Raw genomic sequence first — 54536 nt, 5'->3', positions numbered from 1 at the left:
GTAGATGCCCACGTTCGACACCGCGTAGTCGTCCAGCACCGACCGCAGCCGGCCGTGGCGCAGGTCGTCGTCGACCTCCCACAGCGCGCGCCAGGCCAGGCCCATGCCGGCCAGTGCCCATTGGTGCAGCGTCGATCCGTCCGAGCAGCGCAGCGTGCCGGAGACCGGCTGCTGCAGCAGCCGGCCATCCACCCGGAACTGCCAATGGCGGGCCTGCATCTGGCTTTCGCCGTGGAAGCACAGGCAGTTGTGGCGGGCGAGGTCGGCGGGGCGGGCCGGTACGCCCGCGCGGTCCAGGTAGGCGGGGCTGCCGACCACCACGCGCCGCGTCCCGCCCAGCGGGATCGCGACCTGGCTGCTGTCGGGAGGGTCGCCGATGAAGAAGGCGCAATCGAAGTCGCCGGTGGGCAGGCTGGCGTAGTGGTCGTGCAGGTCCAGGGTGATGTCGAGCGAAGGATGGCGGGCCACCAGCGCCGGGATCAGCGGGGCGATGTGCCGCCGCCCGAAGCCCGCGGGGGCGGTGACGCGCAGGTGGCCGTGCGCGCCCGAGGCGCGCGCCGAGACGGCCGCCTCGGCCTGTTCCAGGTTGGCGAGCAAGGCGCGCGCGGCATCCAGGAAGCCGGCGCCCGCCTCGGTCAGCGACAGCCCGCGCGGGCTGCGGTGCACCAGCCGGCCGCCCAGGCGCCCCTCCAGCGCGTCGATGCGTTCGCGCATCACGTTGGGAGCCACGCCTTCGCTGCGGGCCGCGGCCGAGAAGCTGCCGTGCAGCGCCACGGCAACGAAGGATTCGAGCTGTTTGCAATGGTCCATGGCGTGATCCCGGGCCGGACGGAACAGGCCGAGTGTGCCATGGCTCTATCGCGATACCTAGTGCTGCACGTTCGATTACATCCTGTTTACCTACAACTGAATTGACCGTGGCCGGCTTCCCCTGCCGTGGGCCGGTCGGGACAATGCGATCAATTCCACTTCGATGAGGCTCGCGATGGCGCAGGATGTCCGCAACGCAACCCGACCGTATGGCGGCTACGACCGCCGGCAATCCACGACGCCCGACCGGGAACTGGCCGAGGTCGGCCGCGGCACGCCCGCCGGCGAGTACCTGCGCCGTTTCTGGCAGCCGGTGGCGCTGGCCGCCGATATCAAGGACCTGCCCGTGCCCATCACCATCCTGGGCGAGGAATTGGTGGTGTTCCGCGACCGCTCCGGCGCACTCGGTCTGCTGGAGCGCCATTGCAGCCATCGCCGCACTTCGCTGGAGTTCGCGCTGATCGTGGACCACGGGCTGCGCTGCGCCTACCATGGCTGGCACTACGGCGTGGACGGCGCGCTGCTGGACGTGCCGGGCGAGAAGGTGCCGGGCGAGAAGGTGCCGGGTGCGCTGGCGTCCCGCATGTACCACGGCGCCTATCCGGTGCGGGAATTCCGCGGCCTGGTGTTCGCGTACATGGGGCCGCCCGACCAGCGGCCGCCATTTCCCGACTACGACTTCATGCACCACGACGAGGAAGAATATCTGCCGTTCTGCTGGCATAACCCATGCAATTGGGTGCAATTGCGCGAGAACACGCAGGATCCCATCCACCTGACCTTTCTGCATTCGATGTTCGACGTGCAGCAGTTCGGCGACTACGCCTACGATCTTCCCGTCATCCAGGCCTGCGAGACGCCCATCGGGCAGATCACCACCAGCGTGCGGCGCGTGCATGACCTGTACTACTGCCGCGTCAACGAGCTGATCCTGCCCAACATCGCCCGCGTGCCCGACGGCATCCGCCTGGGCGACGCGATTCCCGAGAACATGGCTGGCGAGCCGGGCAGACGGCAGGCGATCGAGCTGCGCTACCGGCGCCAACTGCCTTCCAGCCATGGCCTGGGCCTGTCGACCTGGATCGTGCCCAACGACGATTTCAACGCGATGCACATGGGATGGCTGCATTTGTCGCCCAAATGGAGCGAAAAAGCGCGTGCCGACTACCTTGCCACGATCACCTTCGGCCAGACGGGCGAGCGCAGCTACGAGGAACGGCACCGCAACCCGGGCGACTGGGATGCCTGGGTCGCGCAGGGCAGGATGGCGATCCAGGCCAACGAGAACCTCACCGCCGCCGATGCCGGCATCGCCTTGTTCCGCCGCCAGTTGCGGGCGGGCATCCGCGCCGTGCAGGCGGGCGAGCGGCCCAAGGGCATGCGCGCCGAAGGCGAGGGCGTATGCCAGACCTATGGCTATGCCTTGACGCGGCCCGCCCCCTGCCTGCCGGACGAAGGCGCGGAGTGGGCGGCCAAGCAGGACTACGCCCAGGAGATGCAGCAGGACATCCTGGCCGCCCATCTGTTGCCCAAGGCAAGTACGCCAGCCGTCGTGCGCGCCTTCGCGCCGGTCATCCAGTTGTCGCAAGGCATGCTGCTGCTGGCCGCGCGGCCCGGCCTGGGCGTGTCCGACGCGGCCGGACTGGTCGCGCTGGCCAGGAAGTGCCCGGGCCTGAGCTATGGCAGCCCGGGCAGCGGCTCGCCCATGCACATCGCCGGAGAACTGTTCAACCGCGCGGCGGGCGTGTCGATCACGCACGTGCCCTACAAGGGCACGGCGCCCGCCATCACCGACCTCCTGGGCGGCCACATCGACCTGATCTATGGCGTGCCCGGCTCGCTCTGGCCGCATGTCCAGGCCGGCAAGATGGTGGCCCTGGGCGTCGTGCAGCCTACCCGTTCCCCGCTGTTGCCCCAGGTCCCGACGCTGGAGGAACAGGGCGTGAAGGGGCTGGACGTGACGACCTGGTACGGCATGCTGGCGCCCGCGGGCACGCCCGCCCCGGTGGTCGCGCGGCTCAATCGCGAGGTCGCGGCCATCCTGGCCGAGCCCGACGTGCAGAAGGAATTCCGCGCGCAGTGGGAAGTGCCGGTGGGAGGATCCGCGGAAGACTTCACGCGCCGTACGCGCGACGACTACGCGCGCGCGGGCGCCATCGTCGCCGAATTCGGCATCCGCCTGGATTGATTGCTCCGTCGCGGCTTTCGCTTCAGAAAGGCTCGCGATGACCGAAGTTATGCATGCTCAGGGTTGTCCCCGATCCATTCACGCAGGGCGCGCGCCGAGATCCTGTTGTTATTCACAGGAGGTCGGCATGTCGGGAACCGCAAGTCGCTTGGCGCGCGTATTGGAATTCCGTCCGGATCGTTCGACCCAGGTACTGGAGCAGGCCATCGATGCGGTGGTCAGCATCGACCAGCACAACAACGTGACCTTCTACAACGCCGCGGCCGAGCGGCTATGGGGCTACGAGCGGTCCGAGGTGATCGGGCGCAACGTGAAGATGCTGGTGCCCCAGGCCATCCAGGCCGCGCACGATGGCTATGTCGACACCCACCGCGAGACCGGGCAGAACAAGATCGTGGGCACCAGCCGCAAGGTGCAGATCGAGCGCAAGGACGGCCGCAAGGTCTGGGTCAGCCTGTCCCTGTCGCGGGTGAACATCGGCCGGCACATCACCTACACCGCCTTCGTGCGCGACATCACCGCGCAGCACGAGGAGCGCGAGACCATCAACCAGACGCTGGAGCAGGCGCTGGACGCCGTTGTCTCCATCGACGAGAAGAACAACGTTACCTTCTTCAATGCCGCCGCCGAGCGCTTCTGGGGCTATGACCGCGCGGAGGTGATCGGGCGCAACGTCAAGATGCTGGTGCCGCGCGGCATCCAGGCCGACCACGACCGGCTGGTCCAGGCCAACCGAGAGACCGGCAAGGACAAGATCGTGGGCACCAGTCGCGAGGTGCAGGTCGAGCGCAAGGACGGCACCCAGGCCTGGGGCGCGCTGTCGCTGTCCAAGATCCGGGTCGGCGACCGTATCCTGTACACCGCTTTCGTCAAGGACATCTCGCGCGAGCGAGAAGTGCGCGAGGTCATCAACCAGACGCTGGAGCAGGCCATCGACGCCGTGGTCTCGATCGACGCCGAGAACAACGTCACGTTCTTCAATTCGGCCGCCGAACGGCTGTGGGGCTATGACCGCGCGGAGGTGATCGGGCGCAACGTCAAGATGCTGGTGCCCCAGGCCATCCAGGCCGCCCACGATGGCTACGTGAACGCCAACCGCAGCACCGGCGTGGACAAGATCGTGGGCACCAGCCGCGAGGTGAGGCTCGAGCGCAAGGACGGCGCCAAGGTGTGGGCGAGCCTGTCGCTGTCGCGCGTGAAGGTGGGCGACCGCATCACCTACACGGCCTTCGTCAAGGACATCACGGGCGAGCACAACGCGCGCGAGATGATGAACCAGACGCTGGAGCAGGCGCTGGACGCGGTGGTCACCATCGACGAACAGAACAACGTCACTTTCTTCAACGCCGCGGCCGAACGCCTGTGGGGCTACGGCCGCGACGAGGTCCTGGGCAGGAACGTCAAGATGCTGGTGCCCCATGCCATCCAGGCCGACCACGACCGGCTGGTCGAGGCCAACCGCGAGACCGGCAAGGACAAGATCGTGGGCACCAGCCGCGAGGTGCCCATCGAGCGCAAGGACGGCACGCGCGTATGGGGCCTCCTGTCGCTGTCGAAGATACGGCTCGAGGGCAAGATCGCCTACACCGCCTTCCTGAAGAACGTGCAGGCCGAGCATACCGAGCGCGAGACCACGCACAGCGCCATGAATTCCGTGCTGGCCTCCAGCGAGCAGATCGGCCAGATCGTGGCGGTCATCAACGAGATCGCCGCGCAGACCAACCTGCTGTCGCTGAACGCGGCCATCGAGGCCGCCCGCGCCGGCGACGCCGGGCGTGGTTTCGCGGTGGTGGCCGACGAAGTGCGCAAGCTCGCCATGCGTTCGTCCACGTCAGCCAGCGAGATCGGCTCGCTGGTCGAAGAGACCAAGGACCGGATCAACGAACTGGCCCGCTCGCTGCGCCTGGACGAGAACGGGGCGGCGTAGGCGGTGTCAGGCCGGCGCCGCGTTGGCGCGGCCGACCTCGGCGGCCAGCCTGGCCGCCGCTTCCACCAGCATCCCGCCTATCTGCCGCACCTGCGGTTTCGCGCGCTCCAGCGGCGCCCCGACGGTCAGTGCATAGGGCGTGCCATACAGCACCACCGGGGCGGCCACCGACAGCGTGTCGGCCTGGTGCTCGCCCAGGTTCACGTGATAGCCCCGCCGGTCCCCTTCCTCCAGCATCTTTTGTAGCGCGTCCCGCGTCGTTGGCGTCTGGTCGGTGAAGCGCGGCAGCGGCATGCGCGCGAGCAGCGCCTCGCGTTCGGCCGGCGCCATCGCGGCCAGCAGCGCGCGCCCCGAGGCGGCGGCGTGCAGGGGCTTGAGTTCGCCGGTGCGGGCGGTGAAGCGGACGATGCGCTCGGGTTCGGCCACGTCCAGGTAGAGCACCTGGCTGTCCGAGCGCTGGGCCAGGATCAGCGTCTCGCGCAGCTTGTCGCGCAGTTCTTCCAGCACCGGCCGGACGCGGGCGGCCAACTGGTCGTGTTCGGCGATGGCGCGCGCCTCGTTGAACCAGCGGCGCGTCAGGTAGTAGCGGCCGCCCGTCTGGTGGGCGTAGCCTTCCCCTTCCAGGGTATCCAGCAGCGCCAGGCAACTGGACTTGGGAAACCCCAGCGCCGCCGAGATCTGCGTCAGCGAGGCCGGCGCCCGGGTCTGGGCGAAAAATTGCAGGATGGTCAGCACCCGCTTGGCGCTTTTCACGTCGTTCGTATTCATGGGCAAAAGTCTATAGGCATGAATGCGAGGGGGCCACTTCCCGGCGCCTGCGCCTGGGCAGGCTTGAATATTGATGTTCAAGTATATAAACTTTTTTTCATAAACAAGAACAATGATCAGGAGACGACGATGGCCGGACTGTATTTCGAACAGTTCTCCCCGGGGCAGGAGTTCGCCCACGATTGGACCCGCACGGTCACGGAAATGGACAACGTGCTGTTCAGCTCGCTGACCATGAACGTGCAGCCGCTGCACATCGATGCGCACTTCGCGGCCGGGACGGAATTCAAGCGCCCGCTGGTGAACAGCCTGTTCACGCTGGGGCTGATGATAGGGATGACGGTGAACGACACCACGCTGGGCACCACGGTGGCCAACCTGGGCATGAGCGAGGTCGCCTTTCCGAAGCCGGTATTCGCCGGCGATACGCTGCACGTGCGCACCCGCGTGCTGTCGGTGCGCGAAAGCCGTTCGCGCCCGAACGCCGGCATCGTGGAATTCGAGCACCTCGCGCTGAACCAGGACGACGACATCGTCGCCCGCTGCAAGCGCTCCGCCCTGATGCACAAGGCTCCGGCCTAGAGGAGACCACCATGGTCCGCTCGATGCTGTTCGTTCCGGGCGATGCGCCGCGCAAGTTCGACAAGGCCGCCGCCAGTCCCGCCGATGCCCTGATCCTCGACCTGGAGGACTCGGTCGCGCCCGATCGCAAGGTCGCGGCGCGGGACGCCGTGCGCGCCATGCTGGGCCAGGCGCCCGCGGCCAAGCAGGCGTGGGTGCGCATCAATGCGCTGGACAGCGGCCAGGCGCTGGCCGACCTGGCGGCCGTCGTGCCCGGTCGGCCGTTCGGCATCGTGCTGCCCAAATGTGCCCGGCGCGCCGACCTGGAGCGGGCGGCCCACTACCTGGACGCCTGCGAGGCCATGGCCGGATTGCCCGAGGGCGGCATACGCGTCCTGGCCATCGTCACCGAAACCGCGCGTTCGCTGTTCGGCCTGCATGACTATGCCGGCGCCACGCCCCGGCTGTGGGGGCTGTCCTGGGGCGCGGAAGACCTGGCCGCGGACCTGGGCGCGCGCGGCAACCGCGAGGCCGGCCGCTACACCGAGCCGTTCCGGCTGGCGCGTTCCCTGTGCCTGGCGGCCGCGGCGGCAGCGGGCGTGCGGGCGGTGGATACCGTGTGCGTGGACCTGGACGCGCCCGACATCCTGGCGGATGAAACGCGCGAGGCGGTACGCGACGGTTTCGTCGCCAAGCTGGCCATCCACCCTCGCCACGTGGAGCCGATCAACCGGCTGCTGACACCCGACGAAGCCCAGTTGCAGTGGGCCCGGGCGGTGGTCCGGGCGTTCGACGCCCATCCCGGCGCGGGCACGCTGAACCTGGACGGCAAGATGATCGACCGGCCGCACCTGCGGCTGGCGCGCCGGCTGCTGGGAGGAGAATGAACATGGCCGGTCCGCTGGACGGGGTGCGCATCCTGGACATGAGCACCGTCGGCATGGGGCCCATGGCGACCCAGATGCTGGGGGACATGGGCGCCGACGTGATCAAGGTCGAGCCGCCGGCGGGCGATGTGTTCCGGCACGTCACGCCGCAACGCCATGCGGGCATGAGCCATGCCCACCTGAACCTGAACCGCAACAAGCGCAGCGTGGTGCTCGACGCCAAGACCCCGCGCGGCCTCGAGGCGCTGCTGGAACTGATCGCCGGGGCCGACGTGTTCGTCTCCAACATGCGGGCGCCGGCGCTGCGGCGCCTGGGGCTGGACCACGAAACGCTGGCGCCGCGCTTTCCCAGGCTCATCCATTGCGTCTGCTATGGCTATTCCGAGCGCGGCCCCTACGCGGGCCGGCCGGCCATCGACGATACGATCCAGGCGGCATCGGGCCTGGCGTGGCTGCAGGGGGCGGGCGGCGCCGAGCCGCCGCGCTACGTCAACTCGGTCGTGGCCGACAAGACCGTCGCGCTGTACGTGTCCAACGCCATCGCCTGCGCCCTGTACGCGCGTGAACGCACCGGCACCGGGCAGTCCATAGAAGTGCCCATGTTCGAATGCATGGTGGCCTTCCTGGCGCCGGAACACCTGGCCGGCCGCAGCTTCGTGCCGGCCGAGGGCGAGGCCGGCTATGCCCGGCTGCTGAACGACTATCGCCGGCCCTTCGCGACGCGTGACGGCTACCTGAGCGTGGTCCCCTATACCGATGCCCAATGGCGGCGCTTTTTCGCGCTGGCCGGCGACCCGGGCATGGCGGACGATCCGCGCTATTGCACCGCCCGCGACCGCAGCCGGCATTTTCCCGAGCTGTACCGCTACGTCGAGGACACCCTGCGCACGCGCACCACCGCGCAGTGGCTGGCGGCGCTGGAGACCGCCGATATTCCCTTCGCGCCCGTGCACAGCTTCGACGACCTGCTGGCCGACCCGCACCTGGCCGCGCTGGGTTTCTGGCGCGAATGCGAACACCCTACCGAAGGCCGCCTGCGCCAGGCCGGCATCCCCGTGCATTTCGGCGCGACCCCGGGCGACGTGCGCCGGCATGCGCCGGGCCTGGGCGAACACACCGAAGAAGTGCTGGGCGGCCGGACCTGGTCCACGCCGCGCTGACGACAACCACGACAAGGAAAGAGGAGACTTCTATGCGGAAGGTGATCGCGCTGGGCCTGGCATGCGCCGCCCTGCATGCCGGAATGCCGGCGCATGCCCAGGGCTATCCCGAGGCGGGCAGGACCGTGCGCTTCGTGATCGGCTTCCCGGCCGGCAGCTCCATCGACAACGTGTCGCGCATCGTGACCGACGACATACGCGCCCGCACGGGCGCCGTGATCGTCGTCGAGAACCGGGCCGGGGCGCTGGGCGCGCTGGGCGTGGACGCGGTGGCGCGCGCCGCGCCCGACGGCTACACCATGATGCCCAGTTCCAGCGCCACCAGTTCCTCGGGCCCCTTCCTGTCCAAGGCCATCCAGAAGCACGACGCGTTGGCGGACTTCACCCAGGTGGCCCGCATGGTGCGCTTCGACGTGGTGGTGGTGACCCGCGCCGCGGGCGGGCACGCGGACGCCAGGAGCCTGATCGCGGCCGGCCGCGCCAAGCCGAAATCACTGGCAACCGGGTACGGGTCGGGCACCGGCCAGGTCGCCTCGGCCGCCTTCAGCCGCGCCGCCGGCATGGAGGTGCTGAGTGTGCCCTACAAGGGCCAGCCCGCGGCCGTGACCGACCTGCTGGGCGGCCGGGTGGATTTCGTTTCCTCCGACCTGGGCGCCGTGCTGCCGCAGATCGGCGCGCACAACCTGCACGCCATCGCGCTGGTATCCAACAAGCGTTCCACCATCCTGCCCGACGTTCCGACCGCCGCCGAGCTGGGCCTGTCCGGGCTGGACCTGACAGGCTGGATAGGCGTGGCCGGGCCGGCGCGGCTTCCCGCCCAGGTGGTGCAATGGTGGCAGGATCAGTTGAAGCTGTCGCTGAACAAGCCGGAGGTCAAGGAACGCCTGCGCGGCATGGGCATGGAGACCGACTTCCTGGCCGGAGACGATTTCCAGCGCTTCGTGCGCGCCCAGTACGAGGAATGGGGCGCGCAGATCCGGCACGCGGGGATCCAGGCGGAGTAGGCGCGGCGCCCGTTGCGCCGCCGTACATATCAGCTTTGCCTTCCCCGGACCTGGGACGGGGAAGTGCGCGCTTCTATAGTGGGTCGCAGCGCCATGGCCGGATGCGGCCGGATGGCGGACAACCATAAGCCATGGAGACGACCTTGAAACGCGCACTCGCCATCCTGCTCGGAGGCCTGGCGGCCACGGCCCTGCTGCTGCCTGCCGCCCACGCCCAGTCCGACTACCCCACCCGGCCGGTCACCCTGATCAACCCCTACGCGCCGGGCGGCCCCGCCGATACGCTGGCCAGGGAGCTGGCATCCCGGCTCAAGGACCGCCTGGGCCAGCCCGTCGTCGTCGAGAACAAGGCCGGCAGCGGGGCCATGGTGGGCACCGGCTACGTGGCGCGCGCCAAGCCCGACGGCTATACCCTGCTGATGGGCACCTCGCCCGGCATGGTGGTCGGTCCGCTGATCGAGCGCGCGACCTACGACGGCCTGAAGGACTTCGACCTGGTCGGCCTGGTCGCCAACCAGCCCGTGGTCCTGGTGGCCAACGCCAAGCTCGGCATCAACACCATGCAGGACCTGCTCGACCGCGCGCGCAAGCAGCCCGGCAAGCTCAACTTCGCGTCGGCCGGCACCGGCGGCCCGACCCACCTGGCCGGCGAACTGCTGCGCCGGCGCGCCAACATAGACATCACCCACGTTCCCTACAAGGGCGCCGCCCCGGCCCTGCAGGACCTGATCGGCGGCCAGGTCGAGCTGGGCATGCTGAGCGCCTCGCCCGTGCTGCCCTTCGTCAAGGACGGCCGCCTGAAGGCCATCGCCTATACCGGTGCCAAGCGGTCTTCGCTGCTGCCCGACGTGCCCACGATGGCCGAGGCCGGCATCAAGAACTGGAACGAAGTCTCCACCTGGTATGCGCTGGCGGCGCCGCGCGGCACGCCCCCGGCTATCATCGAGAAACTGAGCTCGGCGCTGACGGCGATCAACGCCGAGCCGGAACACCAGCGCTTCCTGGCGCAGCAGGATGGCAGCATCGACAACATGACGCCGGCCGAAGTCACCGCCTTCGCCCAGAAGGACAAGACGGCGATGACCGAACTGCTGGGCGCCCTGGACATGCTGGCGAAATGAACCCCCGCGGGTGCGGCCTCTTCGCCGCGTCGCGACTGGAACCGGAGAACATGAAGGAATTCATACGCGTCGACGGCCAGGGTCTGGACCCGGCCGACGCCTACCGCCTCGTCGTCGGCTGCGTGGTGCCGCGCCCCGTGGCCTGGATCACCACGCAGGACGGGAACGGCCGCGTCAATGCCGCCCCGTTCAGCTCCTACAATTACGTCGCCACCCGCCCGCCCATGCTGGCGGTCAACATCTCCACGCTGGACGGCGACCTGAAGGACACTGCGCGCAACATCGTCCAGACGGGCGAATTCGTCGTCAACGTCTCGACCGAGGCCGACCTGGAGATCATGCACGCCAGCGCTGCCGAGTACCCGCCCGAGATCAGCGAACCCGAGGCCCTGGGCATTCCCTTGCTGCCCAGCCACCACGTCAAGCCGCCCCGCATCGCCTCGACCCCCGTGCAGATGGAATGCCGCCTGGACCAGGCCATCGCCCTGGGCGAGGGCTACAACACTCTGTACATCGGCCAGGTCGTCGCCTTCCACTTGTCTCCCGACATCTACGACGGCCGCCGCGTCGCCAGCGCCGCCATGCGCCCCATCGCCCGCCTGGGCGGGCCCTTCTACGCCGCGCTGGGCGAGATCTTCCACCGGCCCATGCTTCAGCGCCAGCCTGGCGCGGAACCCGAGCCCAATCCCAAACCCTAGCGCTCAACCCCGGGCGGAACGCCGCCGCTCATCCAGCCGGGCCAGTATTTCAGGCAACCGTTCCCTGGCCGTCTCCGCCAGGTCGCCGTAAAGGCTGTTGCCCTGGGCGTCGATTCCCACGGTGGCGGGGCCCAGCCCCTCCACCCGCAGCTTCACCAGCCGGTAGTGGTGAACCAGGTCGTTCCAGTGCACCGCTACCACCTCGCGTATCGCCTCGGATAGAAGCGTGCATCCACCTCCCAGGAACGACAGGTAGATGCAACCCTCCGCGCGCATCGCCTCGACGCTGCCAGCGTCCAGTCCGCCCTTGCCGCCCACCACCCGCAAACCCAATCCGCGTATCAACCGCGGCATGAAGCCATTGAAGCGCGTGCTCGTCGTGGGATTCAGGTAGAGCACCTCGAAATGGCCATCGGCTTCCCGGCTGTAGCTGCCCAGGTGCAGCAGCGCGGCGCCGCGCAGATCGATGGGCGGCGCTTCGCCACGGTCGAGCAGCCCGGTCAGCCGTTCATGCGTGGTCATGCCCGCGCACAGCACGACCTCGCCGTGCAGGCGGACCTGGTCGCCCACGCGCAGCGCGCGGACCGCTTCCTCGCCCAGTGGCAATTCAAGCTCGTGTACGGTGCTCACGATGTCGCGTCCTCGTCATGGCGGCCGGTCATTCGATGATCTCCACGCGGCCCGAATCATGGATGCGGGCGCGGGTGCGGCGGTTGATCCAGCAGTTGAAGCACACCGCCACCGGCGTGAAGCCGTGGCCCGAGGCATAGTCCACGTGCACGGCCATCGCCGTGCTGTCGCCGCCCGTGCCCATGGGACCGAAGCCGGTCGCGTTGGCGGCTTCCTTCAGGCGGTCCTCCATCGCGGCCAGCACGGGCTCGGGATTGACCGTGCCGATGGGCCGCAGCGTCGCCTGCTTGGCCAGCTTGGCGGCATAGTCGAAGGTGCCGCCTATGCCCACGCCGATCACCACCGGCGGGCAATGTTGCGACCCCGCCTTCAGGATGACCTCCATCACGTAGCGCTCTATGGTCTCCAGGCTGGGGAAGGTGAAGATCTCCAGCGCGGCCCAGCGGCCGGAGCCCAGCGCCTTCGGCGAACAGGTGATGTCCACGTAGTCGGCGCCGTCGATCAGGTCGAAGGTCACGATGGGCATGTCCTTGCCCTTGTAGCCACGCTCGTTGGTAAGCGGATTGGTCACGTGGGCCAGCAGCGGCGGCTGGATGGTGGCGACCAGGTCGTCGAAGCCGTCGGCGAAGGCCCGCTTGATATCGCCTTCCAGCCGGGCGCCGGTGCCGATGCCGACGAAGTACACCGGCACGCCGGAGTCGGAACAGACGAAATGCTGGCGGGCCTCGGCGGCATCGGCGCTTTGCAGCATGATGCGCAGCGTGCCGCGCGCCACCTCGTTGTGCTCGCCGCGCTCGGCCGCGCGCAGCGCTTCCTTGGTGTCCTCGGGTATTTTCTTCAGCGCGCGTTCGTAGAGCTGGGCGCTGACCGATCGCACGAGGTCGTAGCTGATGGCCATCTGTCTCCCCTGTGGCGCGCCCGGGCGCGCGCGTTCCTAGGCATCCACGGACTATAGCGACGCCGCCCGTCCGCTGCTATCACCCGGCCGTCACACCTGCTTTGCGCGGGGTGGCCGGATGCCCGGGTGGATATACTGGCCGCCATACGAACTGTTTCGACGGAAAGCGCGCATGAAGCTGCATTGGTCCACCCGTTCCCCCTACGTGCGCAAGGTCATGGCGGCGGCCATCGAGACCGGACTGGACGCGTCCATCGAAACCCGCCTGTCCATCGTTTCGCTGTCCACCGTGAACGCCGACGTGGAGCGGGACAACCCGTTGGGCAAGATCCCCACCCTGGTGACCGACGAGGGCGTGGCCCTGTACGACTCGCTGGTCATCTGCGAATACCTGGACCATCACAGCCGCAAGGGACGGTTGTTTCCCCAGGGGTTCGACCAGCGGCTGGAGGCGTTGCGCTGGCACGCGCTGGGCAACGGACTGACCGACATCCTGATCCTGTGGAACAACGAACGCGGCCGCGACCCGGCGCTCCAGTCGCCGGCGCATCTGTCCTCGTACCACGCCAAGACCCTGGCCACGCTGGATGCGCTCGAAGCCACGGTGGACGAGCTGGATCGCCGCGAATTCGACATCGGCCACCTGGGCGTGGCGGTGGGGGTCGGCCATGCGGATTTCCGCTTCGCCGACCTGCGGTGGCGCGCCACGCGGCCGCGCCTGTCGGCCTGGGCCGACCGCATGGCCGAGCGGGAGTCGCTGCGCCGGACCGTGCAGTTCGACCCGCGCCTGAAGAATCCAGCCTAGGGCCCATTCCCGGCCTGTGCGGGCCTGCTTTTAGCGGGAACAGGCCCTAGATGCGCGCCGCCGCGAACTCGCTCGCCAGTGCGTTGACCAGTCCGCCGCTTTCCCAGATCCGCACCATCTGCGGCGAGAACGGTGGTGACGGGATGATGCGGCCGTCGGCCAGTTCGATCGCCCCGGTGGCCGGCGTGACGCCGATCACGTCGCCATCGGCCACGGCCCGCGTGATGCCTGGAACGAGCAGTATCGGCAGCCCCTGGCTGAGCGCGCGCCGGATGAAGCCCGATTCGCAGGACTCCACCAGGACCGCCGCGATCCCCGAGGCCTTGATGGCAACGCTGACTTCCACGTGGTTGTGATGCGCGAAGTTCTTGCCGCCGACGACGATGTCGCCCGGCCGGACTTGCGACGGGAACTCCGGCCGTAACTGGCGAAAGCACATCTGCCGGAGCGCGTCCAGGTCGAACGGCTTGCCGAAGCCGTCCCGCACCGCGGCGAATTCGATGATGCCGTCGTCGCCGCAGACCTGGTCGCCGAATTTCCAGACCCGGCCCCGCAGGGTGCGCACGGAGGATGTCTCGTTCATGTCGCGCCGCTCCTCAAAGCCTGCCCGCCAGCAGCGGGCGCGGATCCGTGATCTCTCCCGCCACGGCCGAGGCCGCCACCGTGTAGGGCGAGGCGAGGTGGACCGCGGCCTGGGTGCTGCCGTTGCGGCCCTGGTAGTTGAACTGGTGGGTGGTGATGGAGACGTCTTCGCCGCTGAGCACGCCCAGGTAGCCCCAACAGGTATTGCAGCCGGGCGACAGCACGGTGGCGCCGGCCTCGGCGAACACCTCCAGCAAACCTTCGCGCGCGGCCGCGGCATAGACGTTCTGGCTGCCGGGCGAGATGTACATCGTGACGTGCCGCGCGACCCGGCGGCCGCGCAGCACGGCGGCCGCCGCCCGCATGTCTTCCAGCCGGTTGTTGGCGCAGGACCCGACCGCGGCCTGGTCGATGCGCCGGCCCGCCACCTGCGCGACGTCGACCGCGCCGCTCTGCGTGGGCGGCACGGTCACCATGGGCGTCAGCCGCGACAGGTCGTAGGTCAGCACCGCCGCGTAGTCCGCGTCCGGGTCGCTGCGCATCACCAGGTAGGGCCGGCCGTCCGCGCGTTCGTCCACGTAGTCGAGCGCGCGCGCATCGACGTCCATGATGGCGGTGTCCGATCCCGTGTGAAAGGTCGAGGCGAGGATGGCCTGCCTGTCGTCCAGGCTGAGGCCCGCCAGCGCCGGTCCGCCATACTCGACGCAGCATTGCAGGAAGGTGCCCTGTTCCTCGTGGTCGCGGATGATGGCCTGGACCAGGTCGCGCCCGGTCACGCCGAACGGCAGGCTGCCCACCAGCTCGATACGCACCGTGCGCGGTACGCAGACCCAGTGCCGGTCGTTCAGCAGCGGCGCCAGCACGTCGGTGGACATGGGGATGTTCAGCGCGCCCACCGCGCCGATCGAGGCGATGTTGCCTTCGTCCGAGAACACCAGCGACCCGGGCCGGGCAAAGCCGCGTTCGACCAGCACCAGGTGGCGCAGCCCGGTATTGGGGCCGTAGAAATTGTCGACGCCGAAGTCGCGCGTCAGCTGCCTGAGCATGTGGTGCGTGGCGGCGTGCGGCGAGCCGGTGGCGGCCGCCGGCGTATGGTCGATGACGATGATGGCCTTCTCGGGCCGGGCGAACGCGGTCGCGCCTATCTTCTCCAGGTTGCGCTTGTGCATGGGCCAGACCATCTCCTGGGTGACCACGTGGTCCGGCACGCAGTTGACGTACTCGCCCGGCGCCACGGTCTCGCGGCCCGCGGCGCGGGCCAGGATCTTCTGGGCGATGGTCTGACCGCTTGAGGTCGGCATGACAAGGTTTCCTGTGGTTTGGATCAATTCAGCGAAATGCCGGTTTCCTTGATGAACTGGCCCCAGAACTCATAGCTGCCCAGGACATTCTTGCGATATTGCTCGGGCGAGCTGGACACGGCAAGCGAGCCCATCTGCTCGTAGGCCTTGCGCACCTCGGGGGTGGCCATGATGGTGGCCAGTTCGCGCTGGACGCGGTTGACGATGGCGGGCGGCGTGCCGGCCGGCATGATGACGCCGTACTCGGTCGCCTGCACCACCTTGGGATAGCCCAGCTCGACCAGGGTCGGCGCGTCGGGCAGCAGCGGGGTCCGCTTCTCGGTGGTCACCGCCAGCACGCGCACCGTGCCCGCCTGTACGTGGGGCAGGATGGGCGTCAGGTCCGAGACCATGGACTCGACCTGCCCGCCCAGCAGATCGGTGATGGCGGGGGCAGCGCCCGCGTAGGGGACGTGGACGATGTCGATGCCCGCCGCGCGCTTGAAGCGTTCGCCGGCCAGGTGGACCATGGTGCCGGTGCCCGCGCTGCCGTAGTTCATCTTGCCGGGATGGCTGCGGGCACGCTCCAGGAACTGCGCCATGTTGGTGATGCCGGACTTGGCGTTGACCGCGATGACGGCAGGCACCTGCGCCAGGCTCGAGACGTAGGCCAGGTCCTGCGTGACCGAGTAGGGCACCTTCATCAGATGGGGCATCACCATCAGCGCGCCGCCGGCGCCCAGGCCCATGGTGTAGCCGTCCGGCGCCGCCTTGGCCACGGCCGCGGTGCCGATCGAGCCGCCGGCGCCCGCGCGGTTCTCGACCACGATGGTCTGCTTGAGCGCTTCGCCCAGGGGGCCGGCGATGGTGCGTACATAGTTGTCGGTGGGGCCGCCGGGCGGGAAGGGCACGATGAAGCGGATCGGCCGCGTGGGCCACGAGGCGCCTTGCGCCATGGCCGGTGCCGTGAAGATCCCCAGGGTGCAGCTCGCGATCAGGCATGCCGCAAGGCGTCTGGCGTGCATGGCAGTCTCCTCCGTGGCGGACGTGGCCGCCTGTCTTGTCGATGTCCGGGCATGGTATCGGGCCGGCTTCGCCGCCGGATAGGCGCCGCCGCGCAAAGCTGCTATGGCGTGGGCGTTAACGGCGGGGCGTACAGGCCCAGCCGTTCGGCGCGCACCCGCGCCAGCGCGTAGACGGTGTCGAGCAGCGGCGCGGGCACGCCCAGTTCCTGGGCAATCTCGACGGCCGCGCCCAGGATGCTGTCCAGTTCCACCGCGCGGCCCGCTTCCACGTCCTGCAGCATCGAGGTCTTGATGTGGCCCAGCTTGCGCGTGACCGCCAGCCGCGCCGGGGGCTCGATGGCCAGCGGCAGGCCCAGCGCGTCGCCCATGGCCAGGAGTTCGCGCATCATGGCCTGGAACAGGCGGTTGACCCGTTCGTCGTCGATCAGGAGATCGGTGTGCGAGCCCGTCAGCAGGCTGACCGGATTGAAGCAGGCGTTGCCCAGCAGTTTTTCCCAGACGACGCGGCGGATGTCGGGGCTGGCCGAGGCGTCGAAACCGGCACCAGCCAGGCAGTCGGCCGCGCGTTGCGCGCGCAGGCTGGGGCCGCCGCCCGGTTCGCCCACCACCAGCCGCGATCCCGAGGCGTGCACGACCACGCCGGGTTCGGGGCAGGAGCTGGAGGGAAACACCACGAAACCCAGGATGCGGTCGGCGGGGATCGCGCGTTCGAGCCGGCCGTCCGGGTCCACGGCGCGCAGTCGGTGGCCGGCCAGGGGACCGCCACCCGACTGGAAGAACCACCACGGGACGCCGTTCAACGCGGGCAGTACCAGGGTGTCCGGTCCGATCATGGGGCCCAGGCGGTCGGCCAGCCCGGGCAGCGACGGCGACTTGACCGCCAGGATCAGCAGGTCCTGCGGACCCAGCCGCTGCGGGTCGTCGCTGGCACGCACGCGCGCGACCGACCGCGTGCCGCCGCTCTCCAGCCGTATGCCGTGTTCGTCCAGCGCACGCAGCGTGGCGCCGCGCGCCAGCACGCCGACATCGTTGCCCGCCAGGGCCAGGCGCGCGGCCAGGAAGCCGCCTATCGCGCCCGCGCCCGCGACGCCTATCCTCATGCGGCCAGGGGTGGCCGGGGGCCGGCCGTGCGCGTCGTCCATCGGTGGTGTCTCCGGGGAATGTCCGTGGAATGCAGTCCATTATTCCGGTTGGCGCCGCCGGCGCGGTGTACCCGCGCGGCATTTCTGCCTGCGCGCCCGGGATATAGCGCACGTTATGCGCATGGACGCATTGCAGTCTTGCCGGCGCAGGCAGTAGGCAAGCCTCCGCCGTGCCCCTAGAGTCCGGACAGCGGCGACAGGCGCGGACGGGACGAGACGCGTCCGGCCATCGGCGCGCACGCGGAGGAATGTATGCATCGATCGACGGGCCCGTTGTCGCACGTCAAAGTCCTGGACCTGAGCCGCATCCTGGCCGCCCCCTGGGCCAGCCAGACCCTGGCCGACCTGGGCGCCGACGTCATCAAGGTGGAGCGCCCGGGCAGCGGCGACGACACCCGCGCCTGGGGGCCGCCTTTCCTGAAGGACGGCCGGGGCGAGGATACCGAGGAGGCCGGCTACTATCTCGCCGTCAATCGCGGCAAGCGGTCGATCACGGTGGGGCTGGACACGCCCGAGGGCCAGCGCATCGTGCGTGAACTGGCCATGCGGGCCGACATCCTGCTGGAGAACTACAAGGTCGGCACGCTGGCGCGCTATGGGCTGGACGAGGCATCGCTGCGGGCGCTGAATCCCCGGCTGATCTATTGCTCGGTCACCGGTTTCGGACAGACCGGGCCGCGCCGCGACCAGCCCGCCTACGATTTCCTGATACAGGCGATGGGCGGCCTGATGAGCGTGACCGGCGAACGCGACGGCCGCCCGGGCGGCGGTCCGCAGAAGGTGGGCGTGCCCATCGTCGACCTGATGACCGGCATGTACACGGCGGTGGCCGTGCTGGCCGCGCTGGCCCGGCGCAACGAGACGGGCAGGGGCGAGTACATCGACATCGGCATGTTCGACGTGCAGGTGGCCACCCTGGCCAACCAGGCCATGAACTATCTCGTGTCCGGCAAGCCGCCCCGGCGCAACGGCAATGCCCATCCCAACATCCAGCCGCAGGACGTCTACCGCTGCGCGGACGGAGACATCATCCTGGTGGTCGGCAACGACGGCCAGTTCCGCAAGCTGTGCGAGGCCCTGGGCCACGCGGAATGGGCGGCGGACGAACGCTATGCCACCAACGCCCAGCGCGTGCGCAACATCGAACGACTGTCGGCCATGCTGCGCGAGGATCTTGCCCGCCGCGACCGCGCGAGCCTGCTCGCGCTGCTCGATGGCGCAGGCGTGCCCTGCGGCCCGATCAACACCGTGGCCGAGGTGTTCGAGGAACCGCAGACGATCGCGCGCGGCCTGTTGCGCCACGTGGAGCATCCCAGCGGTGGCCGGGTCCCCCAGGTCGCCAGCCCCATGCGGTTCGCCGACGCCGCGCTGCCGGGGCTCGCGGCGCCGCCCACGCTGGGCCAGCACAGCGCCGAGATCCTGGCCGAACTGGGCTACGATGCCGCCGGCATCGAGGCGCTGCGCGCCGCGGGCGCCATCTGATGGGGACGGACATGAAGCTGCACTGGTCGCCCAAGTCGCCCTATGTGCGCAAGGTCATGGTCTGCCTGCATGAGCTTGGCCTGGAGGACCGGGTAGAGCTGGTGCGGTCGGTCGCGGCCATGTTGCGGCCCAATCCGCAGATCATGCGGGACAACCCGCTCAGCAAGATTCCGACACTGGTGCTGGACGATGGCACCGCCCTGTTCGATTCGGCGGTCATTTGCGAATACCTGGACGATCTCGCCGGCGGCAGGCTGTTTCCGCCCAAGGGCAGTGAGAAATGGCGGACCCTGCGCTGGCACGCTTTCGCCGACGGCCTGCTGGACGTGCTGATCCTCTGGCGCAACGAGGCCGACCGCGACGGCGCGCAGCGCTCGGACGCGCTCATCGAGGCCTTCCGGATCAAGACCGAGGCGTCGCTGCAAAGGCTGGAAGGCGAGGCGCGCGAGCTGGCGGCGGCGCCGTTCGGCATCGGCCATGTCGGCCTGGGCTGCGCGCTGGGCTACCTGGACTTCCGCTTCGGCGCGTTGCAGTGGCGCGAACGGGCGCCCCATCTGGCCGCCTGGTACGGAGAGATCGCGGCGCGGCCGTCCTTTCGCCGCACCGAGCCCGTGCTGGAAGGATAGGCGCGCCCTAGGCGTAGAGCCGGGTCGGGTTGTCGACCAGGATCCGGCGCGCCAGCGGCTCGCTGCCGGTCCAGGCCAGGAAGGTGTCGAACAGCCGGCGCGTGCCGGGCCACGGGTCGATGCGGATGTGGGGCCAGTCGCTGCCCCAGACGAGCTGGTCGGGATTGGCCTCGACCAGCGCGCGATGGAAGGGGCGCCCAGGTTCCAGGTCCGGTGTCTTCAGCAAGCTGCGGTAGGCCGACAGCTTGACCCAGGCCCTGCCTTCGCCCAGCAGCCGGACCAGTTGCTGGAAACCGGCATCGTTCGTTCCCGCGTCGACGTCGAAGCTGCCCATGTGATCGATCACGACCGGGCAGGGCAGGCTCGCCAGCAGCGGCGCGATGCCGGGCAGCGCCTGGCAGTCGGTCCAGAGTTCGACGTGCAGGCCGGCATCGGCGACCGCGCGCGCCATCTGCCGCAAGTCGTCGATCGAGGCGCTGCCGGCGAAATTCCCGGCCGCGCCGCTGCGATGGCTGTAGCGCAGCGCGCGCACGCCGCGTTCGCGCAGCGAGCCGAGTTCCAGCGGCGTACCGGGGCGGGCCACGATGACGCCGCGCAGATGGTCGTGCTCCGACAGCGCGTGGAACAGCAGCGAATAGTCTTCCCCGTACGCGCTGGGATGCACCAGTACCGCATGCGACAGCCCCTGGCTGGCCAGCATGGCCGAGTGGTCCGCGACCAGCGCCTCGGGCGGCGTATAGCTGCGCTCGGCCGCCAGCGGGAAGCGGTCGTAGGGGCCGAGCAGGTGGTTGTGGCAATCCCAGCCCGTGATGGGCGTGGCCTGTCTGGCGCCGCTCATTGCCTCTGGCCCCATACCGCCGGGTCGTCCTGGGGCAGCGGAAAGGCGGCGACGACGCCGGGCTCCAGCGGGATCTCGTGCGCGTTCAGCGTCATCGCCACCAGGGTGTAGTAGCCGACCAGCGCGGTCAGTTCCACCACCGTGCGCGCGCCGAAGCGGGCCAGCGCGGCGGCATAGGTGGCGTCGGACACCGACCGGCGGGCGTTCAGCTCGCTGGCGTAGCGCACCACCAGCGCGTCGTCCGGCGCCAGTTCATTGGGGATGCGCTGTTCGCGCAGCGCCTCGATGATCCAGTCTTCCACGCCCGCCTTCTCGGCTTCGGTCTTGTGGGCGGCCCATTCGAAGGGGGAACTGCAGGCCCGGGCGGTGACCAGAATGGCCAGTTCCGACAGCCGGGGCGGCAGGGTGGTGTCGTAGCGCAGCAGTTCGCCCATCGCCGACCAGCGGTCGGCCAGCTCGGGGTTGTACAGCGCGGCGCGCAGCGGCCCCCGCAGCCGGCCACGCTTGCCGGCGATGACTTTGTCGTGCACCCGGCGTTGTTCCGGGCTCATGGTTTCGGGCGTGGGCAGGTCGATTCTGGGCATGGGCTCCTCTCGTCTTCGCCGCATTATCGGGCGCGGCGCCCGCGCGCGCTATGGCGCGGGGCGCATAGCAGCCTTGACCGGGCCCGCCTTTGCGCGGGCGGCGCGCGCGCCTAGACTCGCTGCGTATCCTGCCCACGACCACGACCTTTTCCATGAACGAATTCAAGCAATTGCAGCTGCGGGTGGACGGCCACGTCGCCCTGGTGACCCTGGACAGCCCGCCCGTCAACGCCCTGACCCGTGTGTTGAACGACGAGCTGACCGCGGCGCTGGACTGGATATCCGAGACGCCCGACGTCCGGGTGGTCGTGCTGACGGGGGCGGGCAAGGTGTTCTGCGCGGGCGCGGACTTGAAAGGCCGGGCCGACGTGATCAAGGGGCCGGGCGACCTGCCCGCGCACCTGCGCCGCACCCGCGAGTGTTTCCATGCCATCCGCGAGTGCGCCAAGCCGGTGGTCGCGGCCATCAACGGCCCGGCGCTGGGATCGGGGCTGGCCATGGTGGCCTCGGCCGACGTGCTGATCGCTTCCGAGCGCGCCACGCTGGGCCTGCCCGAGGTCGACGTGGGCCTGCTGGGCGGATGCCGCCACGCGATGCGCCTGTTTCCCCATTCGCTGCTGCGGCGCATGATGCTGACGGGGTACCGGGTGCCGGCCACCGAGCTCTACCGGCTGGGCATCGTCGAGGCCTGCACCGCGCCGGAGGACCTGCTGCCCGCCGCCATGGAGATGGCCGGCGTCATCGCCGCCAAGAGCCCCGTCTCCACGCGCATGGGCAAGCACACGCTGAACACCATCGAGGACATGAGCCTGCGCGACGGCTATCGCTACGAACAGGACATGACGGCGATCATCGCCACCACCGAGGATGCCGCCGAGGCGCAGGCCGCGTTCCGCGAGAAGCGGGCGCCGGTGTTCAAGGGGCGGTAGGAGCCTGGCGCGGGGCGGGGCGTCCCGCGATGCGCGGGCGGGTATAAACTCGTCTTCTTTTCCCGGACGAGCGCCGCTTGCGATGCAGCACCCGAAAGCCACCAGCATCCAACTGGACGTCACCGCCAGCCTGCAGAAATGGCGGGCCTTTCTCGCGATCGGCGAGCTGGGCAGCCTGACGCGCGCGGCCCTGTTCCTGAACAGCAACCAATCCTTGCTCAGCCGGCAGTTGAACGCGCTCGAGCGCGAGTGCGGCACGCGGCTGTTCGTGCGCACCGGACGGGGCGTGGAGCTGTCGGACGTGGGGCAGCGCATCTTTCCCCAGGTCCGCGCGCTGCTGGCCGACGCCGAACAGCTGGAAAACGAGATCCGCGAGCAGGCGCGCGACGCCAGCGGCCGCGTCACGCTGGGCACCCTGCCGTCCATCGGCCACCATCTGGTGGGGCAGCTCTTTACCGAGGTGCGGGCCCGCTATCCCGGCGTCAGCCTGAAAGTACTGGAAGGCTCCAGCGGCCAGGTGGAGGAATGGCTGGCCGATGCGCGCGTGGACATCGGCATCCTGTACCGCTACGGTGGCACGCTGCCCGAGCACGAGCAGTGCCTGGCCACCGTCGACAGCTACCTGATCGGTCCCGCGGGCGATCGCCTGACCGCGCACGAGGAAGTGTCCTTCCGCACCTTGCACGAGCTGCCCTTCATCCTGCCCAGCGCCCCCAACGGGCTGCGCACCGCGCTCGATTCCATGGCGCGCCAGGAGCACATCACGCTGGCCCCGGTGATCGAGGCCGATTCATTGCCGCTCCAGACCTCGCTGGTCGCGCGCGAGCGGCTGTACACGGTGCTGCCGCTGCACGCGGTGTGGACCGAGGTCGCCAAGGGCGAGGTGCAGGCCGCCCGCATCGTCGACCCGCCGTTCCAGCGCACCGTCGCGCTGGTCTTCGCCAAGACCAAGGGGCCCGGCAAGGCCGTATCGGCCATCGCCGGCCTGATCGGCGAGATCGTGGACAGGATGGCGCGCGACGGCATGTGGCGGACCGGCCGCTAGGAGGAACCGATGCCGTCCCAACCCGGCAAACTCTATCTCGTCAGCCTGGGCACGGGAGACCCCGACCATCTGACCCTGCGGGCCGACCGCATCATGCGCGAGGCCGACCTGGTGCTGGGCCAGGCCGACGCGCCCGCCCGCTATCCCGGACAACTGGCGGACAAGCGCTTCATGGAAGCCGGCCATGGCCTGTTCACGCCCATGGCGAGACGCCGCGCCTCGCCGGACGAGGTCGAGGCCGAAGAGGCGCCGCGCCGCCAGGCCATTCGCGCCTGCGTCGCGGCGGGCGGCATCGTGGCGGTCCTCACGCAGGGCGATCCGACGCTGTACGGTCCGCAGATCGGCTACCTGGACGCGTTCCGCGATCTGGCTCCCGAGGTCGTGCCTGGCATCTCCAGCTTCGCCGCGGGCAACGCCGCCCTGGGCTGCGCCGTGACGGGCGGCGCCACGAGCCAGTCGGTGATCCTGAGCCTGGGCAAGAACGCCAACGAAGGCTATGCAGGCAGCGACCGCCTGTCGGTGCTGGCGCAAAGCCGCAGCGCGCTGGTGCTGTTCACGATGCGGACCGACCTGGTCCGGGTGGTGGAGGAATTGCGCGCCGGCTATCCCGGCGGCACGCCCGTGGCCATCGTCTGCCATGCCGGGCGCGAGGCGCGGCAGCAGGTGCTGCGCGCGACACTCGATACGCTGGTGGAGGTGGCCGGCCGGCATGAACTGCCGTTCGAGCACCTCGTCTATGTGGGGGACTTCCTGGAGCGTCCGGCCGGCGACTACCAGGACGGTTGATGCGCCAGCGGGACGTCCTGGCCGTCCCGCGACGACTGCAGCATGGCCAGGCAAATCTCCAGCGTGGCCCGGGCCCAGCGGCCATCGTGCCGGGGAGCCCGCCCTTGCCGCACGGCGGCCACCAGTTCGTCGATCACTTCATGGCGCGGCACGGCCGGGCGCTCCAGCGGTACCCAGCGTTTCTCGTTGTCGGCGTGGATGGCGATGCCGTCGGGCAGCGGCCGCAGGTCGGCCTGGTCGCAGGACACGATGATGGGGCCGAAGTGCTGATAGGACCGGGGCTCGTCGTCGTCGGCCGGCGGTTTGTAGGCCGATCCGCCATAGGTGCCGGCGGCCTTGGCGCGGGCCTCTTCCTCCGGCGAGGCCACGGCGGCCAGCTTGCGCCGCGCGGCGCCGTAGTCGTCGGGCGACTTGCGGTTGCCCATCTCGCCTATCCAGCCCGTCCATTCGTCGGAATCGAAATGCGCGTAGCCGTTGTAGGACAGCGAGGCGTAGGCGCCCGATTCGAACCACAGCATGGCCGAATAGGCGCCCTCGGTGACGCGGCGCGGATCCCAGTTGCCGACCGCGGCGCGCAGCCGCGTGGGCGGCGAACCGGCCAGCAGCCGCACGATGTCCACCTGGTGCGCGGCCTGGCTGAAGATGGCGCCGCCGCCCTCTGCGGTCACCAGTTCCTCCGGCCGGCGCGGACGGTACAGGTAGTCGGTGTAGTTCAGCGCATGGATCATGCGCACTTTGCCGAACTCGCCGCTGGCGATCAGTTCGCGGGTCTTCAGGTAGGGCGTGTCGAAGCTGTGGCAGTGCCCCACGATCAGGTGCACGCCGGCGCGCTCGCAAGCCGCGATCATGCGGTCGCATTCGTCCATCGCTAGCGCCATGGGCTTCTCCACCAGCACGTGCTTGCCATGCCCCGCGGCGATCTCGGCGTGACGGGCGTGGAACTGATGGGGACTGGCGACGTAGATCGCGTCCAGCGACGGATCGGCCGCCAGCGCTTCGATGTCGCCATGCACCGGCGCGCCGAAGTCGCGCGCGAACTGCCCGCGCGCGGCCTCCCGAGGGTCGCAAGCCGCCGCCAGCACGATGCGCGCATCGCCCAGGAAGGTCGGCAGCATCAGCGAAAAGGCGCGTCCCAGCCCAGCTACGCCCAGCCGCAATGGAGCAATCGACATCAGACTTCCTCCGAAAATCCATGACCCGACCCGGGGCACCGCGGATCCGGCTCCGCCGGTCCGTAAGTAGAGCCCCCCGGGGGGGGCGCGTAAGCGCGTAGGGGGGGGCTATACCTCATAGTTGGAGTCGAGTCGCTGGGGGGCGGGTACGTCGTCCCACACGTGCGACACCTTGTATTCGCGCCAGTCGACCGACTTGGGCACGATGGCCTGGAACGAACAGATTTCCCTGGGGATGGCGTTCTCTCCCAGAGCGATGGGCGTCTCGCCCGACGCGAACTCGTCCAGCGCGGCCAGCATCCGGCGCCGGAACTCCACGATGGCCAGGTCGCTGGTGCCCAGCCTTTCCTCGGACCGGTCGGCCAGGGGACCCATGGTCACCCACATGGCGATGTCCTGGTTGGGGAAGCCGGTGATGCCGGTGAAGTTGCCCGCCTTCATCGCCTGGCGGTCCTGCCAGAAGCGGTTGTCGTGGTTGCGGTGGGGCCGGTAGCGCTCGTCCACGTCGGGGCCGATCTGCGTCCGCAGGAACTTGCGCCAGGTCTCGGTATCGGGCGTCTTGGCGGGATGGCCCCAGGCCAGGAAGTAGAACGCCGTGTTGGTGTCGTCCATGGGCACGTTCACGTTGGCGACGTTGTACAGGTTGTTGGGCGGGACCAGCACGGTGAACGGCGCGACGAACACGGTCGAGCGCACGTAGTCCTGCGTGTCGGCGTCGAAGATGGGGCGGCGGATGGCGGCGTAGCGGAAACCGTAGGGCGTGCGCTCGACCTGCAGGCGCGGCGCCTTGTCGGTGGACGGACGCAGCCAGTTCTTGTCGGTGGCTTCGGCGCCGCTGACCTTGGCGGGCACGAAGTCCGACGAGTGCAGGCTGGAGCTGTGGGCCGAGTCGATCGCGCCTTCCAGGACCTGCGCCCAGTTGCAGGGCAGGATGACCTTGGCGATGCTGACCTTGGCGTCCCGGGTCGGCGCCCAGGGCGGGGGGACGAACTCGGGCGCGTCTTCCTCCGTGCCCAGGAATACCCATACCATGCCGCCCCACTCGCGCGTGGGGTAGGCCTTGGTCCGCACCTTCGAGGCCATGGGGCTGGTCTCGGGCTCGGACGCCATGTCCAGCACCTGCCCGGTCACGTCCATCTTCCAGCCGTGGTACAGGCAGCGCAACCCGCCTTCCTCGTTGCGGCCATAGACCAGCGAGACCCGCCGGTGCGGGCATTTTTCATCCAGCGCGCCGATGCGGCCCTGGGTGTCGCGGAACACGACCAGGTCCAGGCCCAGCAGCCGGGCGTGCACCGGAGCGCCGTCCGGCTCGGCCACTTCCTCGATCAGGCACAGCGGCAGCCAGTGGCGGCGCATCAGCGCGCCCATGGGGGCATCGCCCTCCACGCGGCACAGCCGCTCGTTCTTTTCACGCGACAACATGCTGTTTCTCCTTCAATTTTCCGGCTTGATGCCCGCGGCCTTGATGGGGCCGGCATAGCGGCGGGCTTCCTCGTCGATGGCTTGCGCATACTCGGACGGCGTTCCGCCCACGGGCTCGATGCCCAGCCCCTGCAATTGCTTGATGACCTCGGGCTGCTTGACCACCTTGGCGATCTCGACGCTGAGCTTTTGCACGATGGCCTGGGGCGTACCGGTAGGCGCCAGCACGCCCACGGTGACGGCGAAATTGAAATCGGGAACGATCTCGGAGATGGCGGGGACGTCGGGCGCCAGCGTCGAGCGCTTGAGCGAATTCGTGGCCAGGATCTTGGCCTGCCCCTTTTGCGCGAACCCCGACAGCGAAGGCAGGGCGGCCACCACCAGGTCCACCTGCTTGCCCACCAGCGCGGGCACGGCCTGGCCCGAACCGCGGAACGGGACATGGTCCAGCCGCAGGTTCAGCGCGCTTTTCAGGGCTTCCATCGTCAGGTGGTGGCTGCTGCCCACGCCCGAGGAGCCGTAGGTGATGCCGGTGGGGCTTTTCTTGGCCAGCTCGACGAATTCCTGCAGCGTATTGGCCGGAAAGTCGGGGCGGGCGGCGATGAACAGGGGCGAGGTCGCCACCAGCGAGACCGGCATGAAGTCGCGCTTGGGCTGATAGGCGAGATCCTTGTACAGCGACGGGTTGATCGACATCATCGAGCCGTCGGTGACCAGGAAGGTATAGCCATCGTGCGGGCTGTTCATCAGCGTCTGTGCGGCTACCACGCCGTTGGCGCCGGGCTTGTTCTCGACCACGAAGGACTTGCCCAGGTGCTCGGTCAGGCGCTGGCCGATGATGCGAGCTACCGTGTCGGGCAGGCCGCCGGTGGCGTAGGGCACGACGAAACGGACGGGGCGGGAGGGGTAGTCGGCCGCGTCGTCGGCGCTGGCCAACGCCGGAGCACAGCCCAGCAGCGCGACCAGGCCCAGGCGGGTGGCCGCCGTGGCGGCATCTCGGACGAGGCGGTGTACGGAATGGGTCATGGAGGTCTCCTAGGGTGGATGTCGCGCCTTGTTCCTGGCGCGTGTCTGCTCGCGAACCGTGTCCCAGCCATCCGGGCACACTGGTTTTATTAGAGCTATAAGAATAATATTAAAGCTCTAAGTATTTTTCAAGCCCCTTCCGAGGCCCCCCGGACGGGTATCATTTGCGCGAGCACACCCCCCGGAAGACCATGAGTTCCGCCGAAGACACCCGCAAGATCCTGGAGCATTGGCAGCGCGCGGCGCCCAACGACCGCCTGGCCCACCTCGTCAAGGACGCCACGCGCGCCTTCGTCCGCGCCTTGCAGATGCGACTGAACGAGCATCACGTATCGTTCGGACATTGGGCCTTCCTGCGCATCCTGTGGGTCCAGGACGGGCTGACGCAGCGCGAACTGAGCGACGAGGCGGGCGTGATGGAGCCCACCACCTACAGCGCGCTCAAGGCCATGGAGGCCCTGGGCTACGTCGAGCGCAAGCACCTGCCGGGCAACAAGAAGAACATGTACGTGTACCTGACGGACCGGGGCCGCGAGCTCGAGCGCAAGCTGATCCCGCTGGCCGAGGACGTCAACCGCATCGGCATCCGGGGGCTGACGGCGGACGAAATAGGTGTGGCGCGCAAGGTGCTGCTGGGCATCATCGCCAACCTGGCCGAGGACGAGGAAAAGGCCGAGGAACGCAGCCTGCGCATTCCATCCACCCGGGAGTTGTCGCGCCGCGTATCCGAGCGCGTGGAGCGCCAGCGCGCCCGCGCGCCCCGGCGTGAAACCGAGGCGCGGGCGCAGGCCGCCGCGCCGCGCCGCAGGCGGGCCACCGTCCATGACGAGTGACGCGCGGGCCGGGACCGCCCTGGTGTGGTTCCGGCGCGACCTGCGCAGCTTCGACCATGCGGCGCTGCATCAGGCGCTGATCCGCTACGGGAAGGTGCATTGCGCCTTCGTCTTCGATACCGACATTCTCGATGCCCTGCCCGCCCGCGCGGATCGACGCGTGGCGTTCATCCATGCCTGTGTGGTGGAGCTGGACGAGGCGCTGGACCGCCTGGCGCGCGAGGCGGGAGCCGCGGGAAGCGGCCTGATCGTCCGCCACGGCGGCGCGGCGGCATGCATCGTCCGGCTGGCGCGGGAACTCGGGGTGCGCGAGGTCCTGGCCAATCGCGACTACGAGCCCGATGCCATTGCGCGCGACCAGCGGGTGGCGCGGGAGCTGGCGGACTGCGGCATCGCCTTCAGCGACTACAAGGACCAGGTGGTGCTGGACAGGGATGAACTGCTGACGCAGCAGGGGCAGCCCTACAGCGTGTTCACGCCGTACCGGCGAGCGTGGCTGCAGCGGGCGGATGGCTTCCAGCTCGCGTCCTATCCGGTCGAGCGCCATGCCGCCCGCCTGGCGCCCAAGCCCCCGGGCGAGCATCCGCCCGCGCTGGAGGCGCTGGGTTTCCTGCCCACCAACCTGTCCGAGCTGGCGCTGCCCACCGGCATGCGGGGCGGCCGCGCGCTGCTGCGGGATTTCGAACGCCGCCTGGCGCGCTACCACGAGACCCGGGACTATCCCGCGCGCAAGGGCGTCTCGTACCTGTCCACTCACCTGCGCTTCGGCACCGTGTCCATCCGCCAACTGGCCGCGCTGGCACGCCGCCATGGCGGCGAGGGGGCGCAGGCCTGGCTGTCGGAACTGGTCTGGCGCGAGTTCTATCAGATGATCCTGTGGCACCACCCGCACGTGGTGCATGGCTGCTTCAAGCCCGCCTTCGATCGCCTGTCCTGGGACGACGCGCCCGAGCTCTGGCAGGCCTGGCGCGAGGCCCGCACGGGCTACCCGCTGGTGGATGCGGCGATGCGCCAGTTGCACCAGACCGGCTACATGCACAATCGCCTGCGCATGGTGGCGGCCTCGTTCCTGACCAAGGACCTGGGCATAGACTGGCGCCGGGGCGAGCGGCACTTCGCCCGGCACCTGAACGACTACGACCTGGCGGCCAACAACGGCGGCTGGCAATGGGCGGCGTCCACGGGCTGCGACGCGCAGCCGTGGTTCCGCATCTTCAATCCGGTCACCCAGTCGCAGAAATTCGATCCCGACGGCAGCTTCATCCGTCGCTACCTGCCCGAACTGGCGCGCGTGCCCGACCGGCACATCCATTTCCCCGCCGCGATGCGGCCGGTGGATGCGGAGGCGTGCGGCCTGCGGCTGGGGCGGGACTACCCGTTGCCCGTGGTGGACCATGCGCGGGCGCGTACCCGCACGCTGATGCGCTACGAGGCGGTGAGGGAGACGCCGGGCGGCCCGTGACGCCACGGGCCGCCCGCCATCCGTTTTACTTCAGCTTCGCAAGCAGGTCGGCGAACTTCGCCTCGACCTTCTGCCGCAGCTCGGGCGTGGCGCAGGCCACCGGCGGGAAGTCCTTCAGCATCTCGAAGGGCCGGCAGGCGTCGATGACCGCGCGCGAGTTGGTGGCGGTCCCGCGCGGAATGCGCGGATCCAGGGGACCGCTCCAGGTCTTGCGGATGAATTCGATGTCCTCCACCGGATCGCAACGGGTACACATGGCCCAGACGACGTCGAACAGGTTGGTGGGATCGACGTCTTCATCGACGACCACGACGAAGCGGCCGAGATAGGACCCGGACTGGCAGTTCGCCGCCAGCATCGCGGCCTGGCGGGCATGTCCGGCGTAGGCCTGCTTGATCGAGATGATGTTGAAGAGGCGCGCCGCGCCGGCTTCGTGGCACCAGACCCCCTTGACCCCGCTCAGTCCCGCGCGCTCGACCTCGTCCCAGATCATGCCCGCCTTCATGACGCATTTGGAGAACGAGAAGTCGGAGGGCGGCCGCAACGGCGTGGCCATGGTCAGGATGGGATCGTTGCGGTAGTAGACGCGCTGGATGCGCACCACCGGCTGGTTGCTCTTGCCGCCCGCATAGTAGCCGGTGAATTCGCCGAACGGCCCTTCGGGCAGCGTATCGTCCGGGTACATCTCGCCTTCCAGCACGATCTCGCTGTGGGCCGGCATGGGCAGCTTGTGCACTTCGCTCAGCACCACGTCGAAGGGCAGGCCGCGATGGCCGCCGGAGTAGTCGTATTCCGACAGGCCGAAGCGCAGCTCGTTGCCGCCGGCCAGGAACAGCATGGGATCGTGGCCGCAGGAAATCAGGACCGGGCAGGGCTTGCCCTGCTTGAAATACTTGTCGCGGATCTGGCGCCCCTGCTTGCCGGGCGAGGTCCAGAGGCCGACCTGGTTGCGGCTGTGCGCCATCGAGCGGTAGGTGCCGATGTTGATCCAGTCCAGTTCCGGATCGCGCATGATGACCAGGTCATCGGTGCCGATGTAGCGGCCGCCGTCCAGCTCGTGCAGGAAGGGGATGGGGAACTTGAAGATGTCGACGTCGTCGTCGCGGTCGATGTTCTCCAGCACCGGCCCGGTTTCCACGATGCGGGGCGGAATGGGTTCGTGGCGCTGCATGCGGTCGCGGTAGGATCGGACCACGTCCATCGGCCCCCGGGGGACGGGAAAGCCCAGCGTCAGGGCCAGGCGCGCAGACGAGTTCGACGCGCCCGACAGCAGCCTGAAGCCTGCCGGGTAGCCGGGAATATTGTCGAACAGGATGGCCGGGGCCTCGCCGCGCTGGGTGCCGTGGATGATCTCCGCCAGGGTGCCGACCTCCAGGTTCCAGTCGGCGCCCGAGACGCGCAGCAGTTCTCCTGCCTTGTCGACGCGCTCGAGCAGTTCCCGCAGGTCCTGGTGGGGACGGTCGTAGTCGTTCCATGTCTTCTGCATTCTTGTCTTCCTAGTCTGCCGTGATGTTTGCCGCGCGTACGACGGGTGGCCAGCGCTTGAGCTCCAGGGCCAGCGTGTCGGCCATGCGGGCGGGCGTGCCGCCGGCCGGTTCGATACCCACCTTGGCCAGGCTGGCCACCACGTCCTTGTTCTTCAATGCCTCGTTCGCTTCCGCGTTCAGCCTGCGTACCACCGCGTCCGGCGTGCCGGCGGGCGCCAGCAGGCCATACCAGACGTCGACCTGAACCTGGTCATAGCCCTCCTCGCGGAAGGTCGGTACCTGGGGCAGCGACGGCGCGCGTTGGGCGCTCATGACCGCCAGGACCTTGAGCTTGCCGCCTTGGACCAGGGGCTGGATGGTGTGCAATGGCACGATCATGGCCGAGACGTGCCCACCCGCGAGGTCGTTGACGGCGCCGCCCGCCGACTTGAAGGGGACGTGGAACAGGTCGATGCGGGCTTCCTGCTTGAACAGCTCCATGGCCAGGTGCTGCGGCGTGCCGTTGCCGGGCGAGCCATAGTTGATCGTGCCGGGTTCGGCCTTGGCCTTGGCGACGAACTGCTTGAGAGTTTCGGCGGGAAACGCGGCGGGCACGGCCAGCGCCAGGGTGCCGGTTCCCAGCAGCGCGATGGGAGCGAAGTCCTTGACGGGATCGTAGGGCAGCGTGCGATTGACCGCGGCGTTGGTGGCGAAGGTCGTCGCGGCCACCAGCAACGTCGAGCCGTCGGGCCGCGAGCGTGCGACGTGGTCGGCGCCGATGTTGCCGCTGGCGCCGGGGCGGTTGTCGACGACCGCGGCGGTGCCTGATTTCGCGGCCCATTGCTGGCTGACGGTGCGGGCCAGGATGTCGGGGCCGGTGCCGGGCGAGGAGGCGACCACGATCGTGATCGTGTTCTGCGCGGCGGTGGCCGCGATGGGCAGCGTCGCCACCGTCCAGGTCACCAGTGCCGCAAGCGGTATCGCCCACCGGTGGCGTAACGACCGTATTCCAGTCTCCATGGCGCTTGTCTCCTCTTGTCGTTCACTTTTCTGGAGGGAGCATTACAGCGCCTGACGATTTATTATTCCAGAGAGTTATTCTCATTCATTGATGAGGTTGACCAATGAGTTTCCATGCCTCGCTGGGTAATCTGTCCCTGAAGCAGCTTCGCGCCTTTGTCTGCGTGGCCGAATCGCGCAGCTTCACCTCGGCCGCGACGCTGCTCAACCTGTCCCAGTCCGCGGTCAGCCTGCTGGTGCGCGAACTCGAATCCGAGCTCGGACTCAAGCTGCTCGACCGGACCACGAGATCGGTACGCATGACCGAAGCCGGGGCCGAGCTGCATCCCGTCGCCGCCCGTGTCCTGCAGGACCTGGGCGCCGCGATTGCCGGTTCGCGCGAACTGGCCGATCGGCGCCGGGGGCGCGTGCGCTTCGCCTGCTCGCCGCTGCAATCCTCGCTGCTGGTGCCGCGCCTGATCGGCATGTTCAAGGCACGGTATCCGCACATCGCCATCGTCCTGCGCGATACGCCCGGCGGCGAGATCATCGACCTCGTCGCCAGCGGCGAAGTCGACCTCGCGCTGGGCGTGCTGCCGGCCGATACGCCTTTCGTTTCGGGCGAACCCCTGCTGACCGACGACCTGCTGCTGATCCATCCTCGCAGCTACGGCTGGGGGCCCCGGCGCCGTCCGACCTGGAAGGACATCGCCGCCCATCCCTTCATCGCGCTGGGAGAGCACAACTCCACCCGCTACCTGGTCGACTATCACGCGGCGCAGGTCGGCGTGCGGCTCACGCCCGCGTGCGAGGTCGCGTTCGTCTGGACCGCCATCGGCATGGTGGATGCCGGGCTGGGCCTGTCCTTGATTCCGGGCCATGCGCGGCCCATCGTCCAGAAGTTCGCCGACGTGGCGATGCAGCCCTTCGAGCCGCAGCGGATCCAGCGGCCGATCGCGCTGATGCGGCATAGGCAGCGGACCTTGTCGCCCGCGGCGGAAGCGTTCGCCGACTTCCTGCGCGAAAACTTCCCGCGCCACGACGGAAGGACGCCGGCCGCGCGGGCCTAGCTCCAGTCCTTGCCCGCCGTACGGTAGATCCGGTCGCGGCGTTCCTCGATCACTTCGAGCAGGGTGCGGGTGAACGCCTCCAGCACGGCGGGCTGTTCGCGGCCGCGCTTGGTGATCAGGTGGAAATCCAGGGTCAGCACGGGGTCGGTCAGCAGTGCGGTGGACACCTGGAATTCCGTGCCGATCGGGGCGGCGAAGGTCGGGATGATGGTCGGCCCCACGCCGGCCGCCGCCATGCCGATCAGGGATTCGAGCCGGTTCATGCGTATGCCGTCGGTGCGTGCCACGCCGCGGGCGGCGCGGCACTTGTTGATCTGCTGCTGCAGGTCCTGGGCGGGGTGGAGCTCGACGAAAGGTACCGCCGGCAATTCGTCCCAGCGTATCCGCTGGGCGTTCCTGCCCTTCGTTCTGGACCGGAAGGGCGACGCGCGGGATTCCAGGTAGACGAAGTCGAACTCGAACAGCGGTCGGCGCGATACCTCCAGTACCCGCTTGGGAAAGACGCCCAGTCCGCAATCGAGCTCGCCATTCTGCACCTGGCGTTCGACCTCGGGTTTGGGCAGGTCCAGGATGTGGAGATCGAGCGTGGGCTGGGTCTTGCGCAGGCGCATGTAGACGTGGGGCATGACGCTGGCCGAGAAGATGGGCGGCACGCCCACGCGCAGCGTGCGGCGGCGTGTCTCGGAAAGCTGGCTCAGGACGGGCGCGATGGTCTCGACCTCGTCCACGACCTGCTGCGCGACCGGCAGCAGGCGCTGTCCCGCCGCCGTCAGCCGGACCGATCGCGTCGTGCGTTCGAACAGGCGGCACGAGAGCTGGCCTTCGACGTCCTGCATCATCAGGCTGAGCCCCGGCTGGCTGATGTGCAACTGCTCCGCGGCGCGGGTGAAGCTGCGCGTCTGCACGATGCAGAGGAAGGCCTTGAAGTGCCGGATGCTCAGATTCATAAGATCAGAAAATCAATAGATATAAGAGATATATTAGACAAATTAACATGCGGTTCCTAGAATCTGCCGCATCGACAAAACGACCGGAACCCGCGCCGTTCCGGGTCCTTCCCCTTCCCCCACTTGCTCCGCCCGGAGCGTCGCGGTTCGGCTTCCAAGCGACAAGCCGAAGGGACCCGGCTTGCCCGGCGCAAGGGTCGGTCAACGATCACAAAGGAGAGGAGACGACATGGGCGACGCCTGGAACGACGAGCGGGAAATCCGTCAATTGGTGGAGCGGTGGGCGGTGTGGCGCGATGCCGGGGACTGGGAGCGGTTCGCCACGGTCTGGCATCCGGACGGCGTCATGATGGCGACCTGGTTCCAGGGGCCTTATGCCGAGTTCATCCGAGTCACGCGCGAAGGCTGGGACAAGGGCGTGAGCATTCTTCATTTCCTTGGCGGTTCGGCGGTCGAGGTCCGGGGTGACCGCGCCATCGCCCAGACCAAGATGACCATCTCCCAGCGCGGCCCCATCGACGGCGTGTTGTGCGACGTGGTGTGCACGGGCCGCTTCTACGATTTCCTGGTCAGGTACGAGGGCCGGTGGCAATTGCTGCATCGCCAGCCCATCTACGAGAAGGACCGCGTCGATCCGGTGGATCCGGGCGCGAAGCTGGTGCTGGAACACGACGAACTGGCGCGCATGCCCGAGGGCTATCGCCACCTGGCCTACATCCAGACCCGCATCGGCTACCGGGTCAAGATGGACATGCCCATGCTCAAGGGTGAAGCGGTGGAGACGCTGTATCGGCGCGGCGCGAGCTGGCTGGCCGGCGGTCCGCTTGAGCGGTGACGCAAGGAGACGGGACATGATCAGTCATATGTCGCCGCCGCGCCGCGCGTTGATGGTGGCATCGCTGGCCGTTGCGGCGCTGCCCTGGACGGGTGCGGCGCAGGCCGCGTGGCCCGAGCGGCCGATTACCATCGTGGTGCCCTACACGCCGGGCACCAGCATGGATACCCTGGCGCGCACGCTCGGCCCCAAACTCTCGCAGCGGCTGGGCCAGCCCGTCATTGTCGAGAACCGCCCCGGCGCGAGCGGCAACATCGGCACGGGATACGTCGCCAATGCCGCCCCCGACGGGCACACGCTGCTGATGACCGTCAGCACCTTCGTGATGAACCCCGGGCTGTTCAAAACCGTGCCCTACGACCCGCTGACCAGCTTCGTGCCGGTCGGGCAGGTGGCGGTCGGCGCGCTGGTGTTCGCGGTGAATCCCGCCTTCCAGGCCGGCACGCTGGACGAGGCGATCAAGGCCTTCAGGGCCAGGCCGGGCCAGTACGCCTATGCCTCGCCGGGCAAGGGCACGCCACAGCACCTGGCCATGGAACTGTTCAAGCTGCACGCCGGCGTGGACGTCATGCACGTGCCTTACAGCGGATCGGCCGGTGCCGTCACGGACCTGTTGGGCGGACAGGTGCAGGCCATGATCCTGCCGGCCAATACCGCCCTGGGGCTCAAGCAGTCCGGCAAGCTGCGCGTGCTGGCCGCCACGCAGCCGCGCCGCATCGATGTCATGTCCGAGGTGCCCACGCTGGCCGAGCAGGGCGTGCGCGGCGCGGACGTGGACCTGTGGTTCGGCATGCTCGCTCCCGCCAGGACGCCCCAGGCCGTCGTGGCGGCCCTGAATCGCGAGATCAACCAGGTGCTGGCCATGCCGGAGGTCCAGCAAAGCCTGGACAAGCAGGGGCTGACCGTTGCTTCGGGCACGCCGGAGGCCTTCGGCCAGTTGGTTTCCACCGAACACGCCCGTTGGGCGGATGTGATCAGGAAGGCCCGCATCAGTGCGGATTGAACGATATGAAGAAAGACCATAAACCCCGAGTCATCATCGTCGGCGCCGGCATCGGCGGCCTGACCGCCGCCGCCAGCCTGCTCAAGCGCGGTTTTCCCGTGCGGGTGTACGAACAGGCGCCCGCTCTGGGCGAGATCGGCGCCGGCATCCAGTCCAGCGCCAACGCGGTCAAGGTACTGTACGACCTCGGGTTGCGCGAGGAGCTTGAGAAGACCGTGGTGCGACCGCTGGCGTTCGAGTTCCGGCGCTTCGACACGGCCGAAATCATGCACCGCATTCCCCTCGGCGCACAGCACGAACAGGCGAACGGCGCGCCGTATTTCCACATCCACCGCGCCGACCTGCACGAGTTGCTGGCCAAGGCGGTGCTGGCGCTGGACCCAGACTGCATCGCGTTGGACGCGCGGGCGGAAGGCTTCGACGAAACCGCCGACGGCGTCACGCTGCGGCTGGCCGACGGCACGCGCGCCACGGGCGAGGTCCTGGTGGGCGCGGACGGCATCAAGTCGGCCATACGCGCGCAGATCCTGGGGGCTACCCCGGTCAGCTACACCGGCGACATCGCCTGGCGCGCCGTGATCCCGACGGATCGCCTGCCCGCAGGCATCATGGATATCGTGTCCACGGTCTGGTGCGGACCAAAGAAGCACGCCGTGATGTATTACCTGCGGGCCGGCAAGCTGATGAACTTCGTGGGGCTGGTGGAACATGCGCAGCCCGAGAACGAATCGTGGACGCAGCGGCGGCCCTGGACCGACCTCAAGGCGGACTTCGCGGGCTGGCATCCCACCATACAGACCGTCATCGACGCCATCGACCGCGACGGCTGCTATCGCTATGCCCTGAACGACCGCACGCCGGTGGACAACTGGAGCACCGACCGGGCCACCCTGCTGGGCGACGCCGCGCATCCCACCTTGCCCTACCTGGCCTCGGGCGCGGCCATGGCCATCGAGGACGGCGCGGTGCTGGCGCGCTGCCTGGACGAGCATGCCAGCATCGCCGGCGCGCTGCGCAGCTATCAGAACAGCCGCATGGACCGCACCGCGACCGTGGTGCGCGAGTCGGCCGAGAACCGCGACCTCTACCGCATCGAGGACGAGAACGAGATGCGGCAGGCCTTCCAGCGCAAGGACATGAACAAGAGTCGCGCGCAATGGCTGTATTCCTATGATCCGCTGACGGCGCCGCTGGCGGGAGACTAAGGAGCTGACATGCGATATCCGTACCTGACGCTTGCCGCCGCCTGCTGCGCGGCCAGCCTGCCCGTGCAGGCGCAATCCGGTCCGCCGACCACCATCGTCGTCGCCACGTCGGCGGGAACGGGCGTGGACGTGATCGCTCGCGTGCTGGGGCGGCAGCTGGCGGCGCAGATGGGATCGCCGGTCATCGTCGAGAACCGGCCGGGCGCCAGCGGCAACATAGGCGCCGACCACGTCGCGCGCGCCGCGCCCGACGGCCGCACACTACTCCTGGCCGCCACCACCTTCGCCACCAATGCGGCCGTCAATCGCACGCTGCCCTACGACCCGGTCAAGAGCTTCGCGCCCATCGGCCTGCTCAGTACCGGCGCCATGACCCTGGCGGTGGCGCCGACGCTCAAGGCCGGGTCGGTGCCGGACCTGGTCCAGCTTGCCAAGGCGACGCCCGGCGCCGTCAACTACGCCTCTCCCGGCAACGGCACCCCGCAGCACCTGGCCATGGAGCTGTTCAAGCTGGAAGCGGGCGTCGACCTGTTTCACGTGCCGTACAAGAGCACCGGGGGTGCGGTGACCGACCTGGCCGGGGGCCACATCTCGGCCATGGTCGTGCCGATCGACACCGTGCTGCCGCTGGCCACAGGCGGCAAGGTCAAGGTGCTGGGCGTGATGAGCGCCGAGCGTTTCCCCGGGCTGCCCGACGTGCCCACCCTGCGCGAGCAGGGCCTGCCCAAGGTGGAGGTAGGCGTCTGGTACGGGCTGCTGGCACCCGCCGGCACGCCCCGCGCCACCGTGGATCGGCTCAACCGCGAGGTGAACGAGGCGCTTGCCCGCCCCGAGGTCGCGGCCACGCTGCGGCAGCAGGGCATCGATCCCGCGGGGGGCTCGCCGGAGCGGCTGGCCGAGCATCTGCGCGCGGAACTGGCGCGCTGGCGTGCGGTGGTGAAAGCGGCCCGCATCAGCTTGGACTGAGAACGATCATCTGACGGAGGAGCACCGCATGTACGGCATCAGCCAGGAAATCATCGATCGAGTGGTGGCCCGCCGCGGCCGCCTGCATGCCTACGAGACCATCGCCGCGGCCAGCACTGCGCTGGTGGTCATCGATCTGCAGAACTACTTCATGAAGCCGGAGTATCCCAGCTCCGTGCCCGCCGCCCGCGAGATCGTGCCCAAGGTCAACGAGGCCGCGCGCGTGGTGCGAAGCCGGGGCGGCATGGTGGTCTGGATCTCGACGTCCTCCGACGGGGCGGAAAAATTCTGGTCGGTCATGCACGAGCACCTGCTGACGCCGCAGCAGGAACGTAGCCGCAGGGCCGGCCTCAAGCCGGGCAGCGACGGCTTCGCGCTGTGGAGCGGCCTGGAGGTGGAGCCGCAGGACTTGCAGGTCACCAAGCGCACCTTCAGCGCCCTGGTCCACGGCTCGTCGCCGCTGGAGTCCGAACTGCGCGGACGCGGCATCGACACGGTGCTGATCGCCGGCACGGTCACGAATGTCTGCTGCGAATCCACGGGACGCGACGCCATGATGCTGAACTTCAAGACCATCATGCTGGCCGATGCACTGGCCGGCAAGCTGGCGTCCGCGCACGTGGCCGCGTTGTCGGGATTCATCGAGAACTTCGGCGACGTGATGCGGGTAGAAGAAATGGCGGCGCGCATCGCGTAGCCGCCGGGGAGACGAAGACCATGAGAAAGATCGACATCTACAGCCACATCATGCCGCGGCGCTACCTGGAGCTGATGAAGGAGCATGCCAAGGACGCCGGCCTCGTCAAGCGCATGAGCAATCTGCGCATGCTATGGGACATGGATGCCCGGATGGAGATGCTGTCGCAGTGGCCGCAGGTGCAGCAGGTGCTGACCCTGGCGCTGCCGCCGCCCGAGGCCCTGGGCAATGCCGACCAATCGCCCGGCTTCGCCCGCGTGGCCAACGATGACATGGCGGCGATCGTGGCGCGTTCGCCCCAGGTATTTCCCGCGTTCGTGGCGGCCCTGCCCATGAACAACGTGCCCGCCGCGCTCGAGGAAATGGATCGGGCCGTGACGAAGCTGGGCGCGCGCGGTATCCAGGTCACGACCAGCGTCAACGGGCGGCCGCTGGACGATCCCGAGTTCTTCCCCGTGTTCGAACGGGCCACCAGGGTCCACGGCATTCCGATCTGGATGCATCCGTTTCGCCCGGCGTCGCAAGCGGACTATCCCGTCGAGGACAAGTCCCGGTTCGAGATCTGGCAGGTGCTGGGTTGGCCCTACGCCACCAGCGTGGCCATGGCGCGCATGGTGTTCTCGCAGATGTTCGACCGCCTGCCGGAGCTGCGCATCATCACGCACCACTGCGGCGCGATGATTCCCTATTTCGGCGGTCGCGCCGAGACACTATGGGCCCAGCTGGGAAGCCGCAGCATCGAGGACGACTACAACGGCCTGCTCGAGCGCATGGCGAAGAAGCCCATCGACTACTTCAAGATGTTCTACGCCGACACCGTGCTGGGCGGCTCGGCCTCGGCCCTGCGTTGCGGGCTGGACTTCTTCGGCAGCGACAAGGTGGTGTTCGCCAGCGACTGCCCGTTCGATCCCGAGGAAGGGCCGATGTTCATCCGCGAGGGCATACGCTCGATCGAGTCGCTGGATCTTGCCGAAGACGACAAGAAGAAGATCTACCTGCTGAACGCGCTCAAGCTGCTGGGGCTGGAGGAGGACTTGAAGTAGGAGGAGGGCCGACCGGGCAGGCCGGCTTCCTGCTAGTCGACCGACCCGGCGTAGGCGGCCAGGTCCTTCAACAGGACCGACAGGTTGCGGCTGCCGACTTCCCTGACCATCTCTTCCTGGGCCACCGCCACGGCCCGCCCGAAATCATCCAGCCACGCCAGTCCCGTGGGTGTGAAGCGCACGATGCGGGCCCGCTTGTCCGCCGGATCGGCCACGCGTTCCACCAGGCCCAGTTCCTCGCACTGTCCTATCAATTCGTTCATTGCCGCGTTGGTCATGGCCGAGCGCCGGGCCAGGTCGGTGATGCGCGTGCCGTCCAGGTCCAGGTGGCGGGTCAGGTTCACGTGCCAGCGGCGAGTCTCGGCGTGTCCCGCCTCGGTCATCAGGTCCATGACGCGCTGCTCGAAGCGGCGCAAGGCGCTGTTGAGCACGCGGCCGGGATTGTGGGTACGCCAGTGGTAGGCGTTGCTATCAAGGGTTTTCACGGGATCGAATCGGATTGTGCGGGGCCATTTGCTTTGGTAACCTAAATAAATATCGAACCGGGCCGCCCGGAAAAGGAAACATACGATGCTTGACGACGCACAGTCTACTGTCGGGGGCCTGGACCGGCTCGACGTCGACGTGCTGGTCGCCGGGGGCGGGCCGTGCGGGCTGATGCTGGCGAACGAGCTCGGGCCGCGCGGCGTGCGCTGCCTGGTCGTGGACGCCAAGCCGGGCACCGCCTTCAATCCGCAGGCCAACGCCACCCAGGCGCGAACCATGGAGCACTTCCGCCGGCTGGGCTTCGCGCACGAGATCCGGGCGCTGGGCTTGCCTGCCGACCATCCCACGGACATCGCGTACTTCACGCGCTACGCGGGCCACGAGCTCGCGCGCATCAAGCTGCCCACGGCCGCCCAGGCCGCAGTACGGATCAAGACCATGACGGGTTCCTGGAGCGCCGCCGAACTGCCGCACCGCGTGTCGCAGAAATTCGTCGAGGCGGCGCTGCGGCGGCATGCCCAGGCCTGGCCGTCGATCGACCTGCGCTACGGGTGGGCCTTGAAGGAATTCCGCGAGGAGGACGATGGCATCGTCGCGCGAGTGCAGCCCGTGAAGGGCGGCGACCCCGTGGAGGTGAAGGCGAGGTTCCTGGTGGGCGCCGACGGCGCGCGCAGTTTCGTCAGGGGACAACTGGGCATTGAGTGGGGCGGCGTGACGGGCATCCAGCGCGAGTTCATGGGCGGCAAGATGTTCGCCATCTACCTGCGCTCGCCCGAACTCCTGTCCAGGCTGCCCCATGCCAAGGCCTGGATGTACGTCGCGGTCAACCACCAGCGGCGCGCCTTCATGGCGTCGGTGGACGGCGTGGCCGAATTCGCCTTCCATGCCGCGGTCCACCCCGGAGAGACCCCGGAAAGCTGGACCGAGGCCGATGCCCGCCGCATCTTCGCCGAAGCCGTGGGAGCGGACGTGCCGATGGAGATCCTGTCCATGGGCACCTGGCTGGCCGGGCACGCGCTGGTCGCCCGGCGCTTTCGCCGCGGCCGTGCGTTCATCGCCGGCGACGCGGCACATCTGTTTACGCCCACCGGCGGCCTGGGCTACAACACGGCGGTCGAGGATGCCGTGAACCTGGCGTGGAAGCTCGCCAGCGTGCTGAAGGGACAGGCGCCGCCGGCGCTGCTGGACAGCTACGAGGCCGAGCGCAGGCCGCTGGCCGAGCGGAATACCGGCTTTGCCAGGCGCTTCGCCGATTCGGTGGGGCTGTTCCAGGCCAGGGCCGTGCTGGAAGCGGATACGCCGCAGGGCGAGGCCGAACGCATGGCGGCCGCGCGCCACCTGGACGAGCATGCGCGGCTGGAGTTCAACATTCCCGGCGTCACGTTCGGGGGGCGCTACGACGGCTCGCCCATCATCGTGGGCGACGGCGTGCCGCCGCCGCCGGACGAACCCAACCAGTACGTCCCCACCGCCAGTCCCGGCGGCCGGCCACCGCACATGTGGCTGGAGGACGGCCGTTCGCTGTTCGACCTGTTCCACCGCGAATGGACGCTGCTGGTGCTGGGCGAGGACGAGGCGCCGCACACGGGTTTCGAGATCGCCGCGCGGGAGCTGGCCATCGACCTGAAGCCCCTCCGCTTGGCGTCGCCGGCGCTGCGCGCGTTGTACGAAGCGCCGCTGGCCCTCATCCGGCCCGACCAGATCGTCGCCTGGCGGGGCGCAAACGCCGGCGAAGCGCGCGCCGTGCTTGCGCGAGTAACCGGCCGCCAGGCTTAACCCCGCACCAACGGCCCTTTCAGGAGGCCGAGCGGCGTGGCGTCGAGGACCACCGCAAATGGGGCGCGATAGCGGCCAGGGCGAAACTGCAGCTCGATTGAGGAATGAGCGCAGGGTCTATTCCTTTAGTCCTTGAAGGTGGCCTGGGCCGCCTTGATGGCGGCTTCGGAGCCCTGGAAGTTAACGGCCTTAATGGTTCCGTTTGGCGTACGCTCGAACTTCACTGTCACGCCGCCATGGGGCGCCGCCGCTCGCCGTGCCCTTTGGGTAATGTTTTTCTCAATCTCCGCCATTGCCGCTCGCATGAGGTCATCCGTGCTCGGCATCTTGATATCGAACTTGATCATTTGTTGTCCTTCGGCGGGCAGGGGTCGTTGCCGTAAGAGTCGCGAGCACGGATGCGCCCGTTCTGGCCGTGGATCAGCAGTTCGCCCTGGCCTTGGCGCGCCATTTGTCGACCGGTTTCGATCGCTTGGGCCTGTGTGTCGAACACCTGGGTTGCGCGTTGCCCGCCTTCGCGTAGCGCGCCCCAGCCATTATCGCGCTGGACGACATGAACGTTTTCCGGTTGGCCATCACGAACCTCCGTTTCGGAGAAGTTGACTTAGATGAGTTTACAAACGACAATATTAATAGTCAAGTTGTAAACAATGGCGCGGAGAAATCATGATCGGAAACCGACTCAAGAGGGCGCGCGAGGCCCTCGGGTTGTCGCTGCGCGAACTGGAAGCCGCTATTCAACGGCAGGTCTCGGCTCAGGCCATCGGCAAGTACGAACGCGATGAGATGATGCCGAGTTCAACGATCTTGCTGGCGATGGCCAAAGCCCTGCAGGTCTCGCCCGAGTACCTGCTGAGCGAGCGCGAAATCGAACTGACGGGCGTGGACTTCCGGAAAGCGCCCCATGCAGGCGCCAAGGAGGAGCGTGCCGTGGAAGCTACTGTGTTGGATCAGGTCGAGCGGTACCTGGAGCTGGAAGAGTTGCTACCCGGTGTGGAGCAACCCTGGGATGCTCCCGACGATCAAGCATTTCAAATTGGCCGCATCGAGGACGCCGAGCGGGCGGCCGAGGTATTGCGCCGGCTCTGGAAGCTTGGCATTGACCCCATCCCGTTCATGTCGGAGTTGCTCGAGGACAAGGGCATCAAAGTGATCGCTTTGGAATTGCCGGAGAACGTGTCCGGCTCCAAGGCATTCGTGCGACGCCCCGACAGTCAGGATGTGCCGGTGATCGTGGTGAACCAGCGGCACAATGGGGAGCGGCAGCGATTCACGCTCGCTCATGAGCTCGCTCACTTGGTGTTGCGCTTTAGCGGGCTCAGCGATGCGGAACAGGAAAAGGCCGCGGATCGGTTCGCCGGCGCCTTCCTGATGGCCAAGGACATGGTGCTTCGGCTGTTGGGATCGCATCGAACGTCCATTTCCATCGGCGAACTGGTTGAATTAAAGAAGCTGTTCAAGGTTAGCATCGCATCACTGGTTGTGCGATGCGCGCAATTGGAAATCGTCACCAAGGCGGTCTATGGGCGCTTGTGGGCTCAGATCAAAGACCTGGGCTGGAATAGCCAAGCTTCCAGTGAGCCAGGCGCGCTGAAGGCGGAAGTGCCGCAGCGGATGGAGCGCCTATGCTTGCGAGCTGTCGCCGAAGGCGCCATATCGGAAGCTCGGGCGGCCGAGTTGCTGTGCATCAGCGTTCGTGAGTTGGATCGTAGATTGATGGGGCAGCCTGCCTGACCCACCATGATCATCCTGGTTTCTGACACATCCGTCTTGGTCGACTTGGAGAGGGGTGGGCTACTTGAGCAAGCGTTTTCATGTGGCTTGACGATGGTGGTGCCAGACCTGCTTTACGTTCGCGAGCTGGAGCCCGAAAATGGCCCCTTGCTGCGCAGGCTGGGCTTGGGGGTCGTGGCCTTGAGTCCGGATGAGGTCGAGTTCGCGCAGCAGATCCGAAAGCAACGTCCGGGCTTGTCCCTGCCGGACTGTTTCGCGCTGAGTTGTGCGCGACGCCAGGGCCATGCCCTTGTTTCTGGCGATAAACTCTTACGGACAGAGGCCCAAGCACGCCATTGCATCGTCTATGGATTGCTGTGGATGCTGGATCAGATGGAGGCGTCGGGGAACGTTGACTCCTCGATGCTCCATGAAGGACTCTCGCGCATCTGGAACCACCCGCGCAAACGGCTGCCGAAGGGGGAGGTACTGAGACGGCTGGAGTGCTGGGCGCCGCGCTGACGGCAACGCCCAGAGCCGACTGGCATCACTCCACCGTCACGCTCTTGGCCAGGTTGCGCGGCTTGTCCACGTCGGTGCCGCGCGCGCAGGCCGTGTGATAGGCCAGCAATTGCATCGGCACCACGTGCAGGATGGGCGAGAGCCAGCCGTAGTGCTCGGGCATGCGGATCACGTGCACGCCGGTTTCCGAGCGGATGTTGCTGCCCGCGTCGGCGAACACGTACAGGTGGCCGCCGCGCGCGCGCACTTCCTGCATGTTCGATTGCAGCTTCTTGAGCAGGGCGTCCTGCGGCGCCACGGTGATCACGGGCATCTGGTCGGTGACCAGGGCCAGCGGGCCGTGCTTGAGCTCGCCGGCGGGATAGGCCTCGGCGTGGATGTAGCTGATTTCCTTGAGCTTGAGCGCGCCTTCGAGCGCGATCGGATAGTGCATGCCGCGGCCCAGGAACAGCGCGTTTTCCTTGCGCACGAACTCCTCGGCCCACGAGATGATCTGCGGCTCCAGGGCCAGCACGGCCTGGATGGCGACCGGCAGGTGGCGCAGCGAGCGGATGTGGTCCGCTTCCTGTTCCTCGGACAGGCGGCCCTTGTTCTTGGCCAGCGCCAGCGTCAGCAGGAACAGCCCGACGAGCTGGGTGGTGAAGGCCTTGGTGGACGCGACGCCGATCTCCACGCCCGCGCGGGTCAGGAAGTTCAGCGTGCATTCGCGCACCATGGCGCTGGTGGCCACGTTGCAGATGGTCAGGGTGTGCTTCATGCCCTGCTGCTGCGCATGCTTGAGCGCGGCCAGGGTGTCGGCGGTCTCGCCCGATTGCGAGATGGTGACGACCAGGCTGCGCGGATTGGGCACGCTGGTGCGGTAGCGGTACTCGCTGGCGATCTCGACGGCGACGGGCACCTGCGCGATGGCTTCGATCCAGTACTTGGCGGTCAGGCCGGCGTAGTAGCTGGTGCCGCAAGCCAGGATCAGCACCGAGTCGATCTGGTCGAAGACGCTGGCGGCGGTATCGCCGAACAGCTCGGGCGTGACGGTCTCGATGTCCTGCAGGGTATCGCCGATGGCGCGCGGCTGCTCGAAGATTTCCTTCTGCATGTAGTGCCGGTAGGGGCCGAGGTCGGCCGCGGCGGTGTGCGCGACCACGGCGCGGGCCGGACGCTCGACCGGCTGGCCGTTCTCGTCGATGATCCAGACGCGCGCGAGCTGCAGGTCGACGACGTCGCCGTCTTCCAGGTAGATGATGTTGCTGGTGGTGCCGGTCAGGGCCAGGGCGTCGGAAGCCAGGAAGTTCTCGTTTTCGCCCAGGCCGACGATGAGCGGCGAGCCGTGGCGGGCGCCGACCACGCGGTGCGGTTCGTCGCGGCAGAAGGCGGCGATGGCGTAGGCACCCTGCAGGCGCTTGACCGTCTGCTGCATGGCGGCGAACAGGTCGCCGTCGTACAGGTGGTTGAGCAGGTGGGCGATGACCTCGGTGTCGGTCTGGCTTTCGAACTCGTAGCCGTAGCCTTGCAGTTCGGCGCGCAGTTCCTCGTAGTTCTCGATGATGCCGTTGTGCACCAGCGCGACGCGGCTGCGGCCGTTGCGGTCGGCCGAGAAGTGCGGGTGCGCGTTGTTGGTGGCGGGGGCGCCATGGGTGGCCCAGCGGGTGTGGGCGATGCCGGTGAAGCCGGTCACCTTTTCCCCGGCGATCAGCGACTCGAGCTCGGCCACGCGCGAGGTGCTGCGGGTACGCCGCAGTTCGCCCTCGAGATGGACCGCCACGCCGCAGGAATCATAGCCGCGGTACTCCAGGCGCTTCAGGCCTTCGATCAGAACGGGAACGATGTCGCGTTGGGCGACGGCGCCGACGATGCCACACATGGTACTGGTGTCCTTGATGAACGGGTTCGGCGCAATTCTGGTCTTTTCGGGAAGAAATGTAATTACTATTTTTAGGTATTTTTTTGTGAAAATTTCTCCGCCACGGGTAGAAGAATTTTTATTAAAAAAATACCATAATAGTTATTGAAAATTTCACTTCAGTCCGCCCATGACCCTGACCGTGGACCTCGACGACGTCGATCGGCGCATTCTGTCGGTTTTGCAGAACGACGCCACGCTGACCAACCAGGAACTGGCCGCGCGCGTGCACGTGTCGGCGCCGACCTGCCTGCGCCGCGTCCGGCGCCTGGTCGAGCAGGGGGTGATCGAGAAACAGGTGGCCATCGTCTCGCCCGAGAAGGTGGGCGCCGGCCTGACCGGCATCGTCGAGATCACGCTGGACGTGCAGGCGGCCGAGCGCCTGGCCGAATTCGAGGCCGCCATGGCGCGCGAGGCCGCCGTGACCCAGTGCTACCGGGTCTCGACGGGGCCGGACTTCGTGCTGGTGGTGCAGGTGCCCGACATGGCCGCCTATCACGCGCTGGCGCACCGGGCATTCACGGCACAGGGCAATGTGCGCAACGTCCGCACGTTTTTTTCGGTGCACCGGAGCAAGTTCGATACGCGGGTGGCGATCTGAGGCTTATTTTTTGACCGGCCGCTTCCAGCCTTCCACCGTCGCCTGCGGCGCCCGCGAGAGCGTGAGCCTGTCAGCGGGCGCATCCTTGGTCAGCGTGGTGCCGGCGCCCAGCGTGGCGCCACGGCCCACCGTGACGGGCGCGACCAGTTGGGTATCCGAGCCGATGAAGACGTCGTCCTCGATCACGGTGCGCGACTTGTTGACGCCGTCGTAGTTGCAGGTGATGGTGCCGGCGCCGATGTTCACCCGCGCGCCCACGGTCGCGTCGCCGACGTAGCTGAGGTGGTTGGCCTTGGAACCGGTGTCGAAGCTGCTGTTCTTGATCTCGACGAAGTTGCCCACGTGCGTCTGGTCGCCCAGCTGTGTGCCGGGGCGTAGCCGCGCGTAGGGGCCGATGCGGGCGTCGGCGCCCACGGTGGCGCCGTCCAGGTGGCTGAAGGCCGCCACGCGGGTGCCCGCGCCGACGCGCACGTCGCGCAGCACGCAATTCGGGCCGACCGACACGCCATCGGCCAGTTCGACGTTGCCCTCGAAGACGCAGCCCACGTCGATGAAGACGTCGCGGCCGCAGCGGAGGTTGCCGCGCACGTCGAAGCGGGCCGGGTCGGCCAGCGTGACGCCTGCTTCCAGCTGGCGCTCGGCCTGGGCGCGCTGGTAGATGCGTTCCAGCTCGGCCTGCTGCACGCGGCTGTTCACGCCCAGTGTTTCCCAGTCGTGGTCGGGGGCGGCGGACAGCACGGGCACGCCGTCGGCCACCGCCATCGCGATGATGTCGGTCAGGTAGTATTCGCCCTGGGCGTTGTCGTTCTTGAGCGCGGCCAGCCAGCGCTTGAGCGCGGCGGTGGGCGCGGCCAGGATGCCGGTGTTGACTTCGCGTATGGCGCGTTCCTCGGGCGAGGCGTCCTTGTGTTCGACCACCCGGTCGATGGAGCCGGCGCCGTTGCGCACGATGCGGCCATAGCCGGTGGCGTCGTCCAGTTCCACCGTCAGCACGGCCACGGCGCCGGGCTTCGAGGCCTGGGCGTCCAGCAGCCGTTTCAGGGTGTCGCTGTTCACCAGCGGCACGTCGCCGTACAGGACCAGGGTGACGTCGCCGGGGCCGTCGCTGCCGGCCAGTTCGGGTACCGCTTGTTGCACGGCGTGCCCCGTGCCCAGCTGGGGTTGTTGTAAAACGAATCCGAGGTCCGTGTCCTGCTCGTAATGGCGCTTGACCGTGTCGGCGCCATGGCCGACCACCAGGACGATGCGGGAGGGGTCCAGCGCCCGGGCGGCGCCGAGCACGTGGGTCAGCATGGGACGGCCCGCCAGCCCGTGGAGCACCTTGGGCAGGTCGGACTTCATGCGCTTGCCCATGCCGGCGGCCAGGATCACGATGTTGAGCATTTGCAGCACTACTCCGGTTGGAGATGGGTGAAAGCGTGGCAGTTTAAGGCAGCTTCGAGACGAACATATGATCAGAAGTGTATTGATCGTTGTCATCCTGGGCCTGGTGGCCGCCTGCAGCGGCGTGAAGCTGGGCTACAACAGCGCGGACAAGGTTTTGGCCTGGCGCATGGACGACTGGTTCGACCTGTCGGATGGCCTGCGCCAGCCGGCCCGCGACCGCCTGCACCGGGTGCTGGCCTGGCACCGGCGCGAGGAATTGCCGCGCTACGCCGATATTCTGCGCTCGGCCGAACGCAGGCTGGTAGACCCGGCGCCGCTCAGCGCGTCCGAACTGCTGGCTTTGCAACAACAGGTGACGGGCCGCCTGCAGGTGCTGGGCGGCCGGGTGGCCGACGAGTTCGCCGAGGTACTGGTCCAGTTCGGTCCCGCGCAGCGCCGCCGCCTGCTGGCGCGGCTGGCCGAGAACAACGACGAGTTCCGCGAAGACTATGTGGATGCCGATGCGGACGCCGTGCGCAAGCGCCGCATCGACCAGATGGTGGACCGCTATCAATTCTGGCTGGGGCGGCTGTCCCCCGAACAGCGCGCCCATCTCGAGCAATGGGTGGACGCGCGCGGCGCGGACGCGGCCTGGCGCCTGTCGCTGCGGCAGGACCGGCAACGGATATTCGTCGGTATCGTGGACGAGGCGGTCCGCAGCAAGTCGCCGCCGCAGACGGCCTCGCGTCTGCGGGCATTCTTCTCGGACCTGGAGACGCCGGCCGCGGCGCCGGTGCGGGCACGCCATGAAGACGGTGAACGGGCGCGCGCGCAGTTGACGGCCGATCTCTTCAACATGGCCACGCCGGCCCAGCGCGACAAGGCGCGCGAGCGGCTGCGCCGGCTGGCGGAGGATTGCCTGGCGCTGGCCGCGCAGGGCGCGGCGTCGTAGCGGTCTGGCGCGGTCAGCCCGCCAGCAGTTTCTCGATCTCGCGGGTCATGCGCGCGTCAGTGGGCTCGACCGCGCTGGGGAAGGCGGCCACGGGCTTGCCGTCGCGGCCCACGAGGTATTTGTGGAAGTTCCACTTGGGCTGCTGGCCGGTCGCCTTGGCCAGCGTGGCGAACAGCGGGTTGGCATCCTTGCCCGATACCACCGACTTCGAGAAGATCGGGAACTTGACGCCGTAGGTGTTGAAGCACAGGTCGGCGATCTGTTCCTTGGAGCCGGTCTCCTGGGCGAAGTCGTTGGACGGGAAGGCCAGCACCACCAGCCCGCGGTCGCGGTACTTGGCGTAGACGCGCTCCAGTCCTTCGTACTGGTAGGTATAGCCGCAATAGCTCGCGGTGTTGACCACCAGGAGCACCTTGCCGCGGTACTGGCACAGGTTCTGCGGCGATTCGTCCTGCAGCCTGGGGAAGGTCACGTCCAGCAGGGCGGGGCAGGCGCCGGCGGCTGCGGCAGGGGTGTCGGCCCGGGCGGCGCGGGGCATGGCGGCCAGGGCCGCTGCCGCCAGCAGCGCGGTGGCCAGCACGATGGCGGCACGGCGCAGCGGATGCGGCGCGGCGGCCGCGTGATGGGGGTGGGATGGCTTCATGATGCGGCTCCCGGCGGGTGCGCCGTCAGAGGAAGACGGCCAGTACGCCCGCATACCAATATAGCCGGTCTTTGAAGATCTCGCCGTTGGCATACAGGCCGATCAGCGGCAGGTCGCCCAGTTGCTGCTGGACCAGTTGCATCTCGGCCGACGGGCCGCCGAACAGGGTGCCGGTGCGGCCCAGGCAGGAGATGTACAGCGCGCCGCGCACGCGCTCCATGCCGCCGTGCTCGGACTCGATCTGTTCGCGCAGCGAGGTGCATGCCCGGATCAGGTCGGCCTGCGCGGCCGCCCGGTCCCGGCGGCAGAACACGACATGGTCGGCCTCGTCCAGGTCGGAACCCAGGGCCAGCGCGCGCTCGTGCGGATCGACGCCGATCAGCGGCCGCACCTGGTAATCGCCGTGCATGAAGGCGTCGCCGCTGCCCATGCCGACGAAGGTGCCTTGCAGCATCTGCACCGCCGCCGGCATGGTCGGGGCGCCGGCCGGCGTGGCGCGCCGCTGCAACATGTCCGGCGCGCCCATGTCCCGCAGCAGCACGTCCAGCGCGGGCACGCCGTCCAGGCGGTTGAGCCGGCGGCCCGCTGACTCGGTAACGCGATGGACCGGTCCGATGGGCTGGCAGCTCTGGCTGACCCGGCTGGCGACGGCGACATTCTCGGACAGCACCACGCCCGACAGGCCGCCGGACAGCACGCTGTCAGCGATGGTGGTTTGCGGGTGGCGGCTGCTGGAGACACCGCCGAAGACGGTCGCCCCGGCCAGCTTGCCGCGCATGTCATGGACCAGGTCGGCCAGGTCGGGCGTGGCGGCGTCGGCATGGACCAGCGCGGTCCAGGCGGCGCGGCGGCCGTCGGGCGTGCGCGCCAGCCGCTCGGGCGGCGGGGTGGCGCCCGAGAAGACCTGGAAGTCGTCGGGAGCGAAATCCGCCAGCATCAGCGCGATGGCGGGTTCGTCGATGTATTCGGCGGTGCCGGCCGCGATGCCCACCCCTATCGCGCCGATCCAGTGCGTCACGCCGGTGCGTTCGCGCAGGAAGGCCAGGATGTCGGCGGCCTCGGCGGCGTGGTGGTCGGTCAGGTACAGGAAGCCGAGCGTCGCGCCGGCGCCCGCGCCGACCCGGCTGGCCCGTTCGATCTGCGCCAGGCACAGCGACGCCGACATGCGCCAGTCGGGGTGCGTGGCGTGGGCCCAGGGGAACTGCGAACTCATGGCGCCGCCCCGCGGTTGCCGCGCGGCGCCCTGCCCGTGGCGGGGCGGGTGCCTGTCGCGTTCGGCCGGGCGGTCCCGGTCATGGCCGGGCCTTGGGCTTGCGGGCCCGGGACGCCGTGCCGGTGCGCTTGGCCGCGGGTTTGGCCGCGGCGGCGGCCTGTCCCTTGTCCGCCTTGGTTCCGGCAGCGGGAGGCGTAGGCATGGACGCGGCCGCGGCGGTCGCCATGCGATTGAACTGGTCCTGCAGCATGTTCCACCAGGGGTTCGCGGCGGACGGATTCGCGGCGGGCGCCTCGGCGGACTTGGCCGAGGCCTGCTGTGCCTGGTCCCCGGCCTTCGGGGCCGCGTCGGGCTTGTCCTGGCCGGCGGGCTTCGCGGCGGGTTTGGCCGGCGCGGGCCGCAGTCCCAGCGCGACTTCCAGCGGCGAAGGCGGCGCGTCGGCGTCGCCCCCGCCGTATGCCTCGCTGGCGGTCTGCGCGAACGAGCGCAGGGTGGAGATGGTGGCGCGCTGCACTTCCAGGCCCTGTATGGTTCCGCGCAGCATGGTCAGGTTCAGGTTCAGCCAGTTTTCGACGGCGCGCAGGTCGTTGATGCGGCGGTCCAGGTCGTCCAGGCCCATAGCGGGCGAGATCGGCGCCGTCTGCGGCAAGGCGCCCAGGCTGCCCCAGACCTGGCGCAGCATTTCCATGCTTTGCAGCACCGGGTTGGCGATGTTGCCGTCGCTGCCGGGAAGCTGCAGGCCCGGGATGCCGAAAGGGTTGCCGGAACCGGCGGTATGGGAGGCCATGTCGGTTTCCTCGCTGGGAAAGGCGCTACTGCTGCTCGGGCGCGGCGACGACCTGGTCGATGGCGCCGAACAGGCTGGCGCCCGTTTCGTCGAACATCTCGATGCGTATAGTGTCGCCGAATTTCATGAACTCGGTGGTGGCCGAACCGTCGGCGATGACTTCCAGGCACCGCTTCTCGGCGATGCAGGCGTAGCCGACCGACGCATCCTTGTTCGAAATGGTGCCCGAGCCCACGATGCTGCCCGCGCGGCAGTTGCGCGTCTTGCAGATGTGCGAGATCAGGCGCGGGAAGCTGAACACCATGTCGGTGCCCGCATGCGGCCGGCCGACGACCTTGCCGTTCCAGGTCACCGTGAGCGGCAGGTGCACCATGCCGTCGCGCCAGGCGGCGCCCAGCTCGTCGGGCGTGATGGCCACGGGCGAGAAGGCGGTGGCCGGCTTGCTCTGGAAGAAGCCGAAGCCCTTGGCCAGTTCGTTGGGAATCAGGTTGCGCAGCGAGACGTCGTTGGCCAGCATGATGAGCCGGATGGCGTCCGCCGCCTCGGCGGGCGTGGCGCCCATGGCGACGTCGCCGGTGATGACCGCCACCTCGCCTTCGAAGTCGATGCCGAAGGCTTCCGCGCCGCAGACGATGTCGTCGGTGGGGCCCAGGAAATCGTCGCTGCCGCCCTGGTACATCAGCGGGTCCGTCCAGAACGTCTCGGGCATCTCGGCGTTGCGCGCCTTGCGCACCAGCTCGACGTGATTGACGTAGGCCGAGCCGTCGGCCCACTGGAAGGCCCGTGGCAGGGGGGCCGCGCATTGCTCGGCCGAGAATTCGAACGGCCGCACGGCGCGTCCGGCGTTCAAGGCGTCGTACAGGTCCTGCAGCTGCGGCGCGATGAAATTCCAGTCGTCCAGCGCGCGTTGCAGCGTGGGCGCGATCTCGGTGGCGAAATGGGCGGTGCGCAGGTCGCGGGAAACGACGATCAATTGGCCGTCGCGCGAGCCGTCGCGATAGGAAGCGAGTTTCATGGCTGCCTGGAAGGAATGCGATGGGGGGACAAGATGCCGAACAGTAACACGAGGCGGACAGGGGCCGCGGCAGTCCGGTAGCAGTCGCTAACAGCCTGGCCGCGCGGGTCCAGTACGATAGAGGCATCACCGTATCGAGGGCCGCGCGAACGCGGCCCGGACTCGCCATGCCTTTCGTCTTTCGTCCCTCTCGCCGACATTTCGCCCGCGCCTGCGCGGCCCTGGCGTTGGCCGCCGCCGCGCCCGCGCTGCATGCGGCCGAACGCTATTCGCCGCCCGCCTCGGCCGTCTTGACCTACAAGCTGAACGCCTCCGCCAAGGGCTTCAAGATCAACGTCGACAGCACGCTGGAATGGCAGCGCAACGGCAGCGACTACCGGCTGGTGAACCGCGGCAGCTTCCTGTTCTTCAGCTTCGTCTGGGAAAGCACCGGCAAGGTCGGCGACGACGGCCTGCAGCCCGTGCGCTACCAGGAGACGCGCAACAAGCGCGTCAAGACGGCCGAGTTCGACGCCGCCGCGGGCCGCCTGCGCCTGCCCAGCGGCAACGAGGAACCGCTCAAGCCCGGCACGCAGGACCGCATGTCGGTGCTGCTGCAACTGGCCTCGCTCGGCCGCGCCGACAGCGGCGCCTTCGCCGACGGCAAGGTCGTGCCCTTTCGCGTCGCCGGTTCGAGCCAGTCGGACAACTGGCGCTTCCGGGTGGTGGGCCGCGACAAGCTGTCCACGCCCATGGGCAGCATCGAGGCGGTGCACCTGAAGCGCGAGCGCGACCACGACGATGGCCAGAAGATCGAGGTCTGGCTGTCGCCCGCGCATGACTGGCTGCCGGTGCGGGTGCTGTCGAACGAAGCCGACGGTGACTTCCTGGACCAGGTGGTGCAGAAGATCGAGCGGTCCTAGCCCCCGGGCTGCGTTGCTCGCGCAGCAACGCATTGTTCCGCCCACGGTGATTGTCCACCCCGGTAGCGCCCGCGAGAATGGGCGCCTGGTATTTCCCGGGTGGTTCCGTGTCTTCTTCCTTCGTTTCTTCCGTGCTGCGGGACGGCATCGCCATCCTGTGGATCGATCATCCTCCGGTCAACGCCATCGGAGCGGACGTGCGTGCCGCCCTGGCCGAGGCGCTGGCCGGCATCGAGCATGACCGGGCCCTGCGCGGCGTGGTCGTGGCCGGCACGGGCCGTATGTTCTCGGGCGGCGGCGACCTGCGCGAGGTCGGCCGGCCCGATGCGTCCGGCACGGTCCGCATGGCCGACCTGGCGCGGCGCATCGAGACTTTCCCCAAGCCCGTCGTGGCCGCGGTGCGCGGCAAGTGCATAGGCGGCGGCACGCTGCTGTCGCTGGCCTGCCATGCGCGAGTCGGCGCCGACGACGCGCTGCTGATGCTGCCCGAGCTGAACCTGGGCCTGGTGCCGGGCGCCGGCGGGACTCAGCGCCTGCCGCGCCTGGTGGGCCTGGAGGCCGCCCTGGACATGGTGACGCGGGCCCGGGGCGTGGACGCCGCGGCCGCGCTGGCCCAGGGGCTGCTGGACGAGGTGGCCGACGATCCGGTGGCCGCCGCCGTGCGCCGCGCGAGCGACATCGCGTCGGGCCGCCTGCCGTGGCGGCGCACCGCCGAGCTGGCCGTTCCTGACGGCGCGCAGGC

At 68.4% G+C, this 54536-nt stretch carries 54 protein-coding genes and 1 pseudogene (1 of these 55 running past the window's edge); 30 read left to right on the top strand and 25 right to left on the bottom strand.

Features of this window, described 5'->3' with window-relative positions; all coding sequences use genetic code 11:
• Window positions 1-810, bottom strand: the 5' portion of a protein-coding gene (locus CDO46_RS08135; RefSeq protein ID WP_087838041.1) for a LysR family transcriptional regulator. 114 nt of this gene lie to the left of the window's left edge; the window shows 810 of its 924 coding nt (coding positions 1-810); the start codon lies at window positions 808-810; the stop codon falls past the left edge of the window.
• Between the two features lie 175 nt (window positions 811-985).
• Here CDO46_RS08135 and CDO46_RS08130 point away from each other — a divergent pair, with 175 nt between their 5' ends.
• Window positions 986-2998: a tripartite tricarboxylate transporter substrate-binding protein gene (locus CDO46_RS08130; RefSeq protein ID WP_176400682.1), complete on the top strand. Its 2013-nt coding sequence runs from the start codon at window positions 986-988 to the stop codon at window positions 2996-2998.
• Between the two features lie 127 nt (window positions 2999-3125).
• On the top strand, window positions 3126-4925 hold the full coding sequence (locus CDO46_RS08125; RefSeq protein ID WP_087838039.1) for a PAS domain S-box protein: 1800 nt from the start codon (window positions 3126-3128) through the stop codon (window positions 4923-4925).
• A gap of 6 nt (window positions 4926-4931) precedes the next feature.
• On the opposite strand, the gene CDO46_RS08120 is transcribed toward CDO46_RS08125, so the two are convergent.
• Window positions 4932-5693 carry an IclR family transcriptional regulator gene (locus CDO46_RS08120; RefSeq protein WP_087838038.1) on the bottom strand — a complete coding sequence of 254 codons (762 nt, stop codon included), beginning with the start codon at window positions 5691-5693 and terminating at the stop codon, window positions 4932-4934.
• An 18-nt stretch (window positions 5694-5711) separates the two neighbouring features.
• Between CDO46_RS08120 and CDO46_RS08115 the strand changes: the two genes are divergently transcribed.
• From CDO46_RS08115 to CDO46_RS08090, 6 genes are all read left to right on the top strand, one after another.
• Window positions 5712-6275, top strand: coding sequence for a MaoC family dehydratase (locus tag CDO46_RS08115; RefSeq protein WP_369597220.1), 564 nt, complete (start codon window positions 5712-5714; stop codon window positions 6273-6275).
• Between the two features lie 11 nt (window positions 6276-6286).
• Window positions 6287-7141, top strand: a complete 855-nt coding sequence (locus CDO46_RS08110) for a CoA ester lyase (protein ID WP_087838036.1) — start codon at window positions 6287-6289, stop codon at window positions 7139-7141.
• A 2-nt stretch (window positions 7142-7143) separates the two neighbouring features.
• A complete protein-coding gene (locus CDO46_RS08105; protein ID WP_087838035.1) occupies window positions 7144-8301 on the top strand; it encodes a CaiB/BaiF CoA-transferase family protein in 1158 nt (385 codons plus the stop codon).
• Window positions 8302-8333: 32 nt separating this feature from the next.
• Window positions 8334-9305 (top strand): tripartite tricarboxylate transporter substrate binding protein, encoded by a 972-nt coding sequence (locus CDO46_RS08100; RefSeq protein ID WP_087838034.1) that lies wholly within the window; start codon window positions 8334-8336, stop codon window positions 9303-9305.
• 143 nt (window positions 9306-9448) lie between these two features.
• Window positions 9449-10426, top strand: a complete 978-nt coding sequence (locus CDO46_RS08095; protein WP_243724479.1) for a tripartite tricarboxylate transporter substrate binding protein — start codon at window positions 9449-9451, stop codon at window positions 10424-10426.
• Between the two features lie 50 nt (window positions 10427-10476).
• A complete protein-coding gene (locus CDO46_RS08090) occupies window positions 10477-11124 on the top strand; it encodes a flavin reductase family protein (protein ID WP_165963121.1) in 648 nt (215 codons plus the stop codon).
• A gap of 3 nt (window positions 11125-11127) precedes the next feature.
• On the opposite strand, the gene CDO46_RS08085 is transcribed toward CDO46_RS08090, so the two are convergent.
• Complete coding sequence (locus CDO46_RS08085; RefSeq protein ID WP_207958620.1) at window positions 11128-11754, bottom strand: fumarate hydratase C-terminal domain-containing protein; 627 nt, start codon at window positions 11752-11754, stop codon at window positions 11128-11130.
• 28 nt (window positions 11755-11782) lie between these two features.
• Entirely contained in the window at window positions 11783-12652 is an 870-nt protein-coding gene (locus CDO46_RS08080) for a fumarate hydratase (RefSeq protein ID WP_087838030.1), read from the bottom strand.
• Between the two features lie 172 nt (window positions 12653-12824).
• On the opposite strand from CDO46_RS08080, the gene CDO46_RS08075 reads away from it, so the two are divergent.
• On the top strand, window positions 12825-13457 hold the full coding sequence (locus CDO46_RS08075) for a glutathione S-transferase family protein (RefSeq protein ID WP_165963122.1): 633 nt from the start codon (window positions 12825-12827) through the stop codon (window positions 13455-13457).
• A 46-nt stretch (window positions 13458-13503) separates the two neighbouring features.
• Here the strand turns inward: CDO46_RS08075 and CDO46_RS08070 are convergent, their stop codons facing one another.
• From CDO46_RS08070 to CDO46_RS08055, 4 genes are all read right to left on the bottom strand, one after another.
• A complete protein-coding gene (locus CDO46_RS08070) occupies window positions 13504-14040 on the bottom strand; it encodes a 3-isopropylmalate dehydratase (RefSeq protein WP_087838028.1) in 537 nt (178 codons plus the stop codon).
• A gap of 13 nt (window positions 14041-14053) precedes the next feature.
• Window positions 14054-15340: an aconitase family protein gene (locus tag CDO46_RS08065; RefSeq protein ID WP_087838027.1), complete on the bottom strand. Its 1287-nt coding sequence runs from the start codon at window positions 15338-15340 to the stop codon at window positions 14054-14056.
• A 23-nt stretch (window positions 15341-15363) separates the two neighbouring features.
• On the bottom strand, window positions 15364-16344 hold the full coding sequence (locus CDO46_RS08060; RefSeq protein WP_087838026.1) for a tripartite tricarboxylate transporter substrate binding protein: 981 nt from the start codon (window positions 16342-16344) through the stop codon (window positions 15364-15366).
• 101 nt (window positions 16345-16445) lie between these two features.
• On the bottom strand, window positions 16446-17486 hold the full coding sequence (locus CDO46_RS08055) for a ketopantoate reductase family protein (RefSeq protein WP_243724480.1): 1041 nt from the start codon (window positions 17484-17486) through the stop codon (window positions 16446-16448).
• A gap of 252 nt (window positions 17487-17738) precedes the next feature.
• Here CDO46_RS08055 and CDO46_RS08050 point away from each other — a divergent pair, with 252 nt between their 5' ends.
• Both CDO46_RS08050 and CDO46_RS08045 read left to right on the top strand, forming a co-directional pair.
• The gene (locus tag CDO46_RS08050) at window positions 17739-18968 is read left to right on the top strand and encodes a CaiB/BaiF CoA-transferase family protein (protein WP_087838025.1); all 1230 of its coding nucleotides are present in this window, start codon (window positions 17739-17741) and stop codon (window positions 18966-18968) included.
• A gap of 11 nt (window positions 18969-18979) precedes the next feature.
• A complete protein-coding gene (locus CDO46_RS08045) occupies window positions 18980-19594 on the top strand; it encodes a glutathione S-transferase family protein (protein WP_087838148.1) in 615 nt (204 codons plus the stop codon).
• 7 nt (window positions 19595-19601) lie between these two features.
• Here the strand turns inward: CDO46_RS08045 and CDO46_RS08040 are convergent, their stop codons facing one another.
• Window positions 19602-20432 (bottom strand): amidohydrolase, encoded by an 831-nt coding sequence (locus CDO46_RS08040; protein WP_087838024.1) that lies wholly within the window; start codon window positions 20430-20432, stop codon window positions 19602-19604.
• Entirely contained in the window at window positions 20429-21016 is a 588-nt protein-coding gene (locus CDO46_RS08035) for a carboxymuconolactone decarboxylase family protein (RefSeq protein ID WP_087838023.1), read from the bottom strand. Before CDO46_RS08035 ends, CDO46_RS08040 begins: the two co-directional genes overlap by 4 nt.
• A 152-nt stretch (window positions 21017-21168) precedes the next feature.
• Between CDO46_RS08035 and CDO46_RS08030 the strand changes: the two genes are divergently transcribed.
• From CDO46_RS08030 to CDO46_RS08020, 3 genes are all read left to right on the top strand, one after another.
• Entirely contained in the window at window positions 21169-21945 is a 777-nt protein-coding gene (locus tag CDO46_RS08030) for an enoyl-CoA hydratase/isomerase family protein (RefSeq protein ID WP_087838022.1), read from the top strand.
• Between the two features lie 82 nt (window positions 21946-22027).
• Complete coding sequence (locus CDO46_RS08025; RefSeq protein WP_087838021.1) at window positions 22028-22990, top strand: LysR family transcriptional regulator; 963 nt, start codon at window positions 22028-22030, stop codon at window positions 22988-22990.
• 9 nt (window positions 22991-22999) lie between these two features.
• Window positions 23000-23776 (top strand): SAM-dependent methyltransferase, encoded by a 777-nt coding sequence (locus tag CDO46_RS08020; RefSeq protein ID WP_087838020.1) that lies wholly within the window; start codon window positions 23000-23002, stop codon window positions 23774-23776.
• Here the strand turns inward: CDO46_RS08020 and CDO46_RS08015 are convergent.
• The 3 genes from CDO46_RS08015 to CDO46_RS08005 all read right to left on the bottom strand — a co-directional run bounded on the left by CDO46_RS08015 (window position 23761) and on the right by CDO46_RS08005 (window position 27396).
• Window positions 23761-24948 carry a Gfo/Idh/MocA family protein gene (locus CDO46_RS08015; protein WP_087838019.1) on the bottom strand — a complete coding sequence of 396 codons (1188 nt, stop codon included), beginning with the start codon at window positions 24946-24948 and terminating at the stop codon, window positions 23761-23763. The genes CDO46_RS08020 and CDO46_RS08015 overlap by 16 nt on opposite strands.
• Window positions 24949-25056: 108 nt before the next feature.
• Window positions 25057-26370 (bottom strand): Rieske 2Fe-2S domain-containing protein, encoded by a 1314-nt coding sequence (locus CDO46_RS08010; RefSeq protein ID WP_087838018.1) that lies wholly within the window; start codon window positions 26368-26370, stop codon window positions 25057-25059.
• Between the two features lie 12 nt (window positions 26371-26382).
• Window positions 26383-27396: a tripartite tricarboxylate transporter substrate binding protein gene (locus CDO46_RS08005; RefSeq protein WP_087838017.1), complete on the bottom strand. Its 1014-nt coding sequence runs from the start codon at window positions 27394-27396 to the stop codon at window positions 26383-26385.
• A gap of 191 nt (window positions 27397-27587) precedes the next feature.
• Here CDO46_RS08005 and CDO46_RS08000 point away from each other — a divergent pair, with 191 nt between their 5' ends.
• Both CDO46_RS08000 and CDO46_RS07995 read left to right on the top strand, forming a co-directional pair.
• Window positions 27588-28229: a MarR family winged helix-turn-helix transcriptional regulator gene (locus CDO46_RS08000; RefSeq protein WP_087838016.1), complete on the top strand. Its 642-nt coding sequence runs from the start codon at window positions 27588-27590 to the stop codon at window positions 28227-28229.
• On the top strand, window positions 28219-29691 hold the full coding sequence (locus CDO46_RS07995; protein ID WP_087838015.1) for a deoxyribodipyrimidine photo-lyase: 1473 nt from the start codon (window positions 28219-28221) through the stop codon (window positions 29689-29691). Before CDO46_RS08000 ends, CDO46_RS07995 begins: the two co-directional genes overlap by 11 nt.
• A gap of 25 nt (window positions 29692-29716) precedes the next feature.
• On the opposite strand, the gene CDO46_RS07990 is transcribed toward CDO46_RS07995, so the two are convergent.
• Both CDO46_RS07990 and CDO46_RS07985 read right to left on the bottom strand, forming a co-directional pair.
• Window positions 29717-31177 carry a UbiD family decarboxylase gene (locus CDO46_RS07990; RefSeq protein ID WP_087838014.1) on the bottom strand — a complete coding sequence of 487 codons (1461 nt, stop codon included), beginning with the start codon at window positions 31175-31177 and terminating at the stop codon, window positions 29717-29719.
• Between the two features lie 10 nt (window positions 31178-31187).
• The gene (locus CDO46_RS07985) at window positions 31188-32177 is read right to left on the bottom strand and encodes a tripartite tricarboxylate transporter substrate binding protein (RefSeq protein WP_087838013.1); all 990 of its coding nucleotides are present in this window, start codon (window positions 32175-32177) and stop codon (window positions 31188-31190) included.
• Window positions 32178-32281: 104 nt separating this feature from the next.
• Here CDO46_RS07985 and CDO46_RS07980 point away from each other — a divergent pair, with 104 nt between their 5' ends.
• Window positions 32282-33226, top strand: coding sequence for a LysR family transcriptional regulator (locus CDO46_RS07980; protein ID WP_087838012.1), 945 nt, complete (start codon window positions 32282-32284; stop codon window positions 33224-33226).
• On the opposite strand, the gene CDO46_RS07975 is transcribed toward CDO46_RS07980, so the two are convergent.
• Window positions 33223-34173, bottom strand: coding sequence for a LysR family transcriptional regulator (locus CDO46_RS07975; RefSeq protein ID WP_087838011.1), 951 nt, complete (start codon window positions 34171-34173; stop codon window positions 33223-33225). The genes CDO46_RS07980 and CDO46_RS07975 overlap by 4 nt on opposite strands.
• Window positions 34174-34402: 229 nt before the next feature.
• Here CDO46_RS07975 and CDO46_RS07970 point away from each other — a divergent pair, with 229 nt between their 5' ends.
• The 6 genes from CDO46_RS07970 to CDO46_RS07945 are packed head-to-tail and all read left to right on the top strand — an operon-like array spanning window position 34403 to window position 39922.
• On the top strand, window positions 34403-35008 hold the full coding sequence (locus tag CDO46_RS07970; RefSeq protein ID WP_087838010.1) for a nuclear transport factor 2 family protein: 606 nt from the start codon (window positions 34403-34405) through the stop codon (window positions 35006-35008).
• A 16-nt stretch (window positions 35009-35024) separates the two neighbouring features.
• Window positions 35025-36011 carry a tripartite tricarboxylate transporter substrate binding protein gene (locus CDO46_RS07965; protein WP_254914570.1) on the top strand — a complete coding sequence of 329 codons (987 nt, stop codon included), beginning with the start codon at window positions 35025-35027 and terminating at the stop codon, window positions 36009-36011.
• Window positions 36012-36016: 5 nt separating this feature from the next.
• A complete protein-coding gene (locus tag CDO46_RS07960; RefSeq protein ID WP_087838009.1) occupies window positions 36017-37216 on the top strand; it encodes an FAD-dependent monooxygenase in 1200 nt (399 codons plus the stop codon).
• Window positions 37217-37225: 9 nt separating this feature from the next.
• Entirely contained in the window at window positions 37226-38182 is a 957-nt protein-coding gene (locus tag CDO46_RS07955) for a tripartite tricarboxylate transporter substrate binding protein (RefSeq protein WP_087838008.1), read from the top strand.
• Window positions 38183-38210: 28 nt separating this feature from the next.
• Window positions 38211-38879, top strand: coding sequence for an isochorismatase family cysteine hydrolase (locus CDO46_RS07950; RefSeq protein ID WP_087838007.1), 669 nt, complete (start codon window positions 38211-38213; stop codon window positions 38877-38879).
• Between the two features lie 20 nt (window positions 38880-38899).
• Window positions 38900-39922: an amidohydrolase family protein gene (locus tag CDO46_RS07945; RefSeq protein WP_087838006.1), complete on the top strand. Its 1023-nt coding sequence runs from the start codon at window positions 38900-38902 to the stop codon at window positions 39920-39922.
• A gap of 32 nt (window positions 39923-39954) precedes the next feature.
• Here CDO46_RS07945 and CDO46_RS07940 read toward each other — a convergent pair whose 3' ends face one another.
• Entirely contained in the window at window positions 39955-40407 is a 453-nt protein-coding gene (locus tag CDO46_RS07940; protein WP_243724481.1) for a MarR family winged helix-turn-helix transcriptional regulator, read from the bottom strand.
• 85 nt (window positions 40408-40492) lie between these two features.
• Here CDO46_RS07940 and CDO46_RS07935 point away from each other — a divergent pair, with 85 nt between their 5' ends.
• The gene (locus tag CDO46_RS07935; protein ID WP_087838005.1) at window positions 40493-42184 is read left to right on the top strand and encodes an FAD-dependent oxidoreductase; all 1692 of its coding nucleotides are present in this window, start codon (window positions 40493-40495) and stop codon (window positions 42182-42184) included.
• Between the two features lie 125 nt (window positions 42185-42309).
• Here the strand turns inward: CDO46_RS07935 and CDO46_RS07930 are convergent, their stop codons facing one another.
• Together CDO46_RS07930 and CDO46_RS07925 are read right to left on the bottom strand one after the other, a co-directional pair.
• Entirely contained in the window at window positions 42310-42531 is a 222-nt protein-coding gene (locus tag CDO46_RS07930; protein WP_087838004.1) for a hypothetical protein, read from the bottom strand.
• Window positions 42528-42731, bottom strand: a pseudogene (locus tag CDO46_RS07925) (DUF2188 domain-containing protein); the annotation flags it as partial. The gene CDO46_RS07930 and the pseudogene CDO46_RS07925, both read right to left, overlap by 4 nt.
• Before the next feature lie 119 nt (window positions 42732-42850).
• On the opposite strand from CDO46_RS07925, the gene CDO46_RS07920 reads away from it, so the two are divergent.
• Both CDO46_RS07920 and CDO46_RS07915 read left to right on the top strand, forming a co-directional pair.
• Window positions 42851-43918, top strand: coding sequence for an ImmA/IrrE family metallo-endopeptidase (locus CDO46_RS07920; RefSeq protein ID WP_087838003.1), 1068 nt, complete (start codon window positions 42851-42853; stop codon window positions 43916-43918).
• Window positions 43919-43924: 6 nt separating this feature from the next.
• Window positions 43925-44419 carry a hypothetical protein gene (locus tag CDO46_RS07915; protein ID WP_087838002.1) on the top strand — a complete coding sequence of 165 codons (495 nt, stop codon included), beginning with the start codon at window positions 43925-43927 and terminating at the stop codon, window positions 44417-44419.
• 25 nt (window positions 44420-44444) lie between these two features.
• Here CDO46_RS07915 and glmS read toward each other — a convergent pair whose 3' ends face one another.
• Window positions 44445-46277: a glutamine--fructose-6-phosphate transaminase (isomerizing) gene (glmS, locus tag CDO46_RS07910; RefSeq protein ID WP_087838001.1), complete on the bottom strand. Its 1833-nt coding sequence runs from the start codon at window positions 46275-46277 to the stop codon at window positions 44445-44447.
• Between the two features lie 169 nt (window positions 46278-46446).
• On the opposite strand from glmS, the gene CDO46_RS07905 reads away from it, so the two are divergent.
• Window positions 46447-46917, top strand: a complete 471-nt coding sequence (locus CDO46_RS07905; RefSeq protein ID WP_087838000.1) for an Lrp/AsnC family transcriptional regulator — start codon at window positions 46447-46449, stop codon at window positions 46915-46917.
• Between the two features lie 3 nt (window positions 46918-46920).
• Here CDO46_RS07905 and glmU read toward each other — a convergent pair whose 3' ends face one another.
• Entirely contained in the window at window positions 46921-48300 is a 1380-nt protein-coding gene (gene glmU / locus CDO46_RS07900; RefSeq protein WP_087837999.1) for a bifunctional UDP-N-acetylglucosamine diphosphorylase/glucosamine-1-phosphate N-acetyltransferase GlmU, read from the bottom strand.
• Between the two features lie 67 nt (window positions 48301-48367).
• Here glmU and CDO46_RS07895 point away from each other — a divergent pair, with 67 nt between their 5' ends.
• Window positions 48368-49234: a DUF6279 family lipoprotein gene (locus CDO46_RS07895; RefSeq protein ID WP_132979544.1), complete on the top strand. Its 867-nt coding sequence runs from the start codon at window positions 48368-48370 to the stop codon at window positions 49232-49234.
• A gap of 13 nt (window positions 49235-49247) precedes the next feature.
• Here CDO46_RS07895 and CDO46_RS07890 read toward each other — a convergent pair whose 3' ends face one another.
• The 4 genes from CDO46_RS07890 to CDO46_RS07875 all read right to left on the bottom strand — a co-directional run bounded on the left by CDO46_RS07890 (window position 49248) and on the right by CDO46_RS07875 (window position 52892).
• Complete coding sequence (locus CDO46_RS07890; RefSeq protein WP_087837997.1) at window positions 49248-49877, bottom strand: glutathione peroxidase; 630 nt, start codon at window positions 49875-49877, stop codon at window positions 49248-49250.
• A 25-nt stretch (window positions 49878-49902) separates the two neighbouring features.
• The gene (locus tag CDO46_RS07885; RefSeq protein WP_087837996.1) at window positions 49903-51090 is read right to left on the bottom strand and encodes an FIST N-terminal domain-containing protein; all 1188 of its coding nucleotides are present in this window, start codon (window positions 51088-51090) and stop codon (window positions 49903-49905) included.
• A gap of 79 nt (window positions 51091-51169) precedes the next feature.
• A complete protein-coding gene (locus tag CDO46_RS07880) occupies window positions 51170-51877 on the bottom strand; it encodes a PhaM family polyhydroxyalkanoate granule multifunctional regulatory protein (protein WP_087837995.1) in 708 nt (235 codons plus the stop codon).
• Between the two features lie 25 nt (window positions 51878-51902).
• Window positions 51903-52892, bottom strand: a complete 990-nt coding sequence (locus CDO46_RS07875; RefSeq protein WP_087837994.1) for a fumarylacetoacetate hydrolase family protein — start codon at window positions 52890-52892, stop codon at window positions 51903-51905.
• A 167-nt stretch (window positions 52893-53059) separates the two neighbouring features.
• Between CDO46_RS07875 and CDO46_RS07870 the strand changes: the two genes are divergently transcribed.
• Window positions 53060-53794: a DUF3108 domain-containing protein gene (locus CDO46_RS07870; RefSeq protein ID WP_087837993.1), complete on the top strand. Its 735-nt coding sequence runs from the start codon at window positions 53060-53062 to the stop codon at window positions 53792-53794.
• Between the two features lie 107 nt (window positions 53795-53901).
• The coding region (locus CDO46_RS07865; protein ID WP_176400681.1) for an enoyl-CoA hydratase-related protein at window positions 53902-54536 on the top strand (635 nt) is incomplete at its 3' end.

This window comes from Pigmentiphaga sp. NML030171 (genome assembly GCF_002188635.1).
Lineage (GTDB): Bacteria > Pseudomonadota > Gammaproteobacteria > Burkholderiales > Burkholderiaceae_B > Pigmentiphaga > Pigmentiphaga daeguensis.
Note: the sequence above shows the minus strand (reverse complement) of the source record. Positions and strands in the feature narration are given on the sequence as shown.

What these genes read in the sequence shown, in the direction of transcription:
- CDO46_RS07975 (WP_087838011.1), bottom strand. Translation starts at nt 34,173, where the DNA reads ATGAATCTGAGCATCCGGCACTTCAAGGCCTTCCTCTGCATCGTGCAG.
- CDO46_RS08000 (WP_087838016.1), top strand. Translation starts at nt 27,588, where the DNA reads ATGAGTTCCGCCGAAGACACCCGCAAGATCCTGGAGCATTGGCAGCGC.
- CDO46_RS08130 (WP_176400682.1), top strand. Translation starts at nt 986, where the DNA reads ATGGCGCAGGATGTCCGCAACGCAACCCGACCGTATGGCGGCTACGAC.
- CDO46_RS08075 (WP_165963122.1), top strand. Translation starts at nt 12,825, where the DNA reads ATGAAGCTGCATTGGTCCACCCGTTCCCCCTACGTGCGCAAGGTCATG.
- CDO46_RS08040 (WP_087838024.1), bottom strand. Translation starts at nt 20,432, where the DNA reads ATGAGCGGCGCCAGACAGGCCACGCCCATCACGGGCTGGGATTGCCAC.
- CDO46_RS07885 (WP_087837996.1), bottom strand. Translation starts at nt 51,090, where the DNA reads ATGAGTTCGCAGTTCCCCTGGGCCCACGCCACGCACCCCGACTGGCGC.
- CDO46_RS08120 (WP_087838038.1), bottom strand. Translation starts at nt 5,693, where the DNA reads ATGAATACGAACGACGTGAAAAGCGCCAAGCGGGTGCTGACCATCCTG.
- CDO46_RS08055 (WP_243724480.1), bottom strand. Translation starts at nt 17,486, where the DNA reads ATGGACGACGCGCACGGCCGGCCCCCGGCCACCCCTGGCCGCATGAGG.
- CDO46_RS08080 (WP_087838030.1), bottom strand. Translation starts at nt 12,652, where the DNA reads ATGGCCATCAGCTACGACCTCGTGCGATCGGTCAGCGCCCAGCTCTAC.
- CDO46_RS08030 (WP_087838022.1), top strand. Translation starts at nt 21,169, where the DNA reads ATGAACGAATTCAAGCAATTGCAGCTGCGGGTGGACGGCCACGTCGCC.
- CDO46_RS07870 (WP_087837993.1), top strand. Translation starts at nt 53,060, where the DNA reads ATGCCTTTCGTCTTTCGTCCCTCTCGCCGACATTTCGCCCGCGCCTGC.
- CDO46_RS07970 (WP_087838010.1), top strand. Translation starts at nt 34,403, where the DNA reads ATGGGCGACGCCTGGAACGACGAGCGGGAAATCCGTCAATTGGTGGAG.
- CDO46_RS07985 (WP_087838013.1), bottom strand. Translation starts at nt 32,177, where the DNA reads ATGGAGACTGGAATACGGTCGTTACGCCACCGGTGGGCGATACCGCTT.
- CDO46_RS07960 (WP_087838009.1), top strand. Translation starts at nt 36,017, where the DNA reads ATGAAGAAAGACCATAAACCCCGAGTCATCATCGTCGGCGCCGGCATC.
- CDO46_RS07980 (WP_087838012.1), top strand. Translation starts at nt 32,282, where the DNA reads ATGAGTTTCCATGCCTCGCTGGGTAATCTGTCCCTGAAGCAGCTTCGC.
- CDO46_RS08105 (WP_087838035.1), top strand. Translation starts at nt 7,144, where the DNA reads ATGGCCGGTCCGCTGGACGGGGTGCGCATCCTGGACATGAGCACCGTC.
- CDO46_RS07965 (WP_254914570.1), top strand. Translation starts at nt 35,025, where the DNA reads ATGATCAGTCATATGTCGCCGCCGCGCCGCGCGTTGATGGTGGCATCG.
- CDO46_RS07930 (WP_087838004.1), bottom strand. Translation starts at nt 42,531, where the DNA reads ATGATCAAGTTCGATATCAAGATGCCGAGCACGGATGACCTCATGCGA.
- CDO46_RS08070 (WP_087838028.1), bottom strand. Translation starts at nt 14,040, where the DNA reads ATGAACGAGACATCCTCCGTGCGCACCCTGCGGGGCCGGGTCTGGAAA.
- CDO46_RS08050 (WP_087838025.1), top strand. Translation starts at nt 17,739, where the DNA reads ATGCATCGATCGACGGGCCCGTTGTCGCACGTCAAAGTCCTGGACCTG.
- CDO46_RS08025 (WP_087838021.1), top strand. Translation starts at nt 22,028, where the DNA reads ATGCAGCACCCGAAAGCCACCAGCATCCAACTGGACGTCACCGCCAGC.
- glmU (WP_087837999.1), bottom strand. Translation starts at nt 48,300, where the DNA reads ATGCTCAACATCGTGATCCTGGCCGCCGGCATGGGCAAGCGCATGAAG.
- CDO46_RS08090 (WP_165963121.1), top strand. Translation starts at nt 10,477, where the DNA reads ATGAAGGAATTCATACGCGTCGACGGCCAGGGTCTGGACCCGGCCGAC.
- CDO46_RS08045 (WP_087838148.1), top strand. Translation starts at nt 18,980, where the DNA reads ATGAAGCTGCACTGGTCGCCCAAGTCGCCCTATGTGCGCAAGGTCATG.
- CDO46_RS08100 (WP_087838034.1), top strand. Translation starts at nt 8,334, where the DNA reads ATGCGGAAGGTGATCGCGCTGGGCCTGGCATGCGCCGCCCTGCATGCC.
- CDO46_RS08005 (WP_087838017.1), bottom strand. Translation starts at nt 27,396, where the DNA reads ATGACCCATTCCGTACACCGCCTCGTCCGAGATGCCGCCACGGCGGCC.
- CDO46_RS07920 (WP_087838003.1), top strand. Translation starts at nt 42,851, where the DNA reads ATGATCGGAAACCGACTCAAGAGGGCGCGCGAGGCCCTCGGGTTGTCG.
- CDO46_RS07990 (WP_087838014.1), bottom strand. Translation starts at nt 31,177, where the DNA reads ATGCAGAAGACATGGAACGACTACGACCGTCCCCACCAGGACCTGCGG.
- CDO46_RS08015 (WP_087838019.1), bottom strand. Translation starts at nt 24,948, where the DNA reads ATGTCGATTGCTCCATTGCGGCTGGGCGTAGCTGGGCTGGGACGCGCC.
- CDO46_RS07895 (WP_132979544.1), top strand. Translation starts at nt 48,368, where the DNA reads ATGATCAGAAGTGTATTGATCGTTGTCATCCTGGGCCTGGTGGCCGCC.
- CDO46_RS07915 (WP_087838002.1), top strand. Translation starts at nt 43,925, where the DNA reads ATGATCATCCTGGTTTCTGACACATCCGTCTTGGTCGACTTGGAGAGG.
- CDO46_RS08060 (WP_087838026.1), bottom strand. Translation starts at nt 16,344, where the DNA reads ATGCACGCCAGACGCCTTGCGGCATGCCTGATCGCGAGCTGCACCCTG.
- CDO46_RS08115 (WP_369597220.1), top strand. Translation starts at nt 5,712, where the DNA reads ATGAATGCGAGGGGGCCACTTCCCGGCGCCTGCGCCTGGGCAGGCTTG.
- CDO46_RS08125 (WP_087838039.1), top strand. Translation starts at nt 3,126, where the DNA reads ATGTCGGGAACCGCAAGTCGCTTGGCGCGCGTATTGGAATTCCGTCCG.
- CDO46_RS07880 (WP_087837995.1), bottom strand. Translation starts at nt 51,877, where the DNA reads ATGGCCTCCCATACCGCCGGTTCCGGCAACCCTTTCGGCATCCCGGGC.
- CDO46_RS07955 (WP_087838008.1), top strand. Translation starts at nt 37,226, where the DNA reads ATGCGATATCCGTACCTGACGCTTGCCGCCGCCTGCTGCGCGGCCAGC.
- CDO46_RS07945 (WP_087838006.1), top strand. Translation starts at nt 38,900, where the DNA reads ATGAGAAAGATCGACATCTACAGCCACATCATGCCGCGGCGCTACCTG.
- CDO46_RS08035 (WP_087838023.1), bottom strand. Translation starts at nt 21,016, where the DNA reads ATGCCCAGAATCGACCTGCCCACGCCCGAAACCATGAGCCCGGAACAA.
- glmS (WP_087838001.1), bottom strand. Translation starts at nt 46,277, where the DNA reads ATGTGTGGCATCGTCGGCGCCGTCGCCCAACGCGACATCGTTCCCGTT.
- CDO46_RS08110 (WP_087838036.1), top strand. Translation starts at nt 6,287, where the DNA reads ATGGTCCGCTCGATGCTGTTCGTTCCGGGCGATGCGCCGCGCAAGTTC.
- CDO46_RS07935 (WP_087838005.1), top strand. Translation starts at nt 40,493, where the DNA reads ATGCTTGACGACGCACAGTCTACTGTCGGGGGCCTGGACCGGCTCGAC.
- CDO46_RS08010 (WP_087838018.1), bottom strand. Translation starts at nt 26,370, where the DNA reads ATGTTGTCGCGTGAAAAGAACGAGCGGCTGTGCCGCGTGGAGGGCGAT.
- CDO46_RS07875 (WP_087837994.1), bottom strand. Translation starts at nt 52,892, where the DNA reads ATGAAACTCGCTTCCTATCGCGACGGCTCGCGCGACGGCCAATTGATC.
- CDO46_RS07995 (WP_087838015.1), top strand. Translation starts at nt 28,219, where the DNA reads ATGACGAGTGACGCGCGGGCCGGGACCGCCCTGGTGTGGTTCCGGCGC.
- CDO46_RS07890 (WP_087837997.1), bottom strand. Translation starts at nt 49,877, where the DNA reads ATGAAGCCATCCCACCCCCATCACGCGGCCGCCGCGCCGCATCCGCTG.
- CDO46_RS07905 (WP_087838000.1), top strand. Translation starts at nt 46,447, where the DNA reads ATGACCCTGACCGTGGACCTCGACGACGTCGATCGGCGCATTCTGTCG.
- CDO46_RS08020 (WP_087838020.1), top strand. Translation starts at nt 23,000, where the DNA reads ATGCCGTCCCAACCCGGCAAACTCTATCTCGTCAGCCTGGGCACGGGA.
- CDO46_RS08065 (WP_087838027.1), bottom strand. Translation starts at nt 15,340, where the DNA reads ATGCCGACCTCAAGCGGTCAGACCATCGCCCAGAAGATCCTGGCCCGC.
- CDO46_RS07950 (WP_087838007.1), top strand. Translation starts at nt 38,211, where the DNA reads ATGTACGGCATCAGCCAGGAAATCATCGATCGAGTGGTGGCCCGCCGC.